Here is a 44,314-nt window from a genome sequence, read left to right on the forward strand (position 1 = left end):
CCGGTCGCCGCCTCCGATTCGTGGGAAATCCACCGCGCCGCGCCGTCGTACGAAGACCAGTCGTCCTCGACCGAGCTGCTGGAAACCGGCATCAAGGTCATCGACCTGATGTGCCCGTTCGCCAAGGGCGGCAAGGTCGGCCTGTTCGGCGGCGCCGGCGTCGGCAAGACCGTCAACATGATGGAGCTGATCAACAACATCGCCAAGGCGCACTCGGGTCTGTCCGTGTTCGCCGGCGTGGGCGAGCGTACCCGCGAGGGCAACGACTTCTACCACGAGATGAAGGACTCCAATGTCCTGGACAAGGTGGCGATGGTGTACGGCCAGATGAACGAGCCGCCGGGCAACCGCCTGCGCGTCGCCCTGACCGGCCTGACCATGGCCGAGTACTTCCGCGACGAGAAGGACGCCAACGGCAAGGGCAAGGACGTGCTGCTGTTCGTCGACAACATCTACCGCTACACGCTGGCCGGTACCGAAGTGTCCGCGCTGCTGGGCCGCATGCCGTCGGCGGTGGGTTACCAGCCGACCCTGGCCGAGGAAATGGGCGTCCTGCAGGAGCGCATCACCTCGACCAAGACCGGTTCGATCACCTCGATCCAGGCTGTGTACGTGCCCGCGGACGACCTGACCGACCCGTCGCCGGCCACCACCTTCGCCCACCTGGACTCGACCGTGACCCTGTCGCGCTCGATCGCCTCGCTGGGCATCTACCCGGCGGTGGACCCGCTGGATTCGACCTCGCGCCAGATGGACCCGCAGGTCATCGGCAACGAGCACTACGAAACCGCCCAGCGCGTCCAGCAGACCCTGCAGAAGTACAAGGAGCTGAAGGACATCATCGCCATCCTGGGCATGGACGAGCTGTCCGAGGAAGACAAGCAGGCCGTGTCGCGCGCGCGCAAGATCGAGCGCTTCTTCAGCCAGCCGTTCCACGTGGCCGAAGTGTTCACCGGCTCGCCGGGCAAGTACGTGCCGCTGAAGGAAACCATCCGTGGCTTCAAGGCCATCGTCGATGGCGAGTACGACCACCTGCCGGAGCAGGCGTTCTACATGGTCGGCGGCATCGAAGAAGCGGTCGAGAAGGCCAAGAAGATGGCCGAAAAGGCCTAATTCCGGCGTGAGGCGGAGTCCGCTCCGCCTCTGCGGCATCCTGCGGTGGGCGCAGGCCCACCCAACCAGGCGAAGAGAGTTCCATGAGCACCATCCGTTGCGACATTGTCAGTGCCGAGCAGCAGATCTTCAGCGGCGAAGCGACCCTGGTCGTGGCCACCGGTGAGCTGGGCGAGCTGGGCATCGCGCCCAAGCATGCGCCGCTGATCACCCGCCTGAAGCCGGGCAAGGTCGTGGTCACCACCGCCGCCGGCGAGCACCTGGACTTCGCCATCTCCGGCGGCATCCTGGAAGTGCAGCCGCAGGTCGTGACCGTGCTGGCCGACACCGCCATCCGCGCTACCGACATCGACGAGGCGGCGGTGCGCAAGGCCAAGGAAGAAGCCGAGCGCGTGCTGGCCAACCGTGGCGAAGCCATGGAGCTGGCCGAGGCGCAGCAGCGCCTGGCCGAAGTCACCGCGCAGCTGCAGGCGCTGGAGCGCCTGCGCCGCAACCTCAAGCACTGAGCACGGTGCGGTCAAGGTAACGAAAAACGCCGGGCTTGCCCGGCGTTTTTCGTTGGCTGCCCACCCGCAGGTGCCGGGCTTGCCCGGCACGCGCATCGCTCCGGTCAGCGGTAGACCACGTGGCGCAGCAGGAAGAAGTTCAGTACCGCCAGCCCGCCTTCCACCAGCGGCTTGGCCAGCCATGCCATCTGCAGCCCCAGCGCGTGCGTGGTCCATGCCAGCAGCCCGCTGCTGGCGGCGGTCATCAGCAGCCACAACGCGAGGAAGCGGGCGAAGTGCTTCCAGCCGTGGCGGCGTCCGTCCGCGCGCGGGAAGGTGTAGCGGCCATTGAGCCAGAAGCCGAGCAGGGCACCGCTGCCGCGCCCGAGCAGGTTGCCGGGCACCGGCGGCAGGCCGGCGGCGGTGGCCGCCACGAACACCAGCCAGTCCAGCAGCAACTGCATCAGGCCGGCGGCGATATAGCGACCGCCTTGTCGCAACAGGGTCATCGGGATGAACGCAGGCAGGGAAAGGCGCCCATGCTACCCGCTGGCGGCGGCCGCATGCCCATGGCGCGCGCGGGGCACGTGCGCTGCAGTGGTCGCGCGCCCTGCGCGGGGCATCGTCCAGCTGCGGGATTTCCCGTGGCGATCATGCGCCTGACGCACGGGGCCGGCGGCAGGCGCGCCGCAGGCCTGCCAGGCACATGCCCGGTGGTGGCGCGCCACCGCGCTCGACGGCCTGCCGGTGCCTTCTTAGAATCCCTGCATCGATTACCGGAAGTCCGCCGATGAGCCACCCGCTGCACGTCATCATCCTCGCCGCCGGCGCCGGCAAGCGCATGAAATCGGCCCTGCCCAAAGTGCTGCAACCGGTCGCGGGGCGGCCGATGCTCGCGCACGTGATCGAGACCGCGCGGCAGCTGCAGCCTGCCGGCATCCACGTGGTGCACGGCCACGGTGGCGAGGCCGTGCGCGCCGCCTTCGCCGGCCAGGACGACCTGGCCTGGGCGGAGCAGGTGCAGCAGCTGGGCACCGGCCACGCCGTGCTGCAGGCGATGCCGGCGGTACCGGATACCGCGCAGGTGCTGGTGCTGTACGGCGACGTGCCGCTGATCCGTGCCGATACCCTGCGCGCGCTGCTGCACGACGCGCCGCGGCTCGCGGTGCTGGTGGCCGAACTCGACGACCCGGGTGGTTACGGCCGCGTGGTGCGCGATGCCGAAGGCAAGGTCGCGGCCATCGTCGAACAGAAGGATGCCAACGACGAGCAGAAGCGCATCCGCACCGTGAACACCGGCATCATCACCGCCGAATCGACCGCGTTGCGGCGCTGGCTGTCGGGCCTGTCCAACGCCAACGCACAGGGCGAGTACTACCTGACCGATGTGTTCGCCGCGGCGGCCGCCGAGTACACCCCGGCGCTGCTGGTGCACGTGGCCGACCCGCAGGAAGCCGAGGGCGCCAATGATTCCTGGCAGCTGGCGCAGCTCGAGCGGGCCTGGCAGCTGCGCGCGGCGCGTGCGCTGTGCGAACAGGGCGTGCGCCTGCTCGATCCGTCGCGCTTCGACCAGCGCGGCACGGTCAAGGTCGGCCGCGACGTGCAGATCGACGCCAACGTGGTGCTGGAGGGCGAGGTCGAGCTGGGCGATGGCGTCACCATCGGCGCCTTCGTACGGCTGAAGGACGTCAAGCTCGGTGCCGGCACCCAGGTGCGGCCGCACTGCGACCTGGACGGCGTGGTCAGCGACGGCGCCGCGCTGATCGGCCCGTTCGCCCGGCTGCGCCCGGGCACGGTGCTGGCCGACGGCGTGCACGTGGGCAACTTCGTCGAGACCAAGAACGCGACGCTGGGCAAGGGCAGCAAGGCCAACCACCTCACCTACCTGGGCGATGCGGTGATCGGCAGCGGCAGCAACATCGGCGCCGGCACCATCACCTGCAACTACGATGGCGTGAACAAGTTCCAGACCCGTATCGGCGACCGCGTGTTCGTCGGCTCCAACAGCTCGCTGGTGGCGCCGGTGACGCTGGGCGACGGCGCCACCATCGCCGCCGGCTCGGTGGTCACCCGCGATGCGCCGGAGGACCGGCTGACGGTGGCGCGCAGCCGCCAGCAGACCATCGAAGGCTGGAAGCGCCCGCAGAAGAAGGCCTGACCTGCCGGCCGTGGCGGCGCTGCGGCAATGCGCGGGCGGCACCGGTTGTGCGCGTAGTGCCCACTGTTGGCGGCGTCCATCGCAGTGCCGGCCCGCAGTGCCGGCCGGGTGGCGACGCGCGCCGGGCAGCGCCGCGGGTATACGGGTGCGGCGCGTGGTATCGGTACGCCGGGCAGGTGCCGGCAGCCACCGCGGCAACCGCCATCGCCGGCGACGCACGCTAGCGCGATGCGGCAGGCGCGCCGCCGCGGGTCAGCCGCCTGCCGGCAGCAGCAGCGTTACGCACAGACCGCCGTCGTTGCGGTTCTGCAGGGAGATGCGGCCGTCGTGCGCTTCCACGATTTCGCGGGTCAATGCCAGGCCCAGGCCGGTGCCGTTGCGCTTGGTCGAGTAGAACGGCATCAGCGCGTTCTGCAGCACCGCTTCATTCATGCCGGTGCCGCGGTCCAGCACCTCGATGCGCAGCCAATGCGGCAGCCGCGCCAGCCGTACCTCGACCGTGTCCTCGGTGACGCCGTTGTCGCTGCTGGCCTCGTGCGCGTTCTTGAGCAGGTTGAGCAGCGCCTGCGAGAACTGCGCCGGATCGACCCGGCTGCACAGGTCCTCGGGCGGCGGCACCATGCGGAACGGGATCTGCTGCTGCAGCCCGCGCAGGAACGGCCCCCAGGCCACGGTCTGCAGCTGCGGCTGCGGCAGCTTTGCGAAGCGCGCGTAGCCACGGATGAAACCCTCCAGGTGCCGCGCGCGTTCCTCCACCGTGCCGAAGATGTCCTCCAGCCGCTCGATGCGCCCGCGCCGCACCAGCTCGGCGCCCGAATGCGCGAGCGAGGCGATCGGTGCCAGCGAGTTGTTGAGCTCGTGGCTGATGACGCGGATCACCTTTTTCCAGGTCTGCACTTCCTGGCGCCGCAGCTCGGCGGTGAGCAGGCGCAGCAGCAGCAGGTCGTGCGGGCGGCCGTTGAGATGGAAGCTGCGCCGCGACAGGTGGTAGATCTGCTCGTCGTCCTCGTCGCCGTCGGCCTCGCGCACCGCGAACAGGCTGTCGCCGCCGCGGGCGATGGCATTGCGCAGCTCCACCGGCATGTTTTCCAGCAGCTCGTGCATGCGCTTGCCTTCCAGCTTCCAGCCGCCGTGCAGCAGCTTGCGCGCGGAGATGTTGGAGAACGCCACGCGCTGCACGCCGTCGCCGCCATCGGCCAGCAGCAGCATCGCCACCGGCGTGTTCTGCACCATGGTGTCGAGCAGCAGCTCGCGCTGCACCAGCGCCTGGCGCTGCTCGCGCAGCACGTCGCCGAGCTCGGCATGCGCCTTGACCAGCTGCGCCAGTTCGTCGTCGCCGCGCCAGTGCACGCCGAAGTTGTACTCGCCGTCGCGGTAGCTGCTGGTGATGCCCGCCAGCGAGCGCAGCAGCGACCGGATCGGCGCGGTGGCACGGCGCAGCGTCCACCACATCAGCGACAGCAGCAGCACCGTGGAAACCACGGTGACCACCCAGCCGCGGTCCATCCAGTAAGCCAGCAGCCACGGCAGCGCCGCGGCCAGGCCCAGCACCGGCAACAGGCGCAGGAACAGGCGGAAGGTGAAGGAGCGGGTTCTCAGCATGTGCATGTCAGTCGCGCGGGATGCCGTGGCGGTCCATGCGCCGGTACAGCGCCTGCCGGCTCAGGCCCAGGTCCGCCGCCGCCTGGGCGATGACCCCGCCGGCGCGCTCCAGCGCGCCGACGATGCGCGCGCGGTCAGGTTCGTCCGCCTGCGCGATGGGCCGCTGCGGCGCGCGCGGCAGGTTCAGGTCGGCCACTTCGATCCGCGGCCCCTGCGCGAGCAGGCTGGCGCGCTGGATCACGTTGCGCAGCTCGCGCACGTTGCCGGGCCAGGTATGCCGCTGCAGCGCCTGCGCGGCCTGCGGCGACAGCGGCTTGCCCTCGTCGCCGAGGAAGTGGCGGGCCAGCGGCAGGATGTCCTCGCGGCGCTCGGCCAATGCCGGCAGGGCGAGTTCCACCGTGTTGAGCCGGTAATACAGGTCCTCGCGGAAGCTGCCGTCGCGGATCATCGCCGGCAGGTCGGCGTTGGTGGCGCTGACCACGCGCACCTTCACCTGGCGCTCGCGGTTGGACCCCAGGCGCTCGAAGCGGCCGGTCTCCAGCACGCGCAGCAGCTTCATCTGCCCGGCCAGCGACAGGTTGCCGATCTCGTCCAGGAACAGGGTGCCGCCGTCGGCGGCTTCGAACTTGCCTTCGCGCGCCTTGTTGGCGCCGGTGTAGGCGCCGGCCTCGGCGCCGAACAGTTCGGCCTCGATCAGCTCGGCCGGGATCGCGCCGCAGTTGAGCGCGACGAACGCGCCGCCGCGCTTGCCGGAGTTGGCCTGGATGATCTCGGCGATCTTCTCCTTGCCGGCGCCGTTGGGGCCGGTGATCAGCACCGGCAGGTCCGAGCGCGCGACCTGGCAGGCCAGGCTGATGACCCGCTCGCTGGCCGGGTCGGCGAATACCACCCCGGCCAGGTCGTAGCGTTCGTGCAGGCTCTGGCGCTGCTTGAGCTCGCGCTGGCGGCGGCGGCTCAGTTCGCGGCGGGTCTCGGCCAGCTCCAGCAGGTTGTTGACCGTGGTCAGCAGGCGCCCGTCGTCCCAGGGCTTGGCCAGGTAGTCGGCGGCACCGGCCTTGACCAGTTCCACCGCGCTGTCCAGGTGGGTCCACGCGGTCAGCAGGATCACCGGCAGGTCCGGCCAGCTGTCGCGGATCTGCCGGAACAGCACCTGTCCCTCTTCGCCGGACGTGGTGTCGGCGGTGAAGTTCATGTCCTGGATGACCAGGTCGAACTCCTGTTCGGCGAGCATCGCCAGCCCCTGCGCGGGCGAACACGCATGGCGCGTCTCGATGTCGTGCAGCGAAAACAGCACGTCCAGCGCGGTGGCCACGGCGGCGTTGTCGTCGATGATCAGTATCTGCGGCATTCGGGCCTTGCAGGAAAGAAGGGGTTGGGGGAGCGCCGGCCTTACACACTGCGGGCCGCGCTGGCAGGCGGCAGCCCCGCTGCGCGGCGCGCCGGGCCGGCAACCGCCAGCTGTCCCAGCGCCAGCAGCAACACCGCCGCCGCCGGCAGGTAGGGTAACGGCAGCCGTGCCAACTCGTAATGCTGCATCAGCCATTGATTGATGCCCAGCGCCAGGAGCAGGCCCAGCGCCAACCCCACACCGACCAGCACCAGGTTCTCGGCCAGGAAGTGACGCAGGATCTGTCCGCGCGTGGCCCCCAGGGCGCGGCGTATGCCAATCTGGCGTGTGCGCTGCTGGATCCAGTAGCCACTGAGGCTGGCGATGCCGATCAGGGTGATCGTGGCGACCACGGCGTTCACCGTGGACAGCAGCCAGACCGCCGCGCGCCGGGTGCGCAGTCCGTCATCCCGCAGGCGTTCATAGTCGGCCACCACCGGCGCGATGCCCGCGACCAGCCGCCCGGAGAAGTGCTGGTCCAGCACCTTCGACACCTGCGCACGCAGCGCTTCGCGGTTGCCGGGGGCGGTGCGCAGCACATAGCTGGCGATGGGCATGCCGTCGAGAATGCCGGGGATGATGATCGAGTATTCCGCCTTTCCGTCGTCAAGTTCCGACAGCTGGTAGCGCATGAGATGGGCGACGACACCCACGACCCTGTAGCTGCCTTTGTCGTCACTCGACCGCAACGTTGCTCCAACGGGATCGGCATCCCCCAGCAACGCCCGCGCCAGCGCTTCGGTGATGATGATCGGCGTATGCATGTCGTCGGCCAAGCGGATGTCGCGGTACTCGGTGTCCAGGAAGTCGCGTCCGCGGGTCAGGCGCAGGCCGAAAGTCTCCAGCAGGCGCTCACCGACATAGCCGGTGGTCGCCAGCATCGTGCCGTCGGCTGACTTGAGCTCGAAGGCCAGGGTCAGCGTCTGGCGCATTGGTACGCCGGACGCGGCGCTGGCGGCGCGGACGCCGGCGATCGATGCAAGGGCATCGCGACCTGCACGGACCTGCGCGGGGGTCCATGGCGCACCGCGGCTGACCAGTTGGTCGACGATCACCAGTTCATCGCCTGCCAGGCCATCATCCACCAGCAAGGGGGCGGCTTGCTGGCCCAGCAGGAACAGGGTGTTGCAGAGGATCGCGCTGGCCACCATGACCTGCAGCACGATCAGCCGGGGCATCAATGGGTTGCGGCGCAGCGCGGACAACAGAGGGAACATGCTGGTCTTCCTTAGAGCGTCTTGACCTGCAGCGCCGGCTCCTGCCGGGCCGCGCGCAGCGCAGGCAGCAATCCCACCAGCAGGCCGGTGAGCAGTGCCAGCGCCAGCAAGGCAAGGAACAGTGGGAGGCTGAAGCGCGCCAGTGGTGCATACGCCTCACCCTGTTGGCGCATCAGCCACAGCCCGCCCAGTGTCAACGGCAATGCGAGTACGCCCCCCAGCACTCCGGCCAGTCCGGCTTCCACCAGGCAGGCGGCGATGATCGAGCGCCGTGGCGCACCGAGTACACGGCGTACGCCGTGCTCGCCGGCACGGCGCAGGAAGCGCGCGGCCAACAGGCCGGCGACATTGACCAGGCACAAGGCCAGCAAGCCGGCGGCCAGCCACAGGTTCAGGCGCACGCTGTCGGGCACGACGCGGTTGAAACGCAGCCATTCGCCCATGGGCCGCAGGGTCGTGTCGGCAGCGCGCTCGAAGGCCCCACTGGCCCGCCGCTGCGCTGCGAACGCCTGCAGACTGCGTGCATACGCTTCATGCTGAACCCCATCCAGCAGCTCGGCCCACAGCACCAGCCACCGGCAGTTGTCGATGTTGATTTCGTCGAAGCGGAAACCATCGAAGCCACCCCCATCGCATTGGCGTGTACTGGTGACCTCCACGCCCGCGTCCACCGCGGCCATCGCCGGCACGAAGATCTCGTCGCCATGGCCCTGCCAACCGGGATCGTTGCCGGGCAGGAAATGTGGGCGTGGGCGTGGTGCCCAGCGCTCGCTGATGCCGATCACCTGGAATGTATGGCGGCCAAGGCGGATCCCCGCACCGGTGCCGTCTTCGCGGCCAAGCAGGCGCTGGCTCAGCGCGCGGCTGATCACCACCACCGGCGCGCGCGTCTGTTCTTCCTCCGGCGTCCAGGCACGGCCATGGCGCAGTGGTACGCCGAACATCGACAGCATGGGCCCTACCGCCAGCACCGCCGATGCGGTGCGCGTGTTGCTGCCGTCGGCATTGCTCACCGACAGCGGCGCGGTCAGCAGCGCCACCTGGCGGACGTCCGCCTGCTGGTGACGCATCGCCTGCACGTCCTGCAGCTTCCAAAGCGGCGGTACGCTGGCGCCAGTGCCATCGATGCTGTCGTTCTCGCCACTGCGTGCCGCCGGGCGCGAATCAGCCCAGGCGATGTAGAGCCTGTGGCTGATGCCGGGCAGCGGATCAGCCGACAGCACCGACAACAGCGTCAGCATGGTCATCACCGATGCGAGCCCCAATGCCAGGGTCAGCACCGCCAGCAGCATTGTCCGCGGATGCCGCAGGCAGCCACGCAGGCCGGTTTCCAGCGTGTAGTTCATGGCTGCGCGGGCGTGGGCGCCGTGCGGTGGCCGTAGCTCAGCACGCGGGTGATCGACCACTGGCCATCGTGCAGGCGCCACAGCATGACGAAGTCGGCCAGTCCCTCGCACTTGCCGCTGGCGGTGTCGCAGAAGCGGTGGCTGCCCTGGGCGATGGCGCCGAAATCCTTGACCGGGAACACCTGCAGGCTGCCGTCGATCAGTTCGCGCGTGTAACGGCCGCAGGCATGGCGGCGGGTGTTGTCGAGCATGGCCTCGCGGGTCCAGGTGACGCCGCCGGTGTCGTGGTAGAACTCCACCGCCGGGTCGAAATAGCCGGCGTGCTTCTCCAGCTGGGCCGGATCCTGGCAATGGTTGAAGCTGTCGAACACGGCGCGGTCGAGCGTGGCGATGGTAGTGGCCAGGTCATCGGCCGCCAGTGCCGCGACGGCCGGCGCCAGCAGCAGGGGCAACAGGTACAGCGGGGTCTTCATGGGGGTTTCTCCTGCGCCGGTCAGGCGCTGCGGGTGGCGACGGCGGGCGGGATCGCCGCGGCGCGGCGCGCCGGGCCGAACACCGCGACCTGGCCCAGCAGCCACAGCACCAGCGCGCTGGCCGGGAGGTAGGCCAGGGGCAGGCGCGGCAGCTCGTACTGGCGCATCAGGGTGAGGTTCAAGGTGTAGGCCAGCAGTACCCCGATCAGGATGCCGGTGCTGGTGAGGATGAAATTCTCGGCCTGGAAGTAGCGCAGGATCTGGGTGCGGGTGGCGCCCAGCGCGCGGCGGATGCCGATCTGGCGGGTGCGCTGCTGCACCCAGAAGCTGGCGAGGCCGACGATGCCGAACGCGGTGACCGCCAGCAGCGCGACGCACACGCTCACCAGCAGCCAGATCACCGCGCGGTCACGGCTGTAGAAGTCGCGGCGCATCTCGCTGACGGTCTTGCGGGTGTCGACGATCCGGTTGGGGTCGGCGCGGGTGAGCGCGGCCACCGCGGCCTTCAGCACCTCGTCGCGGCGGGCCGGATCGGTACGCAGGACATAGCTGCCGTGGGACACCCACAGCGGGAAGATCATGGTGTGGTCGCTGTCCTCGAACATGCGTCCGCGCCCGGGAGCGATCAGCCGGTCGACCACGCCGACCACGCGGGTGGGCTGGTCGCCCCACACGTAGATGTCGCGGCCCAGCGCGCTCCCGCCGGGGAACAGGCGTGCGGCCAGCGCGCGGCTCAGCAGCACGGCGGGCACCTGCGGCGCCTGCCCCGGTGCGTCCAGGGCGTCCTGGTCCTGGTACTCGTCCGGGTTGAAGCCGCGGCCCTCCACCACGCGCAGGCCCAGGGTGGGCAGCAGGTGGCCGTCGTCCATGTAGTTGGAGGCGGTGACGACCGCGTCGGCCTGGCCCGGGCGCAGGTTGATGCCAGAGGCCCAGACGTTGTCGCCGTAGGGTAGCTGGTTGACGCTGCTGACCGACCTGACCCCGGGGACGGCGGCCAGGGTGGCGGTGTCCTCGCGCCGCATCGCGTCGCGGTTGCGGTCCGGTTGCAGGCTGCTGACGCTGATATGGACCAGTTCGTCCTCGGCGATGCCGCTTTCGCGGCGCATTTCCGTGGTGCGGTTGCCGATCACGAAGATCGCGTTGCAGATGATCGCGCAGCTCAGGGCGATCTCCAGCACGATCAGCGCCGCGGCGGTCTTGTGCCGCATGAGGATCGAGAGGATCGGACGGATTTCCATGGGAATCTCCGGGAGCGAGGAATGAGTAAAGAGGAGTGAGGAGCGAGAAGAAGCGACGGCAAGCCGTTGCTTCATTTCTCAGCTGCGATCACTGCTCATGAAAAAACGACAGGCTTGATTGAAAGTGCTCTTGATCTGGACTTCTCTCACTTCTCACTCCTCTTCACTCGTTCCTGCTTCACTGGCTCTTGAGCTGCAGTGCCGGCGGCACCTGCATCGCGCGCCAGGCCGGCAGCAGGCCCGCAAGCAGGCTGGCGGCCAGCGCCAGGGTGACGGTCAACAGCAGGGTGCCGGTATCCATCTGCGCCAGCCGTGCGTAATCGTCCGGCTGCTGGCGGATCAGCCACAGGCCCAGCGCGGCGAAGCCCAGGCCGAGCAGGCCGCCGGCCAGGCCGATGGCGCCGGCTTCCACCAGGCATTGCCGGAAGATATCGCCGCGCGCGGCGCCGAGCGCACGGCGCACGCCGATCTCGCCACTGCGGCGCAGGAACTTGGCCAGCAGCAGGCCGACGGTGTTGAGCAGGCACACCAGCAGGAAGCCGAACGCCAGCCACATCTGCATGCGCACGTCGTTGGGCACCACGCGGTTGACGTCGAGCCAGCCCATGACGTCGTCCAGGCGCACGTTGGCCGGGCGTTCGAAACGGCCGGCGGCGCGCTGCTGGTCCGAATAGTCGGCCAGGTACTTGCGGTAGTCGGCAGCCTGTCCGGGCGATGCCAGCTCCACCCAGTACTGCACCCAGGCGCATGGCGCGTTGCGCCCGCGCGCGCCTTCCGGGTCGTTGTTGCTGTTGCCCCAGCAGTTCATGTTCCCCTGGGTGGGCAGGCGCATGTCGCGCGAGGTGGAGAACGGCAGGAACACCTGCTCGCCGCCGCCGAAGCGGCGGTTGCTGAGGTCGTAGAAGCGCGGGTTGAGCGTCCATTCGTCCATCACCCCGATGACACGCAGCACCCCCTGCGGCAGCCGGATCTCGCGCCCGACCGGGTCGGCGTCGGCGAACAGCTTCGTGGCCAACCCGGAGCCGATCACCGCCACCCGCGCGCGTGCGGCGTCGTCGTCCGCGCTCCACCCGCGGCCGGCGCGCAGCGGCGCGTTGAACATGGTGAAGAAATCGGCCGAGGTGTAGCGCGATGCGGCACGGAAGGGCTGCGCCGCGGCGCCTTCCGGCAGGACCGTCACCGCGCCGGCGCTCATCATCGCCTGGCGCACGCCGCGCTTCTGCCGCAGCAGTTCCTCGGCGTCGAAGCGGGTCAGCTGGTCCATCGGCTCCGGGTCAAGGCTGACGTCGCGGCCGAGCGTGCGCGGCTCCAGCCGCGGGTAGAACAGGCGCGTGCTCTTGTCCGGTATCGGGTCGCCGGACAGCACCTTGTACAGCGTCAGCGTGGTCATCGCCGCACCGATGCCGATGCCGATCGTCACCACCATCAAGGTGGTCAGTACCCTGTTGCGGCGGAAGCTTCGCAGCGCGAGCTGCAGGTAGTAGCCGAGCATATGGTTCCCCGTGGTGCGGTGTTCCCTGTGGCCCGGGACGGGTCCCGGGCCTGCCTCCCCGCGTGCGTCCTGCCGCCGCGGGAAGGGCGTCCGTGGTCAGGTGCTGCGGGTGGCGACGGCCGGCGGGATCGCCGCGGCGCGGCGCGCCGGGCCGAACACTGCGACCTGGCCCAGCAGCCACAGCGCCACGGCGCCGAGCGGCAGGTACAGCAGCGGCAGCCGCGGCAGCTCGTAGCGCCCCATCAGCCACTGGTTCAGCAGGTACGCCAGCAGCATGCCGACGATGATGCCGATGGTCGCCAGCAGGAAGTTCTCGGTCTGGAAGTAACGCAGGATCTGGCCCTTGGTCGCGCCGAGGGCGCGGCGGATGCCGATCTGCTTGGTGCGCTGCTGCACCCAGAAGCTGGCCAGGCCGACGATGCCCAGCGCGGTCACCAGCAGCAGCAGCGCGCTGACGATCAGCAGCAGGCCGATCATGTCGCGGTCGTTGGCGAAGTACTTGGCGCGGCCCTCTTCGTAGGTCTGCTTGCGCCAGACCAGGCGGTTGGGGTCGTTCCTGTCCAGCGCGGCCAGCGCCTGTTCGAGCACCTCGGCGCGGCGTGCCGGGTCGCTGACCCGGATCAGGTAGCGGCCGCCGTTGGAGAAGTTCATGCGGATCGGGAAGATCGCCGAGAACGTGCGGTTGCCGCCCATCAGGTTGGGCCGCAGCAGGGTGTCCACCACGCCGACGATGGTCAGCGGGATGTTGGCCATGTACACGGTTTTGCCCAGCGCGTCGCCTTCCGGGAACATCTTGTCGGCGGCGGCCTTGCTCAGCAGGATGGCCGAGGACAGGTTGCTCACGTCCTCGATCTTGTTCAGCTCGTCGCTGCTCTTGTATTCGTCGGCGTTGAAGTCGCGGCCGGCGACCAGCTTCAGCCCCATGGATGCCAGCGTGCCTTCGCCGAACATGTACTGGGTGGCGCTGAGGGTGGGGACTTCCTGTTCGGCGCTGAGCGAGAGCGAGGTGTTCCAGCTGCCGTTCTGGAACGGCAGCTGGTTGGTGATGGCCACGCGCTCCACGCCGGGGATGGCGCGCAGCGACGCCAGGTCCTGCGCGGTGCGGGCATCGGCGTCGGTCTGCTGGCCGATGCCGCTCAGGGCGATCTCGACCAGCCGGTCATCGTCCATGCCGCTGGCCAGGTTCAGTGTCTCCAGGCGCTGGGTGACGATGAACAGTGCGTTGCAGATGATGGCGCAGCTCAGCGCGATCTCCAGCACGATCAGCGCGGCCGCCATCTTGTGGCGCGCCAGCGTGGAGAGGATGGGGCGGATTTCCATGGGGTTCTCCGGAAGCGGAAGAAAAAACGAGGGGTGGGAAGCGGGTGGAGAGCCGGTCGGACCTGCTCGCCACCCCTCCAGTCGTTCCAGCCTTACTGGCTCTTGAGCTGCAGCGCCGGGGTCACCTGCATCGCCCGCCAGGCCGGCAGGATGCCGGCCAGCAGGCTGGCGAAGATGGCCAGGGCGAAGGTCAGCACCAGCATCGAGCCGTCCAGGTGCGCGAGCGATGCGTACTCGGCCGGGCGCTGGCGCACCGCCCACAGGCCGCCGAGCGCGAACAGCAGGCCGAGCAGCCCGCCGGCCAGGCCCACGGTGCCGGCTTCGACCAGGCACTGCTTGAAGATCTCGCCGCGGCTGGCGCCGAGCGCCCGGCGCACGCCGATTTCGCCGCTGCGGCGCAGGAACTTGGCCAGCAGCAGGCCGACGGTGTTGACCAGGCACACCAGCAGGAAGCCGAACGCCAGCCACATCTGCAGGCGCACGTCGCCGGGCACCACGCCGCGGTAGTCCATCCACTGCATGACGTTGCGCAGGCGGGTGTTGGCCGGGCGCTCGAAGCGGCCGGCGGCGCGCTGCTGTTCGGAGTAGTTGTCCAGGTAGGCCTTGAACGCACCGGCGTCGCCGGCCGCGTCCAGCTCGACCCAGTACTGGATCCAGGCGCACGGCACGTTGAGCGCGGTGGCGTCGTTGACGATCTCGCGGCCGAAGCAGTTCATGTTGCCGCTGCGGTCCAGCTGCAGGTCGCGCGAGGTGGAGAACGGCAGCAGCACCTCTTCCTTGCGGTCGTACTTGCCGACGAACACGTCGTAGAACAGCGGCTGCGGCGACCAGCTGTCGAGCACGCCGACGATGCGCAGCGGATGGCCTTCGAACAGTACCTCGCGGCCGACGCTGTTCTGGCCCTTGAACAGCTTCTCGTTGAGGTTGCGGCTGATCACCGCCACCCGCGCGCGGCCGCTGTCCTCGGTGCCGCTCCAGCCCTGTCCGTACAGGAACGGCGTGTCGAACATGGGGAAGAAATCGGCGGAGGTGTAACGCGCGCTCACGCTGAACGGCTTGAGTGCATCCACGCGCGGATCGACGATGCCGTCGCCGCCGGTCATCATCGCCTGCCGCGGCGCCTTCTTCTGCCGCAGCAGCTCCTCGGCGTCGAAGCGGGTCAGCTGCTGCTCCGGCTCTTCGCCCGGCTTGTAGCCTTCCCTGGTGTAGGGATCCAGCTGCACGTAGAACAGGCGCTCGCTCTTGTGCGGGATGGGGTCGCCGGACAGCACCTTGAACACGGTCAGGGTGGTCATCGCCGCGCCGATGCCGAGCGCGATGGCCAGCACCATCAACGCGGTGAGCACCTTGTTGCGACGGAAGCTGCGCAGCGCCAGTTTGAAGTAGTAGGCGAACATGGACGTATCCTTGCGGGCGGTCACTGACCGCGGGTGGCGACGATGGGCGGAACGGAGGCGGCGCGCAGCGCCGGGCCGATGACGGCGGCCTGGCCCAGCGCGAACAGGGCGATCGCGCCGAGCGGCAGGTACAGCAGCGGCAGCCGGTCGGTCTCGAAGTAGTGCATCAGCACCTGGTTGCCGGCATAGGCCAGCAACATGCCCAGCACGATGCCGGCGGCGCTCAGCAGCAGGTTTTCGGTCTGGAAGTAGGCCACCACCTGGCGCCGGGTGGCGCCCAGCGCGCGGCGGATGCCGATCTGCTTGGTGCGCTGCTGTACCCAGAAGCTGGCCAGGCCGACGATGCCCAGCGCGGTCACCAGCAGCATCGCCAGACAGACGCCCAGCAGCAGCCGGGTCATGGCCCGGTCCTGGGTGAAATAGCGGTGGCGCAGTTCGGCCAGGGTGCGGCTGTATTCGCGGTTGACGATGGCCTCGGGCACCAGCCGCGGTGCCGCCGCCAGCGCGTCGTGGAGAATGCCCGGCAGGTCGCGCGGATCGGCGCGCACCACGTAGGTGCCGCTCTGCGCGTCGCTGGCCACCGGCACGATCACCGACCACTGCGCGGCGGCGACGCCGCCCTCGCTGCGGCCGGGGTTGGGCACGGCGAAGTGGGCGACGATGCCGGCCACGCTCAGGTGCGAGGTGCCCATCCAGAACTCGCGGCCGAGCGGATTCTCGCCGGGCCACAGGTGCTCGGCGAAATCGCGGGTGATCCACACCTGCGCGTTGGCCGGCAGGAAGTTGTCGACCGGCTGGTAGTCGGCGGCGGTGAAGCCACGGCCCTGTACCGGCACCAGCCCCAGCGCCTGGATCGCGCCGGGGTCGACGGTGTAGAAGTGCGGCACGCCGCCAAAGCGCTTGCCTTCCGGGTCCAGGGTGACGCCGGCGGCACCGGCGCGCTGCGCGAACGGCAGGCTGTTGACCACGCCGGCGGCCTGTACCCCGGGCTGGCGGCGCAGCAGCTCGAGCCAGCGGCCGTTGATGTCGGCGGGGTTGCAGCCCTCGCAGTCGTTCAGTGACAGCGTGGCCAGCGACGCTTCGTCCACGCCGCTGTCCAGGCCGATCAGGTCGATGCGCGACACCGCCATGAACAGCGCGTTGCACAGCACCGCGCAGGCCAGGGCGATCTCGAGCGTGATCAGCAGCGCCGAGACGCGGTGCCGGGTCAGGGTCGCCAGGATGGGTTTGATGTCCATGCGCATGCTCACAGCGACTTGACCTGCAGTGCGGGGTCGATCCGGCTCGCGCGCAGCGCCGGCAACAGGCCGGCCAGCAGCGTGGCGGCCACGGCCAGGGCGAAGGTAAGGGCCAGCATCGGCAGGTCCAGGTGCACCATGTCGGCGTATTCCAGCGGTTGCTGGCGCACGTTCCACAGCCCCAGCAGGGTCAGGCCCAGCCCGGCCACGCCGCCGGCCAGGCCGATCAGCGCCGCTTCGACCAGGCACTGCAGGAACACCATGGTGCGGGTGGCGCCCAGTGCGCGCAGCACGCCGATCTCGCCGCTGCGGCGCAGGAACTTGGCCAGCAGCAGGCCGACGGTGTTGAACAGGCAGATGCCCAGGAACGCCAGTGCCAGCCACGACTGCAGGCGCGCATCGCGCGGCACCGCGCCGTTGTAGTCCAGCCATTCCATCAGGCTTGGCAGGCGCATGTTGCCGGTCTGGCGGATGCGGCCCAGCGTGTTCTGCTGGCGCACGTAGCCGTCCATGAACTGGCGGTAGGCGGCGACCTTGGCGCTGCTGTCCAGCTGGACCCACAGCTGCAGCCATACGCACGGCGAGTTCTCCAGGTGGCCCGGGCGCTCGGGCAGCGCCCAGCAGGTGAACTGGTGGAAGTTGCCGGCGTTGATCTGCAGGCCGGTGAAGAACGGCACCATCACGTCCTCGGGCTTGGCGTAGTACGACGCCGTATCGCCCTGGGCGAAGCGGCCGCCGGCCACCGTGTAGAACTGGGGCGAGGGCCGCCACGGTGCGAGCACGCCGACGATGCGCACGTCGCTGCCGCGGATGCGCAGCATCTTCCCGGTGCTGTCCGTGCCCCCGAACAGGTGCTGGTTGAGGTCCCAGGAGATCACCGCCACCCGCGCGCGGCGTTCGTCGTCCTCGGCAGACCAGCCGCTGCCCCAGGCCATCGGCACCTGGAACATCGGGAAGAAATCGGCGGTGGTGGAGAGCATGGTCGCCATGCTCGCCGGCTCGCCGTTGTCCGGTGCCTGCAGCTTGACCGGGCTGTCCACCACCAGCGCCTGGCGGTCGGCCCTGGCCGCGCGCCACAGGTCCACGGCGGTGGTGTAGTCGAGCATGTCCAGCGGGTTGGCGCGCGGCTCCTCGCTGGGCGTCGCATCGATCTGCGGGTAGTAGATGTGCTGGCTGCGTCCCGGCAGCGGATCACCGGACAGCAGGTGCCGCACGGTCAAGGTCGTCATCGCCGCGCCGATGCCCATGGCGATGGACAGCACCATCAGCCCGGTGAGCACCGGCGTGCGGCGAAGGCTGCGCAGGCCTTGCCGGAGGTAGTAGGGGAGCAGCGACAGCATGTCCGTGGCTCAGGCCTGGGTGGCCGCTTCGACCGACGCCACCGCGCGCCCGAGCGACGGTTCGCGCAGCAGGTCGGTGGCCTGGCCGTCGACGATGTGCACGTTGCGCTGCGCGCGCGCGGCCAGTTCCGGATCGTGGGTCACCATCACGATGGTGGTGCCCTGGCTGTTGATCTCCTCCAGCAGTTCCATGACGCCGCGCGCCATCTGCGTGTCGAGGTTGCCGGTCGGTTCGTCGGCCAGCAGCAGGCGCGGGCTGCCGGCCAGGGCGCGGGCGATGGCGGCGCGCTGCTGCTGGCCGCCGGACAGCTCGGCCGGGTAGTGCTTCATGCGCGAGCCCAGGCCGACACTGCTGAGCGCCTTCTCGATGCGCTCGCGGCGCTCGGCCGAGGGCATGCCGCGGTAGCGCAGCGGCACGTCGACGTTGTCGAACAGGTTCAGGTCGGGGATCAGGTTGAAGCCCTGGAAGATGAAGCCGATCTTCTGGTTGCGCAGGCGCGAGCGGGCATCGTCGCCCAGGTGGCTGACGTCCTGGCCGTCGAGCAGGTACTTGCCGCTGGTGAAGGTCTCCAGCAGGCCGGCGATGTTGAGGAAGGTGGTCTTGCCGGAGCCGGACGGGCCGGTGACCGCGACGAACTCGCCTTCGCGCACGTGCAGGTCGAGCGAGCGCAGCGCGTGGGTTTCGACCTGCTCGGTGCGGAAGACCTTGGAGACGGATTGCATCTGGAGCATGGGATGACCTCTGGGAAAGGGGAAACGGGAAACGCGGGATCAGGCGTGGTGGACAGGAAGCGCAGTGGCGGACGGGTGGGGGATCGCGCTTGCAGGGTCTGGACGATTGCCGTCGCTTCCATGCCCCGTTGCCGGTTCCCCGCGCCCGGCTTTTCGATCAGTTGATGGAAACCTTCTCGGCGTCACCGAACAGGTCGGTACCGGAAACGACGACCTTCTCGCCCGGCTGCAGGCCGGAGACGATCTCGACCTCGCCCAGGCTGCTGACGCCGAACTGCACCGGGCGGCGGCTGGCGGTGCTGCCGTTGACCACCCAGGCGTAGCGGCCGCCGGACTGCTCGACGAACGGGCCGCGCTCGACCTTGACCACGTTCTTGCGGGTGTCGAGCAGGATCCGCGCGCTCATCCGCTGGCTCTGGCGCAGGCCCTCGGGCTGCTTGTCGGAGAAGCGGATGCGGGCCACGACCTCGCCGTTGACCACCTCCGGCGAAACCGCGGAGATTTCGCCCGGGAACGGCTGGCCGGAGCCGCTGGTGAGCTGGGCCGGCATGCCGATCGCCAGATCGCGGGCGAAGCTCTCGGGCACCTTGATCTCGATCTCGAAGCGCGACAGGTCGACCACGCCCAGGATCGGCGCGTTGGCCGCGACCTGGGTGTGCTGGGTGGCCTGCACCTGGCCGACCTGGCCATCGAACGGCGCGCGCAGGGTGAGTGCGTCCACCTGGCGCTGCACCTCGGCCACCACCGCCTGCTGGCGGTTGGCGAGCAGGCGCTTGTTGCGCGCGTCCAGGTCCGCGCCCTGGCTCTGCAGCGCGGCATCGCTGCGCGCATGCTGCAGGGTGATCTCGGCCTTCTTCAGGTCGTCCTGCGCCTTGGCCAGGTTGACCTGCGGCACCGCGCCGCCGTCGAAGCCGCGCTGGTAGCGCTCCAGGTCGCGGGCGGCGGCCTGGCGGTCGATGGCGGCCTGGTCGGTGACCTTGCTGGCGGTGGCGCGGGCCAGGGTGGCGTCGAGCGCGGCGCGCCCGGCCTCGGCCTCCAGGCCGGCCAGGGTGGCCTGTTCCTGCGCCAGCTTGCTGCGCAGTTCCGGGCTGTCGATCACCGCCAGCTCCTGGCCCTGCTTGACCACGTCGCCGGCCACCACCTTCAGGGTCACGGTGCCGGCGGAGATCGCGTACAGCACCGGGCTGTTGGCGGCGATCACGCGGCCGTCGGCGGCGATGTCGCGCACCAGGTCGCCGCGGCCCACAGTGGCGATGCGCAGGCGCGCGCCATCGAACGAGCGCGAGCCGCCCAGCCAGCCCTTGGCGACGAAGCCGATGCCCGCCAGCACCACGACCGTGGCCACGGCCGGCCACAGCCAGCGGCGCCACTGCGGCCGCGAGCGCTGGGAGATTGTCTGGTCCTGTGCGGAGGTGTCGCGGATCATCGTCGGCTTCGCTGGAAGAGTTGGTATCTGTTAAGCACGTCCCGTGCCAACATCCATGTGCATGAAAAACAAGGATTAATTCCTGCGTGGTGCGGTGTCCGGGTGTCCGCGGACACCGGCGCGGACAGTGTCCGCGGCCGGGTGTCGCGCCGATGTCCGATGGATGTCCGAAGCGGCTGACCTAGAATGTCCGTCTGTGAACCCAGGCGGATGGACTATGTGCGGCATTGTGGGAGCGATCGCGGATCGCGATGTGGTACCGGTACTGATCGAAGGACTGAAGCGGCTGGAATACCGGGGCTACGATTCTTCCGGCATCGCCGTTCTCAATGACCGCGACATCCGCCGCGTGCGCCGCACCGGCCGCGTGGCCGAGATGGCCAGTGCCGCCGCGGCCGAAGGTTTCACCGCCATGCTTGGCATCGGCCACACCCGCTGGGCCACCCATGGCGGCGTCACCGAATCCAACGCCCACCCGCACGTCAGCCACGGCGTGGCGCTGGTGCACAACGGCATCATCGAGAACCACGAGGAACAGCGCGAGCGCCTGCGCGCGCTGGGCTACACGTTCGAGTCGCAGACCGATACCGAGGTCATCGCGCACCTGATCCACCACCACCTGCAGGCCGACCACGACGACCTGCTGGGCGCGCTGCAGCGGGCGGTCAAGGAATTGACCGGCGCCTACGCGCTGGCGGTGATCAGCCGCAAGGAGCCGGAGCGGATGGTGGTCGCGCGCATGGGCTGCCCGTTGCTGGTGGGCCTGGGCGAGGGCGAGAACTTCGTCGCTTCCGACGTGTCGGCGGTGATCCAGGCCACCCGCCGCGTGGTGTTCCTGGAGGAAGGCGACACCGCCGAGCTGACCCGCGCCGGCGTGCGCGTGTTCGGCCCCGACGACATGCCGGTGCAGCGCGAGGAGCACCTGTCCGACGTGTCGCTGGCATCGCTGGAGCTGGGCCCGTACCGCCACTTCATGCAGAAGGAAATCCACGAGCAGCCGCGCGCGCTGGGCGACACCATCGAGGCGGCGATCGACGCCGGCGGCTTCCCTGCCACGCTGTTCGGCCGCAACGCCGAAACGGTGCTGGCCGGCATCGAGGGCGTGCAGATCCTCGCCTGCGGCACCAGTTACTACGCCGGGCTGACCGCGCGCTACTGGATCGAGGCCATCGCCGGGCTGCCGTGCAGCGTGGAGATCGCCAGCGAGTACCGCTACCGCGCCGCCTATGCCAACCCCAGGCACCTGGTGGTGACCATTTCCCAGTCCGGCGAAACCCTGGACACGATGGAGGCGCTGAAGTACGCCAAGTCGCTGGGGCACGCGCACACGCTGTCGATCTGCAACGTGCCCGAGAGCGCCATCCCGCGCGCCAGCGAACTGGTCTGCTATACCCGCGCCGGCGCCGAGATCGGCGTGGCCTCGACCAAGGCCTTCACCACCCAGCTGGCGGCGCTGTTCCAGCTGGCGGTGGTGCTGGGCCGGCTGCACGGCCGGGTCGACGCCGCGCGCGAGGCCGACTACCTGGAGCAGCTGCGGCACCTGCCGGGCAGCGTGCAGCACGTGTTGAACCTGGAGCCGCAGATCGTGGCCTGGGCCGAGCGCTTCGCCGGCAAGGCCAACGCGCTGTTCCTCGGCCGCGGCCTGCACTACCCGATCGCGCTGGAAGGCGCGCTCAAGCTCAAGGAAATCTCCTACATCCATGCCGAGGCCTACCCGGCCGGCGAGCTCAAGCACGGGCCGCTGGCACTGGTGGACGCGGAGATGCCGGTGGTGGTGATCGCGCCCAACGACAGCCTGCTGGAGAAGGTGAAATCCAACATGCAGGAAGTGCGCGCGCGTGGTGGCGAGCTGTTCGTGTTCGCCGACCAGGACAGCAACTTCACCGCCTCCGACGGCGTGCACGTGATCCGCACCCCGCGCCACGCCGGCGTACTCAGCCCGGTGGTGCACACCATCCCGGTGCAGCTGCTGGCCTACCACACCGCCCTGGCGCGCGGCACCGACGTGGACAAGCCGCGCAACCTGGCCAAGAGCGTCACCGTGGAGTGAGCGCGGCGGCGCCCGCTTGACCCTACGGCGGCCGGCGCGGCAACCGCGTCCGGCCGCCGGTTCATTGCAGGCCGGCGATGCTCGCGATCCCGCCGGCGACGCCGCAGCCGACCACCACCAGCCACGGCGGCAGCTTCCACCATGCCAGCGCGGCGAGCGCGGCCAGTGCCAGCGCGATGTCCCGCGGCGCATGGATGGCATGGGTGCCTACCGGGTCGTAGAGCGCGGCCAGCAGCAGGCCCACCACCGCCGCGTTGATGCCGCTCAGCGCGGCGCGCATGCGCGCGTTGCCGCGCAGCCGGTTCCAGAACGGCAGCGTGCCTGCGACCAGCAGGAACGACGGGGCGAAGATCGCCAGCAGGCACAGCAACCCGCCGCTCCAGCCCGACGGTGCCGCCTGCATGGAGGCGCCGAGGAAGCCGGCGAAGGCGAACAACGGCCCGGGCATGGCCTGCGCGGCGCCGTAGCCGGCGAGGAAGGTGTCGTTGTCGACCCAGCCCGCTGGCACCACCGCCGCCTGCAGCAGCGGCAGCACCACGTGGCCGCCACCGAACACCAGCGCGCCGGCGCGGAAGAAGGCGCTGGCCTCGGCGATGGCGTGGCCGGGCCGCAGCGCGTCGAGCAGCGGCAGCGCCACCAGCAGGGCGAAGAACAGCGCCAGCCACCACGCGCCGGCGCGGCGTCCCACGGCGATCGTCCAGGCGCCGCCTGGGGGCGCCGGCGTGGGTTTGAACAGCAGCAGGCCGGCCAGCGCGGCGGCGGCGATCAGGCCCGGCTGCACCCAGGCCGAAGGAACGCCCAGGGCGATGGCGGCCGCCACCGCCACCAGCGCCAGCCACGTGCCGCCGGCGTACAGGTTGCGCGCCATCCCCCAGACCGCCTGCGCCACCACCGCCACCGCCACGACCTTGAGCCCGTGCAGCACCCCGGGCGGAATCACCCCGGGATGCCCGGCCAGGAACCGCGCGAAGACGATCAGGGCGATGGCCGACGGCAGGGTGAAGCCGGCCCAGGCGGCGAACGCACCACGGTAGCCGCAGCGCGACAGGCCCAGCGCCATGCCGACCTGGCTGCTGGCCGGGCCCGGCAGCAGTTGGCAGAGCGCGACCAGGTCGGCATAGGCGCGCGGGTCCAGCCAGCGGCGCCGGGTGACGAACTCGGCGTGGAAGTAACCCAGGTGCGCGACCGGCCCGCCGAAGGCGACCAGGCCCAGCCGCAGGAACACCAGGAACACGCGCCATGCGCTGTCGCCGGCCACCGGGTCAGCGCCGCCGGGCGCATCGGTTTCATGCGCCACGGCGGCTTCCCGGTGGCACCGCGCCTGCGGGGCGGCTGCGGACGCGCTGCGACGGGGGGCGGCCGGTGGCGGCCGGGAAAGCGGTGGTGGGCATGGCACGGCGCGATGGCGGAAGGCGGTGGCCGACAGTAGCGCAGGCCGATGACAGGCGCGCCTGCGCGGGCGACGCCGTCCGCGGCCACCGCGGGGGCGGCCGCCCACCCGCCGTCACCGCGCGGTCGCGGCCAATGCTTGCAGCGAGGTCCAGCCGACGTCGATGTTGTGCTCCAGCGGCAACGACGCATACAACCAGCGGCCTTCGCGGTCGACACTGCTGGAGCCGGGCAGCGTGGCCTGCGCGGCGATCAGGCAGCGGGTGCGGCCGCCGTCGCGGCGCGCCTGGCCGAGCGGCAGCCACGCGGTTCCGCAGCCCGCGGCCGGCCCGCTGTAGTGCGGCGTTCCCGCGGCGATGCTCCACTCGCGGTAGTGGGCCACGTCCGGGAATCCGGCGTCATGCTGGACCACCGCCTGCAGCGTCGGGTCGGCGCACCACAGGCCGCGGCGGGCCGGCCGGGTGAAGCAGACCCGGTGTCCGGCCGGGTCATGGCGGGCAACCGCCACGTCGTCCAGCGATGCGATGCGGCGCCAGTCCGGCAGCGAGTAGAGCGTGAGCTGCAGCCGGCCCTGGCCGGCGTCGGTGCCCACCAGCAGGCGGTCGCTGCGATCGGTGTAGGCGGCGAACGCCGGCGACGCGGCCGGCACCGGCAACGCGTTCACCGTGTCGCTGCCGACGTCGACTTCGAACAGCCGGTCGCCGTGCTCACCACGGCCGATCACCAGCAGGCGGCGGCCATCAGCGGACCAGACCGGCGGATGGCGCGGTACCGGCACCAGCCCGGCCACCGGACGCAGCGTCTGCGGGTGCGCCGGCTGGCCGATCCACAGCTGCGCGTGCAGGCTGCGGTCGGACACGAAGGCCAGGGTGCTGCCATCGGGGGAGATGCCGGGGGTGAGGTCGACGCCGCTGGATGCGAACACCGGTTCGCCGCCGCCGCTGCCGTCGGTGCGGAAGCGGAACATGCCGCTGCGCAGCCGGTCGATCTCGAACACCATCGACCAGTGGTCGGCGGCGATGTCGGGGTAGGTCGGGTTGCCGCCCCCCAGCACCGGCAGCGGCACCGGCGTGCCACCGGCCAGGTCGACGCGGTACAGCCGGACTTCTTCCTTGACCAGGCTGAAGACCATGCCGCGGCTGTCCGGCAGCCAGGCCCAGCCGCGGATGTCGCCGCGCAGCGAAGTGACGCGGCGCGGCGTACCACCGGCCGCGGGCATGACCCACAGGTCGCCCAGCGTGGTGCCGCGGCGGAAGCCGAGCCAGCGGCCATCGGGGGAATGGCGCGGCAGCGAATCGACGGCATCGCGGTCGACGCCGTAGTCCAGTACGCGCCAGCGCGCGCTGGCGAGATCGAGCCGGTGCAGCCCACGGCCGCCGTCCGCGCGCAGGCCACCGGCGACCAGTGCGCCGCCATCGGGGGTCCAGTCGAACGGTTGCCCCTCGCGGTCCGCGCAGGCGCCGGCCACCCGCGCGGCGCCGCCGTCGGCTGCGGCGAGCATGAAGTGGCAGCCCTGCCCGGACCTGCGCACGAACGCGGCCTGGCGGCCGTCGCGCGACCATGCCGGCAGGCTGTCGCGCTCGTCGCCGACGGGGAAGGTGAACGGTTGCGCGCTGGCCTGCGACGTGCGCTGCAGGTACAGCCGCTGCCCGCCCGTGGCGGGGTCCTGGCGCGCGAACAGCAGTTGCGTGCCGTCCGGCGACAGGCGCGGCGCGGTCTCCTGCTCGGGCGAGGACACGATGGCGTGGTACTGCAGCGACGCCTCGCGCGCGCCGCCGGCCGCGGTTGCCGCGGCGTGGCGTGCGGTGCGGGCGGGCAGCAGCAGCGCCGGCACCAGCGTCACCCCCAGTACCGCGACCGCCAGCAGCGCGGGCCACCACCGCCGCCCTGCGCGCCGCGACGCGGCGGGCGGGGCCGGGTGCGGGGCCGGATCCGGTTCCGGATGCAGTTCCGGCGCCGTGGCCTCGTGCGTGGTGGCGTCCCGCGCCGGTTCGGCATCCGCGACCGGCGCCGCCAGCCACGCATGCGTGGCCAGCAGGCGGTAGCCGCCCCTGGCGATGGTCTCGATGTAGCGCGGCGCGCCGCGGTCGTCGCCGAATGCCTTGCGCAGCAGGGCGATGGCCTGGGTCAGTACGTCGTCGGTGGGCAGCGTGTCGGGCCACACGCGCGCCAGCAGCACGTCGCGGCTCACCACTTTCCCGGCCTCGTCCACGAGCACCCGCAGTACCTGCAGTGATTTGCGCGTCACCCGCCGCGAGTTGCCATCGATGCGCGAGACCACGGTGCGCCGGTCCACGTCGATATCGTGGTCGCCCACGCGCAGGATACGGCCCGCGGACGCCTGCGCCCGGTCCGCGTTGCCGGTATCACCCACGTCGTTCACTGCCTGCTCTTCCCTTGTGCCGGTCTGCCCGTCTGCAGGCCTGGCCAGCATGCCCGCCCTGATCATGGACGGGGCGCGCACCGCACCGGCACGGCACGCGGACCGCGTCGGTCCGGTGCGATGCCGTGCCGCAGCCACGGCCCCGTCACGGCCCGAGGATGTGTCGCCACCGGCACAGCGGCATGTGCCTTTGGTCAGGTCGCGCACCGGCGTTCAGCCAGGCGATGCCTTCGCCTGCGTCGTCCGCCACGCGGTTTGCATGGCTTGGCGTGATGCCCGGTCCTTGGTCATCGCGACTTCAAGCAGATTCCGCGGTGCTGGCCGCTGCCTAGCCTTGTGTCCGTGCCCATGCCGGGCACGGCATGAAGAAGGAAAGCACCATGTACCGATATCTGATGATCGTCCTGGGCCTGGCCGCCGCCGCCATGCTGCCCGTGGATGCCGTGGCGGCTGGCAAGCAGGGTGATGCCACGCCAGCGTCCTGCGTCACCCTGTCCGGCCAGCACAAGGCGGCGCGTGTGGGCGGCGAGGGCATGGTCATCGCTGATGGCGACAGGCATCTGCGCCTCGATTTCGGCGGTTACTGCGAGGCGATGATGCGCAATTCGAACATCGTGATCGCCACCGATGGCCGCCAGAACGTGGTCTGCACCGAAGGCAGCGTGGTGACTTCCCGGTCCGGCCGCTGCGCGGTGCGCGGGATGCGCGCGATCGACGAGGCCGAGTACAAGCGCCTCGCGCGCCGGCGCAACTGACCCCGCGCCCCGTGATCCAACGCAGGCCCGCACCGTCCTGGTGCGGGCCTGCGCGTTCGTGTGTCCGCCGCGGACGCCGGATACGCGGCGCAGCCAGTGCGCACGGGGCTGTCCGCACTGTCCGCCTGTCCGCCGCGCGGACGCGGCAATGGCCTGTGGCACGCCGCCGGCAGCGGATTTCGGAAAGATTTCGGCTGCATTTCCGGCATTTCGGCACGCGGACGCGCAAACAGATGGCCAGTTCCAACAAAGGAGTGGTCATGCAGGTGCAAATGCAGGTGTTGTGGCTGGACCGTGGTGATACGCGCGAACTGGAGCAGGTGGGCGATGCCGACCTGCCGCTGCTGGCGACGCTCGCGCGCGGCGCCAGCCTGGCGCTGGGCGCGGCCGAGGCGTCGTTCTGGCTGGTGCTCCGGGGCGAGCTGGACATTGCCGCGCGGGCGGGCGCGTTCCGGCTCGGGGCCGGCCAGTGGATCCACTTCGACCGTGGCGCGCACCCGCTGCTGCATGCCGGTGAACGCACCGTCGCCGTCGGGCTGGTGTTGCCGGCGGCCCTGCAGATGCGCCTGCTGCGCTCGCCGCAGCTGGCGCTGTTCCCGGGCCGTGGCAGCGCGACGGGGCTGGCCCGGCGACTGCTGGCGCGCCGCTGGCGCGCGGTGCTGGGGCGCCCGGGCCGCGGCATGCAGGCCACGCCCGCCGACCGCTGGCAGGTGGAGCGGCTGCTGCGCGCCCTAGCCGGGCTGCAGCAGGGCCAGCAGGCACTGATCGCGCGCTGCCCGGGGCGTTCGCTGTCGCACCGGCGGCAGGTCTATGCGCGCATGCAGCGCGCCCTGCAGTACATCGAAGGACATACCCACCGGGTGGTCAGGATCGGCGAGCTGGCCGAGCTCAGCAGCATGTCGGTCTGGTACTTCACCAAGACCTTCCGTGCGGTCTACGGCGAATGCCCGCAGGCCACCTCGGTGCGGCTGCGGCTGGCCAGCAGCGCGCGCCTGATCCGCGACACGCCGCTGTCCATCACCGAGGTCGGGGCGGCCAGCGGCTTCGAGAACAACTGCAGCTTCTCGCGTGCGTTCCGCACCCATTTCGGCGTGTCGCCGTCGCTGTATCGCAGTGGCGCGCAGGCGCTGTCGACAGACCCTGCAAACCCAATGGACAGGGCATGCGGCGCAGTGGCGTGAGCGGCTCATTAACGTCGTGTGGCGTTGACGTCCCACCAACATTACCTGGAGAGAAATCCGTGAAACATCGCTGTTCCAAGCCGGTCGCCCGGCTGGCCGTGCTCCCGCTGGGCATCGCCGCCGCACTGGTCCCGTTCGCTTCGCTGGCGCAATCGCAGCCGGACGTGCGCAGCCTGGACCGGATAGAAGTCACCGGCTCGCGCATCAAGCGCGCCGACATCGAGGGCGCGGTGCCGGTCACCGTGATCGACCGCGCCGCCATCGACGCCAGCGGCCATGTCTCGGTGGCCGATGTGCTGCGCGATACCACGTTCGCCTCGTTCGGCAACTTCAGCCCGCGCTCGGGCAGCAGCGCCCAGGGCGTATCCGACGTCAACCTGCGCGGCATCGGCTCGGACCGCACCCTGGTGCTGGTCGATGGCCGCCGCGCGCCGTACGCGCCGTCGCTGGGCAGCAATGCCGACCTCAACACCATCCCGATGGCGGCGGTGGAGCGCATCGAGGTGCTGTCCGACGGCGCCTCCGCGCTGTACGGTTCCGATGCCATCGGTGGCGTGGTCAACATCATCCTGCGCAAGGATTTCGACGGCGCCGAACTGCGCCTCGGCAGGGGATCGCCCGATGTCGCCGGCGGCGACACCGAGGAGGGATCGATCCTGTTCGGTACCTCCGGCGAGCGCGGCAATCTGATGTTCGGCGCGTCCTACAACGCGCGCGGCATCGTGTTCACCCGCGACCAGCTCGGCGGCGACACGCGCGGCAGCTCGCCCTATGGCAACAACTTCTACTTTGAGAGCGCGACCAGCCCGGGCGAGGAGGGCGATGCCGGTGGTGCGCTGCCGGGCTATGCCTGCAAGGACCCGAACTTCTGGATGAACGGCAGCAACTGCGTCTACGACTACAACGCGGTGGCCGCCAACGAGGCCTCGATCAAGAACAAGGCCTTGTTCGCGCGCGGCACCCTGCGGGTCAACGACGCGGTGTCGCTGTACTCCACCGCCAGCTACAGCCATGCCAGCAGTTTCGGCCGCTACGCGCCGACGCCCGGGGTGCTCTACGTGGCGGAGAACTCGCCCAACGACCCGGTACCCGGCGACGGGCTCGGCGCCTTCATCTACCACCGCTACGCCGCGGCCGGCAACCGCGACAACTACATCGACAACACCGTGCTCGACCTGGGCGTCGGCGTGGACTGGCAGGTCAACGACCGGCTCAGCGTGGATGCCGGCGTGCGCCGCAGCGACGCGCGCCTGCGCGACCAGGGACGCGGCTACATCGTCACCCCGCTGGCCGAGGCCGCCGCCGCCGATGGCCGCTACAACCTGCGCGACCCGTTCGGCAACCCGGACGAGGTCATCAAGGGCTTCACCACCACCACCAGCCGCGAGGGCAAGTTCGTCATCGACGAGCTTTACGCCAACGCCAGCCTGGACCTGTTCGACATGGCCGGCGGGCGCTCGGCGCTGGCGTTCGGCCTGGAGTCGCGCCGCGAAGACTATGCCGACACCTACGATTCATTGTCCGAAGCCGGCGTCGTGGCCGGCTCCTCGGGCAACTCGGCGGCCGGCAACCGCCGCGTGCAGGCCGCCTTCGCCGAATGGCTGCTGCCGGTGGCGGACGGGTTCGACTTCACCCTGGCCGCGCGCTACGACCGCTACAGCGATTACGGCGGCGACCTGTCGCCCAAGCTCTCGCTGCGCTGGCAGCCGCTGGCCAACCTGACCCTGCGCGGTTCGGTCGGCAAGGGCTTTCGCGCACCCAACCTCAACAGCATCCATGCCAAGCGTTCGTTCTCGGCCGAGCACGTGCAGGACTACCGCAGCTGCCTGGCGGTGGGCTATTCGTCCGCCCAGTGCGGCGGCGACGCCAACAACGACGGCATCGCCGATGGCCCGGTCAGCAAGGACGTCAGCTACCAGGTCGATACCTGGTCCAGCGGCAACCCCGCGCTGGGTTCCGAGCATTCCCGCCAGTACAGCCTGGGCCTGGCCTGGGACCCGCTGGACTGGCTGAACCTGACCCTGGACTACTACCACATCCGCATCGACGACCGCATCCGCCTGATCGAGTACCAGGAGCTGGTGGAGTTCGACAACAACGGCCTGCCGCTGCCGGCCGGAACCTCGGTGGAGCGACGCGCCAACGGCTCCATCCGCGAGATCAACACCGCCTATGCCAACGAGGGCGACCTCAGCACCCGCGGCCTGGACCTGAACCTGCGCGGCCGTTTCGACGGCGGCGGCTGGGGCCGGCTGGAGAGCTGGCTGCAGATGGCGCGCGTGCTGGAGTTCAAGGTGACCGACGGGGCCACGGTCAAGGACCGGCTGGGCTGGGCGGCCGCCCCGGAGATGCGCGGCAGCCTGCGCAACATCTGGAGCCGCGGGGACTGGAGCGTCAACTGGAACGTCAACTACATCGGCGACCAGCGCAACCCCGGGGTCAAGCCGACCTTCGGCTTCCTGGCCGGCGACCCGGGCACGCGCGTGGGCAGCTATGTCACCCATGACCTGGCGCTGACCTACAAGGCGCCGTGGAACGCCGGCATCACCCTGGGCGCCAACAACCTGGGCAACCGCTACCCGCAGCTGGTCGAAACCGACGGCCGGCCCTGGAACTTCAACCTGTACAACGCCTACGGCCGCATCGTCTACCTGCGCTACACGCAGAAGTTCTGAGCCGCCGCCCGGGCCGTTTGCCACGACGGGCGCCCCGGTGGCGCCCGTCGTCGTTGCGGCCCCGCGACACCCCCGCGCCGGGGGCCGCCGGCGGCGGCGATATGCCACAATCGCCGCCGCACGGCAGGAAGCTGCAGGACCCCGACGTTTTGACCACCACCACCGCCACGACCACCCCGCCGCTGTTCTCGGTCGTACCCGCCGGCATCTTCGGCCCGCTGGCCTCGGCCAACCGCCAGAACTACTGGTCGCTGCTGTGCCGGATGTTCGACGAGTTCTTCGGCCCGGACGCGCCGGTGCCGCCCAGCCACGGCTTTCCGCGCCGCGAGATCACCGCCGCGATCGAGCGCTACCTGCTTGCCGACGACCCGTGGGAAGACGAGGACGGGCAGGCCCCGGACGCGCCGCTGAACGTGCGCGCCAGCGCCATCCACGACCGCTTCCGCGCCGCCGGCTGGCTGCGCCAGGAACGCATCGGCGCGCGCGAGATGGTGACCATGCCGCCGATGGTGGCGCAGCTGCTGTCCACCCTGGTGGAGTTCAGCGAGCATGGCCCGACCTTCGTCTCGGCCAAGATGCGCTCGGTGGAGCTGCAGCTGCAGCAGGTGGCCGAAGGCCGCCTGGACGGGGGCATCCTCGACGAGGCCGCCGACCAGGCGCGGCGGCTGCTGGTGTCGCTGGCCTCGATGAGCCTGCAGGTGCGCGACCTGATGCCGGAGCTGAGCAAGGCCGAGACCACCGCGCAGTTCGCCCGGCAGTGGTTCGAGCGCTACGTCGGCCAGCTGTTCATCGGCGACTATGCCGAACTGCACCGCGCCGACCACCCGATGGCGCGGCGCAGCTCGATCCTGGCGATGGTGCAGCAGCTCGAGTCCGGCATGCAGCGTGAAGCGCTGGTGGCCTGGTACGCCGAGCATGTGACCGGCGGCGACGCCGCGCGCGCCCAGCAGCGGCTGTCGCGCAGCCTGGGACGGCTGCGCGAGCTGGAACGCATCGACGAATACTTGGCCCGGCTGGACGAGGACATCCGCCAGGCCAACCGCCGCGCGCTGGCCTTCCTCGACTACCGCCTGCGCGCCCCCGACCGGCTCGACGTGCTGCTGCGCCGCGCCTGCCGCGGCGTGCTGTCGGCGCCGGAGGACGCGCTGCGGCTGCCGGTGGCGCCCGGCCCGCTGATGGACGAAGCGCGCCTGCGCCCGCCGCACCGCAAGCCGGCGCCGATCCCGCGCAGCGCCAACGCCACCACGCCACCCACGCCGGAGCAGCTGGCGCGGCTGTCGCTGCTGCGGCGGATGAAGCGCGCACGCCTGGTCAACGCCGAGGACATGGCGCGCTACGTCGGCCGCCACCTGCGGCAGGGCGCGGCGGTCGACTCGGCGCGGCTGGACATCGCCAGCATCGAGGACCTGCGCGCCTACCAGACCCTGCTCACGCTGGCCCTGCGTGGCAACCGCGTCGGCGGCCTGCGCCGCGAGGACCCGCTCGGCCGCCTGCTGCGCGGTTTCCGCGTCGAGCTGCTCGATGCCGGCAACGGCGACCACAACGATTACCTGCGCGGCCCGCGCTTCCGCATCCTGCGGGTCGGCGCAAAACTCCCGGAAACCGCATGAAACGCAGCTGGAACACCCTGAGCCAGATGTCCAACGGCACCTATGCCGTGCAGGACTTCGAGCGCGCCGCCTACCGCCTGGCCACCGAGCAGGTGCTGTACGCCACCGACCCGCGTTCGCGCGTGGCCTACCACCTGGTGGAAGACCATTACCCCGATTTCGTCGCCGCGCTGGAGCCGCTGGGCATCCGCCTGGAGCGCAACGCGCATTACCGCTACGTGGTGGCACTGCCGGCCCATGGCGAGGGCGCGCCGGTGACGCTGGACGAAACCCTGGCCCTGCTGGTGCTGCGCCAGCGTTACGACGAGGCCATGCGCCAGGGCCTGATCGAGGACCACGGCGAGGTGGTGGTGGAACTGCCGGACCTGCAGGAGAGCTGGCAGGCGCTGACCGGCCGCGCGATGCCCGACGTCGGCGCGCTGCGCGCGCTGGCGCGCACGCTCAAGCGCTGGGGCGTATGCCGGCTGATCGACTCCGAAGGCGACGACCCGCAGCCGTTCCACCTGCGGGTACGCCCGGCCATCGTCGAGATCGTCGGCGAGCAATGGCTGCAGCGCCTGGACCAGCACAACCGCGACGAGGCCGGCGACACCGGCGCGGAGGACGACGATGCAGCAGCTTGAACGCATCCACCTGGTGCAGTTCTTCCTGTTCGAGGCGCAGAGCCTGCAACTGGACGCGACCAGCGCCATCATCGCGCCCAACGGCGCCGGCAAGAGCGCGCTGCTCGACGCGCTGCAGATCGTGCTGCTGGGCGGCGACCGCAGCCGCATCCGTTTCAACGCCCAGGCCGGCGGCAGCCACCGCGCGCGTACCATCCGCGACTACTGCCTGGGCGTGTTCCGCAGCGGCGAGGAAGGGCGCAAGCGCCGCACCGCCACCACCTACATCTCGCTGGTGTTCCGCGACACCGACACCGGGGTGCCGCTGACCGCCGGCATCGCGCTCGGCGCCTCGGTCGACGAGCCGGAACACCGCACCCACGGCCTGTACCTGCTGCCGGGCGTGGCGCTGGCGCTGGACGAGCACCTGGAGCGGGTCAAGGGCAAGGAACTGCCGCTGGCCTGGAATACCTTCCGCGAGCACGTCGCGCGCCGCTGCAAGGAGGTGGGCGAGACCCCGCAGCTGCATCCCAATGCCGAACGCTTCCTGCGCGACCTGCTGCTGCGGCTGCGCGCCAGCCCATCGGCCAGCCCCGACCTCAACGCCTACCGCAAGGCCTTCCTCAACGCGCTGAACCTGCAGCGGGTCGAGGACGTGGACCTGTTCGTGCGTACCCTGGTGGCCGAGGACCGGCCCACCGACATCGCCCGCTTCCGCGCGCTGCTGGACAGCTTCCGCCAGATCAAGGAGAAGATCGAACAGGTCAAGCAGCGCATCGACGCCGCCGAGGGCGCGGAGCGCCAGTACGAGAAGATCGCCGCGCAGGCCACCCGCGCCGCCTCGGCGCGCGCACTGGCCGCCGAATACGCCCGCGACCTGTACAGCGAACAGCTCGACCAGGCCGAAGGCGCGCTCGCCACCGCGCAGAACACGCTGGCCGACACCCGTCGCCGCCTGGCCGACACCCGCGTCGAACGCGACACCCTGCGCGAGGAGCAGGCGCGCGCCAATGCCCGCCTGCAGAGCAGCGCCGGCTACGGCGAGCAGGCGCAGCTTGACGAACTGGCCGGCCGCGACCGCGACCGCCTCGCGCAGCTGAAGAAGGACCTGGCGCGCGAAGTCGGCTTCGTGCGCGACCAGTTCCGCCAGCTCGACGCGCTCGCGCTCGACGACATCGACGCCGCCGCGCTGGCCGGCGCGCGCGAAGCGTGGGACGCGTGGCATGCCGAACTGTCGGCGCTGGCCGCCGAGGCTGCCTTGCCATGGACCCCGGACGACCTGTTCGCCGGTGCGCGCCAGGCCTTGCGCGCCGCCGCGCCGCTGCGCGAGCGGGTCGACCGCCACGCCCGCCAGCTGCACGCGGCCCACGACAAGGCGCGCGACGCGCTGGAGACCGCGCGCCAGAACCAGAAGCGTCTGGCCGCCGGCCAGGCCGAACTGCACCCGGACACGGTGCGGCTGATGAGCTACCTGCGCGATGCCGGCATCGACGCGCGCCCGGTGTGCGACCTGGTGCGGGTCACCGACGCGACCTGGCAGCACGCCATCGAAGGTTATCTGCGCAGCAATGTCGAAGCCCTGCTGATCCCGGACAAGGACGAGGAACGCGCGGTCAAGCTGTACCGCGGCCTGTCCGGCGGGCGCTCGGTGTATGGGGTCAAGCTCGCCCTGTCCAGCCATGCACGCAGGTCGCGTGGCGCCGACGAGCCGGAGAGCGGCAGCGTCGCCGCGCTGCTGGAGGGCGTCAACGCCGACGCATTGGCCTTCCTGCGCCGCCAGCTCGGCGAGCTGCGCTGCGTGGAAACCGAGGCCGAGCTGGTACGCAGCCGCCAGGGCCTGACCCGCGACGGCCTGCTGGCACGCGGCGGCAGCATCGAACGCCTGCGCCTGCCCGCGGCCGGCGACCTGCGCATCGGCGCCTCCGACAACCGTGCGCGGCTGCGCGTGCTGCACGAGGAAATCGAGAAGGCCGAACAGGAATTGCGCCAGATCGAGCCGCGCCTGCGCCGCGCCGATGACTGCCAGCGCGGCCTGGCGCGGCTGGCCGATGCCGACGCGGTGGCGCAGGCGCTGCACGAGCGCGTGCTCGAACACCGGCAGGTGGCCGAACGCTACCGCAGCGCGCAGGAAAGCCGCCTCGCCTCGCTGGACCCGGACCTGCTGCGCCTGTCCGAACAGCTGCGTGAACTGAACGCCCAGCTCGCCGGCTGCGAGCAGCGCGCCGACGCGCTGGTCGGCCAGGAAGCCGTGGCGGCGGCCAACCTCGAGCGCACGCAGGCCCTGCTCGAAGGCCTGCGCCAGCAGGAAGAACTGATCGCGCGGCGCGCGGTGGACGCCTTCGCCGATGCGGACGTCGATCCGAACCGGGTCGAACGCCAGCGCGAGGAGCTGGACGAAAAATATCCGTCGCTGGAAGAACGCGCGCGCCGCTGCGAGGAGCGCGCCAGGGACAGCGACGCGCAGCTGGCACGGCTGCTGCCCGAGGCCTGGAGCGGTCTGGCGCAGTACGCGCGCGACCATGGGCTGGAGCTGGATTTCGACGCCAGCGCCTGGCGCCCGGCGCGCAGCCTGCTGCAGCGCGAACTGACCCAGCTGCGCGATACCGAGCTGGTGCAGTACGAGGCCGAGGCGCGCCAGGCCTACGCCACCGCCGTGGATACCTTCCGCACCGGCGTGGCCTCCACCCTGTACGACAACTTCACCCGGCTCAAGACCCAGATCGCCACGCTCAACCGCACCCTGCGCGCCAGCCCGGCGTTCTCCAACAACGAGCGCTACCAGTTCCATTACGAAGTGGTGCCGGAGTTCCGCGAACTGCACCGCTTCATCCAGCGCGCCGCCGACATCGGCGGCGAGGACACGCTGTTCGAGAGCGCCGGCCAGGTGCCCGAGGCGTTCCGCGCGCTGGTCGAGGACAAGGCCGCCACCCACGTGGCCAACTCGCCGCTGGACGACTACCGCCGCTTCTTCCGCTTCGAAGTGCAGATCCGCCAGGACGACCGGGTGATCGGCAGCCTCAGCGAACGCATGCGCTCGGGCTCCGGCGGCGAACACCGCGCGCCGCTGTACGTGATCGCCGGCGCCGCGCTGGCCGCGGCCTACGGCAAGAGTGAAGCGCACCCGGGCGGGCTGGGGCTGATCCTGCTCGACGAGTTCGGTGACAAGATCGACGCGCAGAACGCGCGCGCCACCACCAACTACCTGCGCTCGCTGGGCCTGCAGCTGGTGCTGGCGGCGCCGGACACCGCCCAGGGCACCCTGTCCGGCGTGCTCGACAGCTACATCGAACTGTTCCGCGACGGCGACCTGCTGCAGGCCGAGCGCATCGAGGTCACCGAAGCCGCGCGCACCCTGCTGCTGTCCGACCAGTTCGACCTGCACCCGGAACTGCTGGCGGCGGAGACCGAACGCATCGCGCGCGAGCAGGCGACGGCGTGACAGCGGCGCCGGGCCGCGCCTGGGGCGCCGGCCCGGCGCGTGACGCAGCGGTAGCCGCGGCCCGTGCGCCGGCCGCGGCTACCGGCAACCTCAGCGGTTGCCGATGATCTCGACCCAGTAGCCGTCCGGGTCCTTGATGAACGCCAGGTTCTTCATGCGCCCGTCCTGCAGGCGCTTCTGGAACGGCACGCCCAGTTCCTCGAAGCGTGCACAGGCCGCTTCCAGCGCCGGCACCGACACGCAGATATGGCCGAAGCCGCGCGGTTCGCTGTTGCCATCGTGGTAGACCGGGCCGTCCTGGTGCTCGGTGCCATGGTTGTGGGTCAGTTCCAGCACGCCGGGGATGCCGGCCATCCACAGCCGGCGCGCGGCGTCATCCTCGGGCACCTGCATGCCCGCCGGTACGTAGGCCAGGAAGTACAGGCTGAAAGCGGCCTCCGGGAAGTCGCGCCTGTCGACCAGGCGGAAGCCGAGCACGCGGGTGTAGAAATCCAGCGAAGCGGCGATGTCCTTGACCCGCAGCATGGTGTGGTTGAAGACGAAGCCGGTGGTTTCGGCCGGTGGCTGCGCGGCCACGCCGGGCTGCTGGTGGAGAGCGTTCAGGCTCATGGCGGTGTTCCTGATAAGGGGAGGGGGCGATTCTAGAGCGCGGCGCGGCAATGCACCGGGAACGCAGCGTGCCGCGTTCCCGGTGGCGTGTGCCGTTGCCTGCAGCTCAGGGGTGCCGGGCGTAGGGCCGCAGGCTGCCGTCCTTGCCCAGCAGGTCGACCGTGAACGCCTCGCGGCGGCCATCGGCGGACTCCATGCCCGGAGAACCGATGGGCATGCCCGGCAGCACCAGCCCGCGCGCGGCCGGCTTCTCGCGCAGCAGACGCTGCACGTCCGCGGCCGGCACGTGGCCTTCCAGCACGTAGCCACCGACTTCGGCGGTATGGCACGACGCCTGCGACAGCGGAATGCCGAGGCGCTGCTTCACCGCGGCCATGTCGGTACTGTCATGGGCCACCACGGTGAAGCCGGCCGCGCGCATGTGCGCGATCCAGCCGTTGCAGCAGCCGCAGTTGGCGTCTTTGTGGACGTGCACGACCTGCGTCGCGTGGCCGGCGTGTGCGGTTGCCGGTGGCTTGCCCGCTGCCGCTGGCGGGGCGGCATCGCAGGCGGCGACGGCGAAGACGGCGCTGGCGACGATCAGCACGGATATCGTCCTGTGCAGCAGTGTGTTCATGTGGATCTCCTTCGGAAGGGGGCGGAACGCCACGGGGCATTCCGCCGTGGGGGCGGGGTCAGAACCAGAACCGCACGCCGGCGACCCAGCGCGATTCGCGGGTGGCTTCCCCGGCGTCGCGGTGCAGGTCGGCACTGCGGCCGAAGCGCCGCTCATGCACGAAGCCGACGTAAGGCGCGAAGCGGCGGGTGATCTCGTAGCGCAGGCGCAGGCCGGCGCCGACGTGGCCCAGTCCGCTGCCGACGCCGCGGCGCGGGTCGCCGTCGGCCGCCACGCTGGCCTCCAGCGACGGTTGCAGGATCAGCCGGTTGCTCAGCAGCAGCGAGTATTCCGCCTCCACCGCCAGTTCGGCCCGGCGCGGCCCGCCCAGGTAGGCGGTGGCGGCGAACTCGAACTTGTACGGCGCCAGCCCCTGCACGCCGATGGCGGCGCGGGTCAGCCCGGGCGCATCGCCACCGTCATGGCGGACGCCGCCGACCAGGTCCCACCACGGCGAGATGGCGCGCCCGTAGAGTGCGTCCAGCGACCATTCGCCGAGCCGGCCCTCGCTGCGCTGGCCTTCGCTGCGCAGCCACAGGCGGTCGATGTCGCCGCCGACCCAGCCCTTGGCCGCCCACGACTGGCCGCTGCCGCGGGCGTTGTCCCAGGCTTCCAGGTGGTCGAACAGCACCAGGCTGTTGATGCCGGGCGCGTGCTGCATCGCATGCGGCGCGAGCGCCGGGAACGCCGCCGCCAGATCCGCGGCGGTCGGCGCGGGAATCGGCTCGCGCGGCGCCTGCATGGCCGCGGCGCCATGGCCGGCATGATCGGCATGCGTGGCATGCACGTCCAGGCCGTTGGCCGCCGCGCCATGGCCGGCATGGGCGTCGCCGGAGGCAGGCCGCGATGGGGGCGCGGCGGGCGGGGCATGGCCGGCATGCGGATCATCGCCGTGCATGGACTGCGCGGCGGATGCCGGCATCGCATGGCCGGCGTGCGGGTCCGTGGCTGGTTGTGGCGGTACCGCGTCGGCCGCAGGGGCCGACGCCGCGGCATGGCCGGCGTGCCTGTCCATGGATGCGGACGTGCTGGCCGGCATCCGGTGGCCCGCATGCGGATCGGGTGCCGGTGCGGCCGGTTCCGCCGCTGCCGCGTGGGGGGCGTGGTGCGCGTGCGGGTCGGCCTCGGCGGCGTTGCCGGGCGACGCAGGCACGTGGCCCGCATGCGGATCCGGCTTGGTGCCGGCGCCATGGCGGTGATGGCCGTGGTGGCTGGCATGCGGGTCCTGCGCGGCGGCGTTGCCGGTGGCCGCGGCCAGGGCGATGAACAGCAGCGATCGGGTGCGTGTCTTCATGCCTCGATCCTCACTTCGCGCATCATGCCCGCTTCCATGTGGTACAGCAGGTGGCAGTGGAACGCCCAGCGCCCCAGCGCATCGGCGCGCACGCGGTAGCTGCGGCGGGTGCCGGGCGGCATGTCCACGGTGTGCTTGCGCACCTGGAACTGGCCGTTGGCATCCTCCAGGTCGCTCCACACGCCATGCAGGTGGATGGGGTGGGTCATCATCGTGTCGTTGACCAATACGATGCGCATGCGCTCGCCGTAGTTCAGCCGCAGCGGCTCGGCACCGGCGAACGGGACGCCGTCGAAGTTCCAGGCGAACTTCTCCATGTGCCCGGTCAGGTGCAGCTCGATCTCGCGGCCGGGTTCGCGCCCGTCCGGGTCCTCGAACAGCGAGTGCAGGTCGGCATAGGCGAGCACCCTGCGGCCGTTGTCGCGCAGGCCGATGCCGGGGTCGTCCAGCCGCGGCGAACTGGCCGCGCTCTGCATGTCCACCAGCGGATTGCCGCGCTCGCCGGGTGGATGCTTCGGCGCGCTGCCACCGCCACTGCCGTGTCCGCCGTGGGCGCCATGCGCTGCCTGTCCGGCAGGCGCTCCGTGCGCCATCGGCATGTCACCGTGTCCGCCGCCGTGGTCGTGGGCCATGTCGGCCATGGTCAGCAAGGGCCGCGGGTCCAGCGCCGGCACCGGCGCCTGCAGGCCGTGGCGCACCGCCAGGGTGCCGCAGGCATGGCCGGTGCGGCCCATGTCCTGGGCGAAGATGGTGAACGCGTCCTGGCCGCTGGGCTCGACGATCACGTCGAACGTCTCGGCCACCGCGATGCGGAACTCGTCCACGCTCACCGGGTGGATGTACTGGCCATCGGCCGCCACCACGGTCATCTTCAGCCCCGGGATGCGCACGTCGAAGTAGGTCATCGCCGAGCCGTTGATGAAACGCAGCAGTACTTTCTCGCCGCTGCGGAACAGCCCGGTCCAGTTGCCGGCCGGCGCGGTCCCGTTCATCAGGTAGGTATAGGTGTGGGCGTTGATGTCGGACAGGTCCGACGGCGTCATCCGCATCCGCCCCCACATGCCACGGTCGGCGAGGGTGGCGCGCAGGCCGTCGCGGCGGGCATCGCGCATGAAATCACCCACCGTGCGCTGGTAGGTGTTGTCGTGCATCGGCATCTTCTTCATCCGCCGGTACAGCGCGGCCGGGTCCAGGTCGGTCCAGTCCGACAGCAGCACCACGTGCTCGCGGTCGACGCGGTACGGCGGCGGCTCCAGCGGATCGATCACCAGCGCGCCGTACAGGCCCGCCTGTTCCTGGAACAGCGAATGGCTGTGGTACCAATAGGTGCCGGACTGGCGCAGCTGGAAGCGGTACTGGAAGGCCTCGCCGGGGGCGATGCCGTCGAAGCTCAGCCCCGGCACGCCGTCCATGTTGGACGGCAGCAGGATGCCGTGCCAGTGGATCGAGGTCATCTCGTCGGCGAGCGTGTTGGCCACGCGGATGCTGACCGTATCGCCCTCGCGCCAGCGCAGGATCGGCGCCGGCAGCGAGCCGTTGACGGTGACCGCGCTGCGCGCGCGGCCGGTGAAATCGACCGTCGAGCGGCCGATGGCCAGGCTCAGGTCGGTGCCGCGCAGCTCGCTGGCGGCCATCGCCCGCGGGACGGCGGCGAAGGCGTCGGATGCGCGCCACAGGCCGCTGCCGGCGACGACGCCGCCCAGGGCCAGGCCCTGCACGAAGCGGCGCCGCGACAGCACCGAGCGCGGGTCGGAAAGGAAATCGTTTTTCATGGGAACTCCATCGGTCGCCCGCCGGCGAAGGCGGGCGGCAACTGCGGATCTGTCGGGGGGGCGCGGAAGGCGGCGACCGACGTCACCCACGCTACGCGCTGCGTGCCCCGGGGGGGGATGGCCGTCACGCGCGAATGGCCCGCGCGGCGGCAACAGCCGGATCAGGCGATGGGCGGCCGGTGCAGCTGGCGCGGACGTACGTCGTAACGCCCTGGCGTGGGCGCGCCGGGCTCGGTCGCGCGGGCGATGGCACTGGCCGGCGACGCCAGTGGCGTGGGCAGCATGTTGCAGTGCTGGGTGCAGTCGCACTGCTTGCCGTCGTCGCAGGGCGACGCGGGAGCCGGGGGCGGCTTGGACGCATCGTGCAGGCCGCCGCCGTCATGGCAGCAGCCGTGACCCATTTCCATGTCCGTGGACATGGCCGCGACCGGCGCGGTGGCGGCCGGCATCGCCATCGCCGTGGCCGACCACACCGACCCGATCGCACCGGCGATCAGGGACAGGCACAGCAGCAGGGGCAGCAGGATGCGCGGCACGCGGCGTCGTTAGGGAAACCTGCGCGCACCATACCACCGTGCGGCGCGCGCTGCTGCCGGCGGCGGCAGTTGCCGTCCGCAGTAGAATCGGCTTCAGCTTTCATTAGAGTGTGTGATCCATGTCCCAGCGCGCCTGGGTGGCGGCGGCCATCCGCAAGATCGAAGCCGATTTCAACCGCTCGGCCGATACCCACCTGATCCCGGTGGACCTGCCCGGTTTCCCCGGCATCGACGTCTACCTGAAGGACGAATCCAGCCACCCGACCGGCAGCCTCAAGCACCGGCTGGCGCGCTCGCTGTTCCTGTACGCGCTGGCCAATGGCTGGCTGCGCGAGGGCTGCCCGGTGATCGAGGCGTCCAGCGGCTCGACCGCGGTGTCCGAGGCCTACTTCGCGCGCCTGCTGGGGCTGCCGTTCATCGCCGTGATCCCGGCCAGCACTTCGCCGGAGAAGATCGCCGCCATCGAGTTCCAGGGCGGGCGCTGCCACCTGGTGCAGCGCGCCTGCGACCTCAACTGCGAATCTGAACGGCTGGCACGCGAAACCGGCGGCCATTTCATGGACCAGTTCACCTATGCCGAGCGCGCCACCGACTGGCGCGCCAACAACAACATCGCCGAATCGATCTTCAAGCAGATGGCCGAGGAGCCGCATCCGGTACCGGAATGGATCGTCTGCAGTCCGGGCACCGGCGGCACCGCGGCCACGCTGGGGCGCTATGTCAGCTACCGCCGCCACGACACCCTGATCATGTGCGCGGACCCGGAGGTATCGGTGTTCTATGACGGCTACTGCGCCGCGCTGGCAGGGGCTGACTGGCGTGACCTGACCTGCGAAGGCGGCTCGCGTGTGGAGGGCATCGGCCGCCCGCGCGTGGAGCGCAGTTTCATCCCTACCTGTGTCGACGCCATGGTCAAGGTGCCCGATGCCCTGAGCCTGGCCGCCATGCGCCACGTCAGCGCCACCCTCGGGCGCCGCGTCGGCGGTTCCACCGGCACCAATTTCATCGGCGTGCTGCAGGCCGCGCAGCTGATGCGCGATGCCGGCCGTGACGGGTCCATCGTCAGCATCCTCTGCGATGCCGGCGAGCGCTATGCGCACAGCTATTACGACCCCGCCTGGTACGACCACCAGGGGATCGACGTGGCCGCCGCCGACGCCGCCGTCGCCGCGGCGGTGAACGGGCAGGGGCTGCCGGCGCTGCCTTGTGCGTGGCTCGAGCCGTCGCCATATCGGAGCTGATACCGGCCACGCCGGACCCGTTTCCAGGACTGCCCATGATTGCCAACCCCCTGCTCGACTTCTCCGGCCTGCCGCGATTCGACGAGATCCGCCCGGAGCACGTCACTCCAGCCATCGATGTCCTGCTGGCTGAAGCCGAAGCCGCGGTGAAGGCCGCCGAAACCGTCGCGCCGGTGAGCTGGGAGGCCTTCGTGACGCCGTTGGACGACGCCACCGAGCGGCTGTATCGCGCCTGGGGCCAGGTCGCCCACCTGCAGGCCGTGGCCGACACCCCGGAGCTGCGCGAGGCCTACAACGCCAACCTGCCCCGGATCAGCCGTTTCGGCAGCGCAATGGCGCAGAATCCGGCGTTGTACGCGCAGTACAAGGCATTGGCGGCGTCGCCGGAGGCCGCGGCGTTCGACCCGGCCCGGCGCAAGGTGCTGGACAATGCCCTGCGTGATTTCCGCCTGGGTGGCGCCGAGCTCGACGAGGCCGGCAAGGCGCGCTTCGCCCAGATCCAGCAGGAACTGTCGGCGCTGTCGGCGAAGTTCTCGCAGAACGTGCTCGACGCCACCGACGCATTCGCCCTGTATGTCGAGGACGAGGCCGAACTGTCCGGCCTGCCGGCCGATGTGCGTGCCAGCACCCGTGCTGCCGCCGCCCGGGAAGGGCGCGAAGGCTGGAAGCTGACCCTGCACATGCCCTGTTACCTGCCGGTGCAGACCTATGCAGACAACCGCGCGTTGCGCGAGGCGCTCTACCGCGCCCATGCGGTGCGCGCGTCCGAATTCGGCGACGCCGCGCTCGACAATGGCGGCAACATCGACCGCATCCTCGCGCTGCGCACCGAACTGGCCGCACTGTTGGGGTTCGACAATTACGCCGCGTATTCCATCGCCACCAAGATGGCGACGGGCCCGGCGCAGGTGCTGGACTTCCTGCGTGACCTGGCCGCGCGCGCACGGCCGCATGCGCAGCGCGATCGCGCCGAACTGGAAGCCTTCGCCCGCGATGAACTGGGGTTGGGCGAGCTGCAGGCGTGGGACCTGGCCTATGCCAGCGAGAAGCTCAAGCAGGCGCGCTACAGCTATTCCGAGCAGGAGGTGAAGCAGTATTTCACCGAACCGCGGGTGCTCGCCGGCCTGTTCGCGGTCATCAAGCGCCTGTACGGCCTGGAGGTCCAGCTGGACCGGGCGCCGGTCTGGCATGAGGATGTGCGCTTCTACCGCCTGGTCGACGCCGACGGCGCGCTGGTCGGCCAGTTCTACATGGACCTGTATGCCCGCGAAGGCAAGCGCGGCGGCGCGTGGATGGACGACTGCCGCAACCGCCGCGTCACCGCGGCCGGCGTGCAGACCCCGCTGGTCTATCTGGTCTGCAACTTCGGGCGTGGCAGCGATGGCAACCCGGCCACCTTCAGCCATGACGAGGTGACTACCGTGTTCCACGAGATGGGGCATGGCCTGCACCAGCTGCTCACCCGCATTGGCGAGCTGGCCGTGGCCGGCATCAATGGCGTGGAATGGGATGCGGTCGAACTGCCCAGCCAGTTCATGGAGAACTTCTGCTGGGAATGGGAGCAGGTGCAGGCGATGACCGCGCACGTCGACAGCGGTGCGCCGCTGCCGCGCGCGCTGTTCGAACGCATGCTGGCCGCCAGGAACTACCAGAGCGGCATGTTCACCGTGCGCCAGCTGGAGTTCGGGCTGTTCGACATGCTGCTGCACAGCCAGTACCAGCCTTCCCAGGAAAACGTACTGCAGCTGTTGGGGCGCGTACGCGGCGAGGTCGCAGTCAACGTCCCGCCGGAGTGGAACCGTTTCCCGCACCAGTTCAGCCACATTTTCGCGGGCGGCTATGCGGCCGGCTACTACAGCTACAAATGGGCCGAGGTGCTCAGCGCCGATGCCTACGCCGCGTTCGAGGAAGCGCCCGACCAGGTCGCCGCCACTGGCGCGCGCTTCCGCGACGAAGTGCTGTCGCGCGGCGGCAGCCGCAGTGCGGCCGAGAACTTCCTCGCGTTCCGCGGGCGCGAACCGCGGATCGATGCCCTGCTGCGGCACAGCGGCATGGCCGCTTGACGACCAGGGGTATCGCCCCGGCGGGATTCAGCCGCGGTGATGCCTGGCCGCGGTATTGATGGACGCTCTTCTCCGCAGGGACCGGCCATGCCCCGT

The 44,314-nt window shown here is 70.5% G+C and carries 34 protein-coding genes (2 of these 34 only partly in view); 13 read left to right on the forward strand and 21 right to left on the reverse strand.

Annotated elements, in window-relative coordinates; translation table 11 throughout:
* Positions 1–1,113, forward strand: the 3' portion of a protein-coding gene (locus B1L07_02130; GenBank protein AUZ54128.1) for a F0F1 ATP synthase subunit beta. Its footprint begins 294 nt before the window's first position; only the last 1,113 of its 1,407 coding nucleotides appear in the window; the start codon falls outside the window, past its left edge; the stop codon is at positions 1,111–1,113.
* An 83-nt stretch (positions 1,114–1,196) separates the two neighbouring features.
* Positions 1,197–1,619, forward strand: coding sequence for a F0F1 ATP synthase subunit epsilon (locus B1L07_02135; protein AUZ54129.1), 423 nt, complete (start codon positions 1,197–1,199; stop codon positions 1,617–1,619).
* 104 nt (positions 1,620–1,723) lie between these two features.
* Here B1L07_02135 and B1L07_02140 read toward each other — a convergent pair whose 3' ends face one another.
* Complete coding sequence (locus B1L07_02140; protein ID AUZ54130.1) at positions 1,724–2,107, reverse strand: hypothetical protein; 384 nt, start codon at positions 2,105–2,107, stop codon at positions 1,724–1,726.
* Between the two features lie 281 nt (positions 2,108–2,388).
* On the opposite strand from B1L07_02140, the gene B1L07_02145 reads away from it, so the two are divergent.
* Positions 2,389–3,756: a UDP-N-acetylglucosamine diphosphorylase/glucosamine-1-phosphate N-acetyltransferase gene (locus B1L07_02145; protein ID AUZ54131.1), complete on the forward strand. Its 1,368-nt coding sequence runs from the start codon at positions 2,389–2,391 to the stop codon at positions 3,754–3,756.
* Between the two features lie 252 nt (positions 3,757–4,008).
* Here B1L07_02145 and B1L07_02150 read toward each other — a convergent pair whose 3' ends face one another.
* The 13 genes from B1L07_02150 to B1L07_02210 all read right to left on the reverse strand — a co-directional run bounded on the left by B1L07_02150 (position 4,009) and on the right by B1L07_02210 (position 19,964).
* Complete coding sequence (locus B1L07_02150) at positions 4,009–5,358, reverse strand: ATP-binding protein (GenBank protein AUZ56411.1); 1,350 nt, start codon at positions 5,356–5,358, stop codon at positions 4,009–4,011.
* A gap of 7 nt (positions 5,359–5,365) precedes the next feature.
* Complete coding sequence (locus B1L07_02155; GenBank protein AUZ54132.1) at positions 5,366–6,706, reverse strand: sigma-54-dependent Fis family transcriptional regulator; 1,341 nt, start codon at positions 6,704–6,706, stop codon at positions 5,366–5,368.
* Between the two features lie 41 nt (positions 6,707–6,747).
* Positions 6,748–7,962, reverse strand: coding sequence for an ABC transporter (locus B1L07_02160; protein AUZ54133.1), 1,215 nt, complete (start codon positions 7,960–7,962; stop codon positions 6,748–6,750).
* Between the two features lie 11 nt (positions 7,963–7,973).
* Positions 7,974–9,308, reverse strand: a complete 1,335-nt coding sequence (locus B1L07_02165; GenBank protein ID AUZ54134.1) for an ABC transporter — start codon at positions 9,306–9,308, stop codon at positions 7,974–7,976.
* Positions 9,305–9,781 (reverse strand): DUF4440 domain-containing protein, encoded by a 477-nt coding sequence (locus B1L07_02170; protein AUZ54135.1) that lies wholly within the window; start codon positions 9,779–9,781, stop codon positions 9,305–9,307. Before B1L07_02170 ends, B1L07_02165 begins: the two co-directional genes overlap by 4 nt.
* A 20-nt stretch (positions 9,782–9,801) precedes the next feature.
* Positions 9,802–11,019 (reverse strand): ABC transporter permease, encoded by a 1,218-nt coding sequence (locus B1L07_02175; protein ID AUZ54136.1) that lies wholly within the window; start codon positions 11,017–11,019, stop codon positions 9,802–9,804.
* A 178-nt stretch (positions 11,020–11,197) separates the two neighbouring features.
* Complete coding sequence (locus tag B1L07_02180; GenBank protein AUZ54137.1) at positions 11,198–12,511, reverse strand: ABC transporter ATP-binding protein; 1,314 nt, start codon at positions 12,509–12,511, stop codon at positions 11,198–11,200.
* 96 nt (positions 12,512–12,607) lie between these two features.
* Positions 12,608–13,831, reverse strand: coding sequence for an ABC transporter permease (locus B1L07_02185; protein ID AUZ54138.1), 1,224 nt, complete (start codon positions 13,829–13,831; stop codon positions 12,608–12,610).
* A gap of 92 nt (positions 13,832–13,923) precedes the next feature.
* Positions 13,924–15,228, reverse strand: a complete 1,305-nt coding sequence (locus tag B1L07_02190; GenBank protein ID AUZ56412.1) for an ABC transporter ATP-binding protein — start codon at positions 15,226–15,228, stop codon at positions 13,924–13,926.
* A 20-nt stretch (positions 15,229–15,248) separates the two neighbouring features.
* Positions 15,249–16,466 (reverse strand): hypothetical protein, encoded by a 1,218-nt coding sequence (locus tag B1L07_02195; protein AUZ56413.1) that lies wholly within the window; start codon positions 16,464–16,466, stop codon positions 15,249–15,251.
* A gap of 8 nt (positions 16,467–16,474) precedes the next feature.
* Positions 16,475–17,797, reverse strand: coding sequence for an ABC transporter ATP-binding protein (locus B1L07_02200; protein AUZ56414.1), 1,323 nt, complete (start codon positions 17,795–17,797; stop codon positions 16,475–16,477).
* An 18-nt stretch (positions 17,798–17,815) separates the two neighbouring features.
* Positions 17,816–18,538, reverse strand: coding sequence for an ABC transporter ATP-binding protein (locus tag B1L07_02205; GenBank protein AUZ54139.1), 723 nt, complete (start codon positions 18,536–18,538; stop codon positions 17,816–17,818).
* 157 nt (positions 18,539–18,695) lie between these two features.
* Positions 18,696–19,964, reverse strand: a complete 1,269-nt coding sequence (locus tag B1L07_02210) for an efflux transporter periplasmic adaptor subunit (GenBank protein ID AUZ54140.1) — start codon at positions 19,962–19,964, stop codon at positions 18,696–18,698.
* A 217-nt stretch (positions 19,965–20,181) separates the two neighbouring features.
* Here B1L07_02210 and B1L07_02215 point away from each other — a divergent pair, with 217 nt between their 5' ends.
* The gene (locus B1L07_02215; protein ID AUZ54141.1) at positions 20,182–22,014 is read left to right on the forward strand and encodes a glutamine--fructose-6-phosphate transaminase (isomerizing); all 1,833 of its coding nucleotides are present in this window, start codon (positions 20,182–20,184) and stop codon (positions 22,012–22,014) included.
* 61 nt (positions 22,015–22,075) lie between these two features.
* Here the strand turns inward: B1L07_02215 and B1L07_02220 are convergent, their stop codons facing one another.
* Both B1L07_02220 and B1L07_02225 read right to left on the reverse strand, forming a co-directional pair.
* Positions 22,076–23,272 carry a chromate transporter gene (locus B1L07_02220; GenBank protein AUZ56415.1) on the reverse strand — a complete coding sequence of 399 codons (1,197 nt, stop codon included), beginning with the start codon at positions 23,270–23,272 and terminating at the stop codon, positions 22,076–22,078.
* Positions 23,273–23,518: 246 nt separating this feature from the next.
* On the reverse strand, positions 23,519–25,786 hold the full coding sequence (locus B1L07_02225) for a hypothetical protein (protein ID AUZ54142.1): 2,268 nt from the start codon (positions 25,784–25,786) through the stop codon (positions 23,519–23,521).
* 362 nt (positions 25,787–26,148) lie between these two features.
* On the opposite strand from B1L07_02225, the gene B1L07_02230 reads away from it, so the two are divergent.
* The 6 genes from B1L07_02230 to B1L07_02255 all read left to right on the forward strand — a co-directional run bounded on the left by B1L07_02230 (position 26,149) and on the right by B1L07_02255 (position 36,048).
* Positions 26,149–26,541 (forward strand): hypothetical protein, encoded by a 393-nt coding sequence (locus B1L07_02230; protein ID AUZ54143.1) that lies wholly within the window; start codon positions 26,149–26,151, stop codon positions 26,539–26,541.
* Positions 26,542–26,813: 272 nt separating this feature from the next.
* Positions 26,814–27,722 (forward strand): hypothetical protein, encoded by a 909-nt coding sequence (locus tag B1L07_02235; protein ID AUZ56416.1) that lies wholly within the window; start codon positions 26,814–26,816, stop codon positions 27,720–27,722.
* Positions 27,723–27,781: 59 nt separating this feature from the next.
* Positions 27,782–30,397: a hypothetical protein gene (locus tag B1L07_02240; protein ID AUZ54144.1), complete on the forward strand. Its 2,616-nt coding sequence runs from the start codon at positions 27,782–27,784 to the stop codon at positions 30,395–30,397.
* Positions 30,398–30,498: 101 nt separating this feature from the next.
* Positions 30,499–32,007: a hypothetical protein gene (locus B1L07_02245; protein AUZ56417.1), complete on the forward strand. Its 1,509-nt coding sequence runs from the start codon at positions 30,499–30,501 to the stop codon at positions 32,005–32,007.
* Complete coding sequence (locus B1L07_02250) at positions 32,004–32,630, forward strand: hypothetical protein (GenBank protein AUZ54145.1); 627 nt, start codon at positions 32,004–32,006, stop codon at positions 32,628–32,630. The genes B1L07_02245 and B1L07_02250 overlap by 4 nt, the downstream gene beginning before the upstream one ends.
* Entirely contained in the window at positions 32,617–36,048 is a 3,432-nt protein-coding gene (locus tag B1L07_02255; GenBank protein ID AUZ54146.1) for a hypothetical protein, read from the forward strand. Before B1L07_02250 ends, B1L07_02255 begins: the two co-directional genes overlap by 14 nt.
* A 90-nt stretch (positions 36,049–36,138) precedes the next feature.
* Here the strand turns inward: B1L07_02255 and B1L07_02260 are convergent, their stop codons facing one another.
* The 5 genes from B1L07_02260 to B1L07_02280 form a co-directional block, all read right to left on the reverse strand.
* Positions 36,139–36,657, reverse strand: a complete 519-nt coding sequence (locus tag B1L07_02260) for a lactoylglutathione lyase (GenBank protein AUZ54147.1) — start codon at positions 36,655–36,657, stop codon at positions 36,139–36,141.
* Between the two features lie 106 nt (positions 36,658–36,763).
* Complete coding sequence (locus B1L07_02265; GenBank protein ID AUZ56418.1) at positions 36,764–37,132, reverse strand: copper amine oxidase; 369 nt, start codon at positions 37,130–37,132, stop codon at positions 36,764–36,766.
* Positions 37,133–37,331: 199 nt separating this feature from the next.
* Positions 37,332–38,606, reverse strand: coding sequence for a hypothetical protein (locus B1L07_02270; protein ID AUZ54148.1), 1,275 nt, complete (start codon positions 38,604–38,606; stop codon positions 37,332–37,334).
* Entirely contained in the window at positions 38,603–40,378 is a 1,776-nt protein-coding gene (locus B1L07_02275) for a copper resistance protein CopA (GenBank protein AUZ54149.1), read from the reverse strand. Before B1L07_02275 ends, B1L07_02270 begins: the two co-directional genes overlap by 4 nt.
* Before the next feature lie 161 nt (positions 40,379–40,539).
* Positions 40,540–40,914, reverse strand: coding sequence for a hypothetical protein (locus B1L07_02280; protein ID AUZ54150.1), 375 nt, complete (start codon positions 40,912–40,914; stop codon positions 40,540–40,542).
* A 119-nt stretch (positions 40,915–41,033) separates the two neighbouring features.
* Between B1L07_02280 and B1L07_02285 the strand changes: the two genes are divergently transcribed.
* From B1L07_02285 to B1L07_02295, 3 genes are all read left to right on the forward strand, one after another.
* Positions 41,034–42,155 carry a cysteine synthase gene (locus B1L07_02285; protein ID AUZ54151.1) on the forward strand — a complete coding sequence of 374 codons (1,122 nt, stop codon included), beginning with the start codon at positions 41,034–41,036 and terminating at the stop codon, positions 42,153–42,155.
* Between the two features lie 38 nt (positions 42,156–42,193).
* A complete protein-coding gene (locus B1L07_02290; GenBank protein ID AUZ56419.1) occupies positions 42,194–44,218 on the forward strand; it encodes an oligopeptidase A in 2,025 nt (674 codons plus the stop codon).
* An 87-nt stretch (positions 44,219–44,305) separates the two neighbouring features.
* Positions 44,306–44,314, forward strand: the 5' portion of a protein-coding gene (locus tag B1L07_02295; GenBank protein AUZ54152.1) for a hypothetical protein. The gene runs 342 nt beyond the window's last position; 9 of the gene's 351 nt are visible here — the first part of the coding sequence; it begins with the start codon at positions 44,306–44,308; its stop codon lies off the right edge, out of view.

The organism is Stenotrophomonas acidaminiphila (genome assembly GCA_002951995.1).
Taxonomy (GTDB): domain Bacteria; phylum Pseudomonadota; class Gammaproteobacteria; order Xanthomonadales; family Xanthomonadaceae; genus Stenotrophomonas; species Stenotrophomonas acidaminiphila_A.

Bases quoted from the DNA above. Each gene is read 5' to 3' on its own strand.
- B1L07_02135 (AUZ54129.1), top strand. From the start codon at position 1,197: ATGAGCACCATCCGTTGCGACATTGTCAGTGCCGAGCAGCAGATCTTC.
- B1L07_02140 (AUZ54130.1), bottom strand. From the start codon at position 2,107: ATGACCCTGTTGCGACAAGGCGGTCGCTATATCGCCGCCGGCCTGATG.
- B1L07_02145 (AUZ54131.1), top strand. From the start codon at position 2,389: ATGAGCCACCCGCTGCACGTCATCATCCTCGCCGCCGGCGCCGGCAAG.
- B1L07_02150 (AUZ56411.1), bottom strand. From the start codon at position 5,358: ATGCTGAGAACCCGCTCCTTCACCTTCCGCCTGTTCCTGCGCCTGTTG.
- B1L07_02155 (AUZ54132.1), bottom strand. From the start codon at position 6,706: ATGCCGCAGATACTGATCATCGACGACAACGCCGCCGTGGCCACCGCG.
- B1L07_02160 (AUZ54133.1), bottom strand. From the start codon at position 7,962: ATGTTCCCTCTGTTGTCCGCGCTGCGCCGCAACCCATTGATGCCCCGG.
- B1L07_02165 (AUZ54134.1), bottom strand. From the start codon at position 9,308: ATGAACTACACGCTGGAAACCGGCCTGCGTGGCTGCCTGCGGCATCCG.
- B1L07_02170 (AUZ54135.1), bottom strand. From the start codon at position 9,781: ATGAAGACCCCGCTGTACCTGTTGCCCCTGCTGCTGGCGCCGGCCGTC.
- B1L07_02175 (AUZ54136.1), bottom strand. From the start codon at position 11,019: ATGGAAATCCGTCCGATCCTCTCGATCCTCATGCGGCACAAGACCGCC.
- B1L07_02180 (AUZ54137.1), bottom strand. From the start codon at position 12,511: ATGCTCGGCTACTACCTGCAGCTCGCGCTGCGAAGCTTCCGCCGCAAC.
- B1L07_02185 (AUZ54138.1), bottom strand. From the start codon at position 13,831: ATGGAAATCCGCCCCATCCTCTCCACGCTGGCGCGCCACAAGATGGCG.
- B1L07_02190 (AUZ56412.1), bottom strand. From the start codon at position 15,228: ATGTTCGCCTACTACTTCAAACTGGCGCTGCGCAGCTTCCGTCGCAAC.
- B1L07_02195 (AUZ56413.1), bottom strand. From the start codon at position 16,466: ATGGACATCAAACCCATCCTGGCGACCCTGACCCGGCACCGCGTCTCG.
- B1L07_02205 (AUZ54139.1), bottom strand. From the start codon at position 18,538: ATGCTCCAGATGCAATCCGTCTCCAAGGTCTTCCGCACCGAGCAGGTC.
- B1L07_02210 (AUZ54140.1), bottom strand. From the start codon at position 19,964: ATGATCCGCGACACCTCCGCACAGGACCAGACAATCTCCCAGCGCTCG.
- B1L07_02215 (AUZ54141.1), top strand. From the start codon at position 20,182: ATGTGCGGCATTGTGGGAGCGATCGCGGATCGCGATGTGGTACCGGTA.
- B1L07_02230 (AUZ54143.1), top strand. From the start codon at position 26,149: ATGAAGAAGGAAAGCACCATGTACCGATATCTGATGATCGTCCTGGGC.
- B1L07_02235 (AUZ56416.1), top strand. From the start codon at position 26,814: ATGCAGGTGTTGTGGCTGGACCGTGGTGATACGCGCGAACTGGAGCAG.
- B1L07_02245 (AUZ56417.1), top strand. From the start codon at position 30,499: ATGCCACAATCGCCGCCGCACGGCAGGAAGCTGCAGGACCCCGACGTT.
- B1L07_02250 (AUZ54145.1), top strand. From the start codon at position 32,004: ATGAAACGCAGCTGGAACACCCTGAGCCAGATGTCCAACGGCACCTAT.
- B1L07_02255 (AUZ54146.1), top strand. From the start codon at position 32,617: ATGCAGCAGCTTGAACGCATCCACCTGGTGCAGTTCTTCCTGTTCGAG.
- B1L07_02260 (AUZ54147.1), bottom strand. From the start codon at position 36,657: ATGAGCCTGAACGCTCTCCACCAGCAGCCCGGCGTGGCCGCGCAGCCA.
- B1L07_02270 (AUZ54148.1), bottom strand. From the start codon at position 38,606: ATGAAGACACGCACCCGATCGCTGCTGTTCATCGCCCTGGCCGCGGCC.
- B1L07_02275 (AUZ54149.1), bottom strand. From the start codon at position 40,378: ATGAAAAACGATTTCCTTTCCGACCCGCGCTCGGTGCTGTCGCGGCGC.
- B1L07_02285 (AUZ54151.1), top strand. From the start codon at position 41,034: ATGTCCCAGCGCGCCTGGGTGGCGGCGGCCATCCGCAAGATCGAAGCC.